General features: G+C 70.8%; 57 protein-coding genes (1 of these 57 cut by a window edge). 21 read left to right on the forward strand and 36 right to left on the reverse strand.

Going from position 1 to position 56,179, the window contains the following annotated elements; genetic code table 11:
• On the forward strand, positions 1 to 586 hold a 586-nt coding region (locus AF1_RS35100), incomplete at its 5' end, for a SecDF P1 head subdomain-containing protein (protein ID WP_067794419.1).
• 1 nt (position 587) lies between these two features.
• Here AF1_RS35100 and AF1_RS07880 read toward each other — a convergent pair.
• Positions 588 to 2,204 carry an MDR family MFS transporter gene (locus AF1_RS07880; RefSeq protein WP_067794420.1) on the reverse strand — a complete coding sequence of 539 codons (1,617 nt, stop codon included), beginning with the start codon at positions 2,202 to 2,204 and terminating at the stop codon, positions 588 to 590.
• Positions 2,205 to 2,320: 116 nt separating this feature from the next.
• Between AF1_RS07880 and AF1_RS07885 the strand changes: the two genes are divergently transcribed.
• From AF1_RS07885 to AF1_RS07895, 3 genes are all read left to right on the forward strand, one after another.
• Positions 2,321 to 2,923, forward strand: coding sequence for a TetR/AcrR family transcriptional regulator (locus tag AF1_RS07885; protein WP_067794537.1), 603 nt, complete (start codon positions 2,321 to 2,323; stop codon positions 2,921 to 2,923).
• A gap of 89 nt (positions 2,924 to 3,012) precedes the next feature.
• Positions 3,013 to 5,487, forward strand: a complete 2,475-nt coding sequence (locus tag AF1_RS07890; RefSeq protein WP_084262559.1) for an alpha/beta fold hydrolase — start codon at positions 3,013 to 3,015, stop codon at positions 5,485 to 5,487.
• On the forward strand, positions 5,484 to 6,314 hold the full coding sequence (locus AF1_RS07895; RefSeq protein WP_067794422.1) for an ABC transporter permease: 831 nt from the start codon (positions 5,484 to 5,486) through the stop codon (positions 6,312 to 6,314). The genes AF1_RS07890 and AF1_RS07895 overlap by 4 nt, the downstream gene beginning before the upstream one ends.
• 259 nt (positions 6,315 to 6,573) lie before the next feature.
• Here AF1_RS07895 and AF1_RS07900 read toward each other — a convergent pair whose 3' ends face one another.
• Both AF1_RS07900 and AF1_RS07905 read right to left on the reverse strand, forming a co-directional pair.
• Positions 6,574 to 6,951 (reverse strand): thioesterase family protein, encoded by a 378-nt coding sequence (locus AF1_RS07900; RefSeq protein WP_067794424.1) that lies wholly within the window; start codon positions 6,949 to 6,951, stop codon positions 6,574 to 6,576.
• A 26-nt stretch (positions 6,952 to 6,977) separates the two neighbouring features.
• Entirely contained in the window at positions 6,978 to 7,832 is an 855-nt protein-coding gene (locus tag AF1_RS07905; RefSeq protein ID WP_067794426.1) for a hypothetical protein, read from the reverse strand.
• 419 nt (positions 7,833 to 8,251) lie between these two features.
• Between AF1_RS07905 and AF1_RS07910 the strand changes: the two genes are divergently transcribed.
• The gene (locus tag AF1_RS07910) at positions 8,252 to 8,944 is read left to right on the forward strand and encodes a sulfotransferase family protein (protein WP_067794428.1); all 693 of its coding nucleotides are present in this window, start codon (positions 8,252 to 8,254) and stop codon (positions 8,942 to 8,944) included.
• Between the two features lie 113 nt (positions 8,945 to 9,057).
• On the opposite strand, the gene AF1_RS33070 is transcribed toward AF1_RS07910, so the two are convergent.
• Positions 9,058 to 9,477 (reverse strand): DUF4829 domain-containing protein, encoded by a 420-nt coding sequence (locus AF1_RS33070; protein ID WP_242608901.1) that lies wholly within the window; start codon positions 9,475 to 9,477, stop codon positions 9,058 to 9,060.
• 162 nt (positions 9,478 to 9,639) lie between these two features.
• On the opposite strand from AF1_RS33070, the gene AF1_RS36185 reads away from it, so the two are divergent.
• Both AF1_RS36185 and AF1_RS07925 read left to right on the forward strand, forming a co-directional pair.
• Complete coding sequence (locus AF1_RS36185; protein WP_067794432.1) at positions 9,640 to 9,882, forward strand: hypothetical protein; 243 nt, start codon at positions 9,640 to 9,642, stop codon at positions 9,880 to 9,882.
• Between the two features lie 3 nt (positions 9,883 to 9,885).
• A complete protein-coding gene (locus AF1_RS07925; protein WP_067794434.1) occupies positions 9,886 to 10,356 on the forward strand; it encodes an NUDIX hydrolase in 471 nt (156 codons plus the stop codon).
• Positions 10,357 to 10,404: 48 nt separating this feature from the next.
• Here AF1_RS07925 and msrA read toward each other — a convergent pair whose 3' ends face one another.
• Positions 10,405 to 11,055 carry a peptide-methionine (S)-S-oxide reductase MsrA gene (gene msrA, locus AF1_RS07930; protein WP_067794436.1) on the reverse strand — a complete coding sequence of 217 codons (651 nt, stop codon included), beginning with the start codon at positions 11,053 to 11,055 and terminating at the stop codon, positions 10,405 to 10,407.
• 88 nt (positions 11,056 to 11,143) lie between these two features.
• Here msrA and rarD point away from each other — a divergent pair, with 88 nt between their 5' ends.
• The 9 genes from rarD (at position 11,144) to AF1_RS07975 (ending at position 20,945) form a co-directional block, all read left to right on the forward strand.
• Positions 11,144 to 12,127 carry an EamA family transporter RarD gene (gene rarD / locus AF1_RS07935; RefSeq protein ID WP_084262563.1) on the forward strand — a complete coding sequence of 328 codons (984 nt, stop codon included), beginning with the start codon at positions 11,144 to 11,146 and terminating at the stop codon, positions 12,125 to 12,127.
• On the forward strand, positions 12,054 to 12,416 hold the full coding sequence (locus AF1_RS07940; protein ID WP_157419148.1) for a hypothetical protein: 363 nt from the start codon (positions 12,054 to 12,056) through the stop codon (positions 12,414 to 12,416). Before rarD ends, AF1_RS07940 begins: the two co-directional genes overlap by 74 nt.
• A 402-nt stretch (positions 12,417 to 12,818) precedes the next feature.
• A complete protein-coding gene (locus tag AF1_RS07945) occupies positions 12,819 to 14,183 on the forward strand; it encodes a cytochrome P450 (RefSeq protein WP_067794439.1) in 1,365 nt (454 codons plus the stop codon).
• Positions 14,180 to 15,106 (forward strand): terpene synthase family protein, encoded by a 927-nt coding sequence (locus AF1_RS07950; RefSeq protein ID WP_242608902.1) that lies wholly within the window; start codon positions 14,180 to 14,182, stop codon positions 15,104 to 15,106. The genes AF1_RS07945 and AF1_RS07950 overlap by 4 nt, the downstream gene beginning before the upstream one ends.
• A gap of 71 nt (positions 15,107 to 15,177) precedes the next feature.
• Positions 15,178 to 16,803 carry a prenyltransferase/squalene oxidase repeat-containing protein gene (locus AF1_RS07955; protein ID WP_242608903.1) on the forward strand — a complete coding sequence of 542 codons (1,626 nt, stop codon included), beginning with the start codon at positions 15,178 to 15,180 and terminating at the stop codon, positions 16,801 to 16,803.
• A gap of 312 nt (positions 16,804 to 17,115) precedes the next feature.
• Positions 17,116 to 19,494, forward strand: a complete 2,379-nt coding sequence (locus AF1_RS07960; RefSeq protein WP_242608904.1) for a sensor histidine kinase — start codon at positions 17,116 to 17,118, stop codon at positions 19,492 to 19,494.
• Positions 19,491 to 19,913, forward strand: a complete 423-nt coding sequence (locus AF1_RS07965; RefSeq protein ID WP_067794445.1) for a roadblock/LC7 domain-containing protein — start codon at positions 19,491 to 19,493, stop codon at positions 19,911 to 19,913. The genes AF1_RS07960 and AF1_RS07965 overlap by 4 nt, the downstream gene beginning before the upstream one ends.
• Positions 19,910 to 20,350: a DUF742 domain-containing protein gene (locus AF1_RS07970; protein ID WP_084262564.1), complete on the forward strand. Its 441-nt coding sequence runs from the start codon at positions 19,910 to 19,912 to the stop codon at positions 20,348 to 20,350. The genes AF1_RS07965 and AF1_RS07970 overlap by 4 nt, the downstream gene beginning before the upstream one ends.
• Positions 20,331 to 20,945: a GTP-binding protein gene (locus tag AF1_RS07975; RefSeq protein WP_067794447.1), complete on the forward strand. Its 615-nt coding sequence runs from the start codon at positions 20,331 to 20,333 to the stop codon at positions 20,943 to 20,945. Before AF1_RS07970 ends, AF1_RS07975 begins: the two co-directional genes overlap by 20 nt.
• A 114-nt stretch (positions 20,946 to 21,059) precedes the next feature.
• Here AF1_RS07975 and AF1_RS07980 read toward each other — a convergent pair whose 3' ends face one another.
• From AF1_RS07980 to AF1_RS08060, 17 genes are all read right to left on the reverse strand, one after another.
• Positions 21,060 to 21,977, reverse strand: a complete 918-nt coding sequence (locus tag AF1_RS07980) for a polyprenyl synthetase family protein (protein ID WP_131732771.1) — start codon at positions 21,975 to 21,977, stop codon at positions 21,060 to 21,062.
• 133 nt (positions 21,978 to 22,110) lie between these two features.
• Complete coding sequence (gene nuoN, locus AF1_RS07985) at positions 22,111 to 23,685, reverse strand: NADH-quinone oxidoreductase subunit NuoN (RefSeq protein ID WP_067794450.1); 1,575 nt, start codon at positions 23,683 to 23,685, stop codon at positions 22,111 to 22,113.
• A complete protein-coding gene (locus AF1_RS07990) occupies positions 23,682 to 25,262 on the reverse strand; it encodes an NADH-quinone oxidoreductase subunit M (RefSeq protein WP_067794453.1) in 1,581 nt (526 codons plus the stop codon). Before AF1_RS07990 ends, nuoN begins: the two co-directional genes overlap by 4 nt.
• Positions 25,259 to 27,175 (reverse strand): NADH-quinone oxidoreductase subunit L, encoded by a 1,917-nt coding sequence (nuoL, locus tag AF1_RS07995; protein WP_067794455.1) that lies wholly within the window; start codon positions 27,173 to 27,175, stop codon positions 25,259 to 25,261. The genes AF1_RS07990 and nuoL overlap by 4 nt, the downstream gene beginning before the upstream one ends.
• Positions 27,176 to 27,185: 10 nt before the next feature.
• Positions 27,186 to 27,485 carry an NADH-quinone oxidoreductase subunit NuoK gene (gene nuoK / locus AF1_RS08000; RefSeq protein WP_021593191.1) on the reverse strand — a complete coding sequence of 100 codons (300 nt, stop codon included), beginning with the start codon at positions 27,483 to 27,485 and terminating at the stop codon, positions 27,186 to 27,188.
• On the reverse strand, positions 27,482 to 28,390 hold the full coding sequence (locus AF1_RS08005; protein ID WP_067794457.1) for an NADH-quinone oxidoreductase subunit J: 909 nt from the start codon (positions 28,388 to 28,390) through the stop codon (positions 27,482 to 27,484). The genes nuoK and AF1_RS08005 overlap by 4 nt, the downstream gene beginning before the upstream one ends.
• Complete coding sequence (gene nuoI / locus AF1_RS08010) at positions 28,387 to 28,920, reverse strand: NADH-quinone oxidoreductase subunit NuoI (protein ID WP_084262565.1); 534 nt, start codon at positions 28,918 to 28,920, stop codon at positions 28,387 to 28,389. Before nuoI ends, AF1_RS08005 begins: the two co-directional genes overlap by 4 nt.
• A complete protein-coding gene (nuoH, locus tag AF1_RS08015; RefSeq protein ID WP_067794459.1) occupies positions 28,907 to 30,247 on the reverse strand; it encodes an NADH-quinone oxidoreductase subunit NuoH in 1,341 nt (446 codons plus the stop codon). Before nuoH ends, nuoI begins: the two co-directional genes overlap by 14 nt.
• Positions 30,244 to 32,712: an NADH-quinone oxidoreductase subunit G gene (locus tag AF1_RS08020; protein ID WP_067794461.1), complete on the reverse strand. Its 2,469-nt coding sequence runs from the start codon at positions 32,710 to 32,712 to the stop codon at positions 30,244 to 30,246. The genes nuoH and AF1_RS08020 overlap by 4 nt, the downstream gene beginning before the upstream one ends.
• Entirely contained in the window at positions 32,709 to 34,007 is a 1,299-nt protein-coding gene (gene nuoF, locus AF1_RS08025; RefSeq protein ID WP_067794463.1) for an NADH-quinone oxidoreductase subunit NuoF, read from the reverse strand. The genes AF1_RS08020 and nuoF overlap by 4 nt, the downstream gene beginning before the upstream one ends.
• Entirely contained in the window at positions 34,004 to 34,783 is a 780-nt protein-coding gene (nuoE, locus tag AF1_RS08030; RefSeq protein ID WP_067794465.1) for an NADH-quinone oxidoreductase subunit NuoE, read from the reverse strand. Before nuoE ends, nuoF begins: the two co-directional genes overlap by 4 nt.
• Positions 34,780 to 36,126: an NADH-quinone oxidoreductase subunit D gene (locus AF1_RS08035; RefSeq protein WP_067794468.1), complete on the reverse strand. Its 1,347-nt coding sequence runs from the start codon at positions 36,124 to 36,126 to the stop codon at positions 34,780 to 34,782. Before AF1_RS08035 ends, nuoE begins: the two co-directional genes overlap by 4 nt.
• Positions 36,123 to 36,869 carry an NADH-quinone oxidoreductase subunit C gene (locus tag AF1_RS08040; protein WP_067794470.1) on the reverse strand — a complete coding sequence of 249 codons (747 nt, stop codon included), beginning with the start codon at positions 36,867 to 36,869 and terminating at the stop codon, positions 36,123 to 36,125. Before AF1_RS08040 ends, AF1_RS08035 begins: the two co-directional genes overlap by 4 nt.
• Complete coding sequence (locus AF1_RS08045) at positions 36,866 to 37,414, reverse strand: NuoB/complex I 20 kDa subunit family protein (protein WP_067794472.1); 549 nt, start codon at positions 37,412 to 37,414, stop codon at positions 36,866 to 36,868. The genes AF1_RS08040 and AF1_RS08045 overlap by 4 nt, the downstream gene beginning before the upstream one ends.
• A 1-nt stretch (position 37,415) precedes the next feature.
• On the reverse strand, positions 37,416 to 37,775 hold the full coding sequence (locus AF1_RS08050) for an NADH-quinone oxidoreductase subunit A (protein ID WP_067794474.1): 360 nt from the start codon (positions 37,773 to 37,775) through the stop codon (positions 37,416 to 37,418).
• 158 nt (positions 37,776 to 37,933) lie between these two features.
• Positions 37,934 to 39,190 carry a geranylgeranyl reductase family protein gene (locus AF1_RS08055; protein ID WP_067794476.1) on the reverse strand — a complete coding sequence of 419 codons (1,257 nt, stop codon included), beginning with the start codon at positions 39,188 to 39,190 and terminating at the stop codon, positions 37,934 to 37,936.
• Between the two features lie 149 nt (positions 39,191 to 39,339).
• Positions 39,340 to 40,041, reverse strand: coding sequence for a demethylmenaquinone methyltransferase (locus AF1_RS08060; protein ID WP_067794478.1), 702 nt, complete (start codon positions 40,039 to 40,041; stop codon positions 39,340 to 39,342).
• Positions 40,042 to 40,158: 117 nt separating this feature from the next.
• Between AF1_RS08060 and AF1_RS08065 the strand changes: the two genes are divergently transcribed.
• Both AF1_RS08065 and AF1_RS08070 read left to right on the forward strand, forming a co-directional pair.
• Positions 40,159 to 40,599: a YbaB/EbfC family nucleoid-associated protein gene (locus AF1_RS08065; protein ID WP_067794480.1), complete on the forward strand. Its 441-nt coding sequence runs from the start codon at positions 40,159 to 40,161 to the stop codon at positions 40,597 to 40,599.
• The gene (locus AF1_RS08070; protein ID WP_067794482.1) at positions 40,596 to 41,144 is read left to right on the forward strand and encodes a hypothetical protein; all 549 of its coding nucleotides are present in this window, start codon (positions 40,596 to 40,598) and stop codon (positions 41,142 to 41,144) included. The genes AF1_RS08065 and AF1_RS08070 overlap by 4 nt, the downstream gene beginning before the upstream one ends.
• Before the next feature lie 30 nt (positions 41,145 to 41,174).
• Here the strand turns inward: AF1_RS08070 and AF1_RS08075 are convergent, their stop codons facing one another.
• From AF1_RS08075 to AF1_RS08090, 4 genes are all read right to left on the reverse strand, one after another.
• Complete coding sequence (locus AF1_RS08075; protein ID WP_067794485.1) at positions 41,175 to 42,032, reverse strand: hypothetical protein; 858 nt, start codon at positions 42,030 to 42,032, stop codon at positions 41,175 to 41,177.
• 9 nt (positions 42,033 to 42,041) lie between these two features.
• Positions 42,042 to 42,287 carry a hypothetical protein gene (locus tag AF1_RS34165; RefSeq protein ID WP_067794487.1) on the reverse strand — a complete coding sequence of 82 codons (246 nt, stop codon included), beginning with the start codon at positions 42,285 to 42,287 and terminating at the stop codon, positions 42,042 to 42,044.
• Positions 42,288 to 42,618: 331 nt separating this feature from the next.
• Complete coding sequence (locus AF1_RS08085; RefSeq protein WP_067794490.1) at positions 42,619 to 42,858, reverse strand: DUF4229 domain-containing protein; 240 nt, start codon at positions 42,856 to 42,858, stop codon at positions 42,619 to 42,621.
• A 45-nt stretch (positions 42,859 to 42,903) separates the two neighbouring features.
• On the reverse strand, positions 42,904 to 43,884 hold the full coding sequence (locus tag AF1_RS08090) for a threonine ammonia-lyase (RefSeq protein WP_067794492.1): 981 nt from the start codon (positions 43,882 to 43,884) through the stop codon (positions 42,904 to 42,906).
• Between the two features lie 247 nt (positions 43,885 to 44,131).
• On the opposite strand from AF1_RS08090, the gene AF1_RS08095 reads away from it, so the two are divergent.
• Positions 44,132 to 44,335 carry a BldC family transcriptional regulator gene (locus tag AF1_RS08095; RefSeq protein WP_021593176.1) on the forward strand — a complete coding sequence of 68 codons (204 nt, stop codon included), beginning with the start codon at positions 44,132 to 44,134 and terminating at the stop codon, positions 44,333 to 44,335.
• A 106-nt stretch (positions 44,336 to 44,441) separates the two neighbouring features.
• Here the strand turns inward: AF1_RS08095 and AF1_RS08100 are convergent, their stop codons facing one another.
• The 8 genes from AF1_RS08100 to AF1_RS08135 form a co-directional block, all read right to left on the reverse strand.
• Positions 44,442 to 44,711, reverse strand: a complete 270-nt coding sequence (locus AF1_RS08100; RefSeq protein ID WP_067794494.1) for a hypothetical protein — start codon at positions 44,709 to 44,711, stop codon at positions 44,442 to 44,444.
• Between the two features lie 50 nt (positions 44,712 to 44,761).
• Entirely contained in the window at positions 44,762 to 45,769 is a 1,008-nt protein-coding gene (locus tag AF1_RS08105; RefSeq protein ID WP_067794496.1) for a hypothetical protein, read from the reverse strand.
• A 134-nt stretch (positions 45,770 to 45,903) separates the two neighbouring features.
• Positions 45,904 to 46,893, reverse strand: a complete 990-nt coding sequence (gene ccsB / locus AF1_RS08110; protein ID WP_067794498.1) for a c-type cytochrome biogenesis protein CcsB — start codon at positions 46,891 to 46,893, stop codon at positions 45,904 to 45,906.
• A 4-nt stretch (positions 46,894 to 46,897) separates the two neighbouring features.
• Positions 46,898 to 48,610: a cytochrome c biogenesis protein ResB gene (gene resB, locus AF1_RS08115; RefSeq protein WP_084262570.1), complete on the reverse strand. Its 1,713-nt coding sequence runs from the start codon at positions 48,608 to 48,610 to the stop codon at positions 46,898 to 46,900.
• 1 nt (position 48,611) lies between these two features.
• A complete protein-coding gene (locus tag AF1_RS08120) occupies positions 48,612 to 49,355 on the reverse strand; it encodes a cytochrome c biogenesis CcdA family protein (RefSeq protein WP_067794500.1) in 744 nt (247 codons plus the stop codon).
• 37 nt (positions 49,356 to 49,392) lie between these two features.
• Entirely contained in the window at positions 49,393 to 49,983 is a 591-nt protein-coding gene (locus AF1_RS08125) for a TlpA family protein disulfide reductase (RefSeq protein WP_067794502.1), read from the reverse strand.
• A gap of 46 nt (positions 49,984 to 50,029) precedes the next feature.
• Positions 50,030 to 50,668 (reverse strand): histidine phosphatase family protein, encoded by a 639-nt coding sequence (locus AF1_RS08130; protein WP_067794504.1) that lies wholly within the window; start codon positions 50,666 to 50,668, stop codon positions 50,030 to 50,032.
• Positions 50,669 to 50,696: 28 nt separating this feature from the next.
• Positions 50,697 to 51,665 (reverse strand): LysR family transcriptional regulator, encoded by a 969-nt coding sequence (locus AF1_RS08135; RefSeq protein ID WP_084262572.1) that lies wholly within the window; start codon positions 51,663 to 51,665, stop codon positions 50,697 to 50,699.
• Between the two features lie 134 nt (positions 51,666 to 51,799).
• On the opposite strand from AF1_RS08135, the gene AF1_RS08140 reads away from it, so the two are divergent.
• A complete protein-coding gene (locus tag AF1_RS08140; protein ID WP_067794507.1) occupies positions 51,800 to 52,711 on the forward strand; it encodes a dihydrodipicolinate synthase family protein in 912 nt (303 codons plus the stop codon).
• On the opposite strand, the gene hemL is transcribed toward AF1_RS08140, so the two are convergent.
• A complete protein-coding gene (gene hemL / locus AF1_RS08145; RefSeq protein WP_067794510.1) occupies positions 52,708 to 54,003 on the reverse strand; it encodes a glutamate-1-semialdehyde 2,1-aminomutase in 1,296 nt (431 codons plus the stop codon). The genes AF1_RS08140 and hemL overlap by 4 nt on opposite strands.
• Before the next feature lie 100 nt (positions 54,004 to 54,103).
• Between hemL and AF1_RS08150 the strand changes: the two genes are divergently transcribed.
• Positions 54,104 to 55,780 (forward strand): serine/threonine-protein kinase, encoded by a 1,677-nt coding sequence (locus AF1_RS08150; protein ID WP_067794513.1) that lies wholly within the window; start codon positions 54,104 to 54,106, stop codon positions 55,778 to 55,780.
• Between the two features lie 11 nt (positions 55,781 to 55,791).
• On the opposite strand, the gene AF1_RS08155 is transcribed toward AF1_RS08150, so the two are convergent.
• On the reverse strand, positions 55,792 to 56,179 hold the 3' portion of the coding sequence (locus tag AF1_RS08155) for a bifunctional DNA primase/polymerase (RefSeq protein ID WP_067794517.1). The gene runs 251 nt beyond the window's last position; only the last 388 of its 639 coding nucleotides appear in the window; its start codon lies off the right edge, out of view; the stop codon is at positions 55,792 to 55,794.

A 56,179-nucleotide genomic window follows, 5' to 3' on the forward strand; every position in this document is an offset into this window, starting at 1 on the left:
GGTCAAGCGGAGCCGGGCCGGGCGGCGGCCGGGCCGGGCGCGGGGGGCGCCGGCGGCGCAGGTCGGGGCCGCCGACCGGCATCGGTCCGCGCTGCTGATCATGGTGCTGACGCTGGGGCTGCTGATCGCGGCGGTCGTGGTGACCGGCGCGCTGATCGCGTCCTCGATGCGGACCCGGCCGGTGACGCTCGCCGCGCCGCTGCACATCTACCCGGTCGCGCAGGCGACGCCGGGGCCGTGCCCCGCCGGGACGAAGGGGATCACCGGGCAGGGGGACACGGGCCCGACGTGCTACCACCTCACGCAGGGCATCGCGATCCACAAGGTCGCCGACCTGCGGGTGCAGAAGTCGCGGGTGAAGCCGGGCGGCTACGACGTGGCGGTGACGCTGCGGCCGGTCGACCGGCACGCGTTCGCGGAGCTGACCCGCGTGACGGTCGGGCGGGATCTCGCGTTCGTCGTCCGTGACCGGCTCGTCACCCTGCCCCGCGTCGACATGGCCATCACCGACGGGAAGGTCATCGTGACCGGCTCGCCGAACCGGGCGGCGGCGAACAGGCTCGTCCACGACCTGAAGGGGCGCTGACTCAGCCTTCCGGGGCGGCCGGGGCCGCGGTCGCGGCGGGAGCCTTCGCGGCGGCACCGCCCCGGCCTCCCGAGCCGCGCAGCGGCAGTTCCTTCAGCGCGAGGACCGTGAGGAAGCCGATCACCGCCACCGGGACGCCGACGAGGAAGACGGCATGCATCGCGTGGGTGAACGCCTCCTGGATGATCCCGTGCACCGGCTCGGGCAGCTTCTGGATCTGCTCCGGCGAGCCCAGGCGGCCGCTCCCACCGGACGGCATGGGGATGCCGGCCGCCCGGAAGCCCGAGGTGATCTCGGCCGCCACCCGGTTGGCGAGGATCGCGCCGAACGCGGCCACGCCCATCGCGCCGCCGAGGTTCCGGAAGAACGAGACGCCGGACGTCGTCGAGGCCAGGTCGGCGGGCGCGGCGGCGTTCTGCGCGGCAAGGATGAGGATCTGCAGCGTCAGGCCCATGCCGGTGCCGAGGAGGGCGAGGTCCGCGCCGATGAGGAGCTTCGGTGAGTCGGTGTGCAGTTGCGCCAGCAGGAACATCCCGATCGCGATGCACAGCATGCCGAGCACCGGGAAGAGCTTGTAGCGGCCCGTCCGGGTCACCATCTGCCCGGAGCCGGTCGAGGTGACGAGCATGCCGAGGACGAGCGGCAGCGTCATCAGGCCGGACGCCGTCGGGCTCATCCCCTTGACGATCTGCAGATACTGCGGCATGTAGATCATCACGCCGAACATCGCCATGCCGACGCAGACGGAGATGAACGACGTCAGCACGAACGTCCGGTTGCGGAACAGCCGGGGCGGCAGGATCGGGTCGCGGGCGATGCGCTCGGCGACGATCGCCAGGCCGAGCAGGACGGCGGCGGCCCCGAGCAGGATGTAGGTCCACCGGGAGTTCCACGCGAACTCCGTCCCGCCCATGGACAGCACCAGCATCAGCAGGGCGGCGCTGCCGGTGATGGTGACCGCGCCGAACACGTCCACGCTGGTGTCGCGGGTCACCTTCGGCAGCTTCAGCACCTTCTGGATGACGAGGAACGCGACGACCGCGAGCGGGACGCACACGTAGAAGGTCCAGCGCCAGCCGAGGGCGTCGGCGTCCACGATGAACCCGCCGAGCAGCGGCCCGGCGACCGTCGCGACGCCGAACACCGCGCCCATGTATCCGGCGTAGCGGCCGCGCTGCCGGGGCTCGACCACGTCGCCGAGGATGACCTGGGCCAGCGCGGACAGGCCGCCGACGCCGAGGCCCTGGACCGCGCGGGCCGCGATGAGCTGGCCGATGTTCTGCGACAGTCCCGCGGCCACGGACGCCAGCACGAAGATCAGCAGGGCGGTCTGGAACATGAGCTTGCGCCCGGCGATGTCCGACAGCTTGCCCCACAGCGGGGTGGACGCGGTCATCGTCAGCAGTGACGCGCTGGCGACCCAGGCCAGCTGGTCCTGGCCGCCGAGGTCGCCGACGATCGTCGGCAGGGCGGTGGCGACGACCGACGTCGAGAGCATCGACGTCAGCATCGCCATCATCAGGCCGGCGAGGATCTCCAGGATCTGACGGTGCGTGTACTGCGGTCTCGCCGGCTCGGACGCCGCCGGGTCGTGCGACGCCACGCTGGTTTGAGCCACCCTGCCCCCATGCCAATGGAATTACCTGTGTCGTGCAGGTATCTTATGTAGACGCTTGTTTACTTGCAACTCGGTGGATACTGGGCACCGACCGTCAGCGACAGCCGGGGATGGGGATGCAGGTCGAGGAGCAGCGCACGGCCGAGCGGCGGCCGAAGCGGGACCGGGCGGCGACCCGGCGCCGCATCCTGGACGCCGCCCGCGACCTGTTCGGCGAGCACGGCTACGACGGCGTCACCGTCCGCATGATCGCGGCGCGGGCGGAGGCGAACGTCGCCCTGGTCAACCGGTACTTCGGGTCGAAGGCGGCGCTGTTCGGGGAGGTCCTGGCCGGCGAGTCGGTGATCCGCGGCGTCATCGCGGGCGACCCCGAGGGGCTGCCCCGGCGGCTCGCGGAGCACTTCGTCCGGCAGATCGACCCGCGTCCGGTCACCGCCATCTCCCGGATGCTCGACCGGTCGGCGGGGCACCCCGAGGTCAAGGAGATCCTGCTCCACTACCTGGAGGAAGTGATCGTCGAGCCGATGGTCGCCCAGCTGGAGGGGCCGGACGCCCGCGCCCGCGCGCTGCTGGCGTCCACGATCATCATGGGCGGCGGGCCCGTCCGGCGGCTCGTCGGCCTGGGCGACCTGCGCGCCGCCGACCCAGCCGAGCTCACCGACCGCCTCACCGCCATGTTCACCGCCGCCCTCGCCCCGCCGGTACGCCGCGCGGTGTAGCGGGGCGGCCCGGCGTACGGCGGCGGGAGCAGCGAAGATCGGCTCATGGGCGGAGCCTGCGGCGGCGCGGCGCGCATAGGGTGCAGGACATGAGGGTGGCGGGCGCGGTTCGGGCGCGGTGGGGCAGGACGGGACGGGCCGTGCGGTGGACGGCGGGCGGTGCGGCGGCCGTGCTGCTCGCGGGCGGCGCGGCCTTCGGGCTCACGGCCGGCGACGCCCCCCGCGTCCAGGCTTCCGACCAGCTCATCAGCGTGGTGGACGGGCCGGGCAACGACCAGCGCGTCACGCTCGACACGACGTTCTACAGGCCGGTCGGGCGGGCCAGAGGCCCGGCGGTCATGCTGGCGCACGGCTTCGGCGGATCGAAACGGGACGTCGCGGGCGAGGCGCGCGGCCTGGCCCGCGCGGGGTACGCGGTGCTGGCCTGGTCGGCGCGCGGATTCGGGCGGTCGGGCGGTGAGATCGCGCTCAACTCGCCCGACTACGAGGTCAAGGACACCCGGCAGCTCATCGACTGGCTGGCGAAGCGTCCGGAGGTCGTCCTCGACGGGCCGGGCGATCCGCGCGTCGGCATGGCGGGGCAGTCGTACGGCGGCGCGATCACGCTGCTGACCGCCGGGTACGACCGGCGGGTGGACGCCATCGCGCCGCAGATCACCTGGCACAGCCTCCCGGACGCGCTGTTCCCGTCCGCGACCGGCGCGGGGCCCGCGGACGGGGTGTTCAAGAAGCTGTGGACGGGGCTGTTCTTCACCAGCAGCGCGGGCCGGACGGCCTGCGGACGCTTCCTGCCGTCGTTGTGCGACATGTACCAGGAAGTCGCGGAGAAGGGGCGTCCGACCGAGTCGGCGATCTCGACGCTGCGGCGGTCGAGCCCGGCCTCGGTCACCGACCGGATCAAGGTGCCGACACTGCTGGTCCAGGGGCAGTCCGACTCACTGTTCCCGCTGGACCAGGCCGACGCCAACGCGCGCGCGATCGCCGCGGGCGGCGCGCCGGTGTCGGTGGTGTGGTTCCAGGGCGGGCACGACGGCGGCGACCCGGAGACCGCGCGGGTCGAGGGGCTGGTGCGCGACTTCTTCGACGCGCGGCTGCGGCACACCTCCGCACCCTCGCCGGACGGTTTCACGGTGACGCGGGCGGGCGGGCTCGACTCCGCCACGCAGGAGATCGTCGTGGGGGAGGCGACGACGTCCCGGTATCCGGGGCTTTCCGGTGATCCGGTCGCGATGCCGCTGTCCGGTGGCGAGCAGACGATCTTCAATCCGGCGGGCGGGTCACCGGCGTCGATCTCGGCGATGCCGGGGCTGGGCGCGCTGGGGTCCCTCGGCTCCCTGGGCGGGGCCGGCTCACCGGCCGGGTCGCTGCCGACGGACATGCCGGGGCAGACGGCCGCGTTCGACACGCGTCCGCTGGACCATCCGGTCCGGCTGACCGGGGCGGCCACGGTGCGGCTCAAGGTGCGCGGGGACGGCCCGCTGTTCGCCAAGCTCTACGACGTGGCGCCGGACGGGAGCACGATCCCGGCACGCCGGCTCGCGGCACCGTTCCGGGTGTCGGGCGAGGACGTCACGGTGACGCTCCCGGCGATGGACTACCGCTTCGACCGCGGCCACCGCCTGCGTCTCGTCATCGCGACGACCGACATGGGGTTCGCGACACCTGCCAAGCCTTCGTCTTACAAGGTGCAGGTGATGTCGCCGCTGTCCGTCCCCACGGTCCCCTCATTGGCGACTGCGGCGCCGCCCCTGCCCACCTGGGTGTGGGTCCTGCCGGTGGTCGCGCTCGCCGTTGCCGCCGCCATCCTCGTGCCTGGACGCCGCAGGCGGGCCGCTGAAACCGACAGCGATGTCCCGCTGGAGATATCGGGCCTAACGAAGGCGTACAAGAACGGCCATCTCGCCGTGGCGGACCTGTCTTTCCGTGTGGAGAAGGGCCAGGTTCTCGGTTTGCTCGGCCCGAACGGCGCTGGGAAGACCACGACCCTGCGCATGCTCATGGGCCTCATCCATCCCGACTCAGGCGAGATCCGCATCTTCGGTCATCGCGTCACTCCCGGTGCGCCCGTCCTGTCTCGCCTTGGCTCCTTCGTCGAGGGGCCGGGGTTCCTCCCCCACCTCTCCGGCCGCGACAACCTGGACCTGTACTGGCGCGCCACCGGGCGCCCCTCGGACGAAGCCCACCTGGACGAGGCATTGGAGATAGCCGACCTGGGGTCCGCCCTGGACCGGGCCGTCCGCACCTACTCGCAAGGCATGCGGCAGCGGCTCGCCATCGCCCAGGCCATGCTCGGCCTGCCGGACCTCCTCGTCCTGGACGAGCCGACCAACGGCCTCGACCCGCCCCAGATCCGGGAGATGCGGGAGGTGCTCGTCCGGTACGCCGCTGCCGGACGCACGGTCATCGTCTCCAGCCATCTGCTCGCCGAGGTCGAGCAGACCTGCACGCACGCGGTCGTCATGGCCGGCGGGCGGCGCGTCGCCGCCGGTCCCGTCAGCGAGATCGTCGGTTCCGGCCGCCGGCTGGAGGACGCGTTCCTGGAGCTCATCGGAGAGGCCCCATGACGACCTACAACGTCCGGCGGACCCTGCCCCTGCGCGTCGAGGCCGTCCGCCAGTTCCGGCGCCGCCGCACCCTCGTCGCGTTCGGCATCCTGCTCGTCCTCCCGTGGGTGCTGATGCTCGCGTTCAAGCTCGGCGGCGACCCCGGCCCGGACGGCGTTCCCAGCCTGGTCGGCGTCGCCACGTCCAGCGCGCTGAACTTCGCCCTGTTCGCCCTGTTCGCCGCGACCGGCTTCCTGCTGGTCGTCGCCGTCGCCCTGTTCTGCGGCGACACCGTGGCGAGCGAGGCCGGCTGGTCGTCGCTGCGGTACCTGCTGGCCGCCCCCGTGCCGCGCGCCCGGCTGCTGCGCCAGAAGCTGGTCGTCGCCCTCTCCTACGCCGTGGTGGCGGTCGTCAGCCTGCCGCTGATGTCCCTGGTCGCGGGGACCGTCGGCTTCGGCTGGGGCGATATCGAGCTCCCCACCGGCGGCACCGTCCCGGTCGGCACCGCGCTCGGCCGGATGGCGATCATCATCGGCTACTCGCTGGTCGCCCAGCTCGTCGTCGCGGCCCTGGCGTTCCTGCTCTCCGTCACCACCGACTCGCCGCTGGGCGCGGTCGGCGGCGCGGTCGGCCTCGTCATCGTCAGCAACATCCTGGACGCCGTCACCGCGCTCGGCTCCTGGCGCGACTTCCTCCCGACGCACTGGATGTACGCGTGGATGGACGCCCTGCAGCCCCAGATCCAGTGGACGGGCATGGCGAAGGGCGCCGCGATCTCCCTCGCGTACGCCGTGATCCTCTTCGCCCTGGCCTTCCGCCGCTTCCGAACCCGCGACATAGTCTCCTGAGTTTCTGGCACGATCCGCGATCATCCGATCACCCCGAGCCACCGACATCTCCCAAAAATCGGTCGAACCTCCAGTGTCCGGTGCATAAGCTCAGCAAACCGCGCAGGCGCCCGGTACGTACTACGAGGTGACCACGGTTAAGTCCGGCCCGTTGGGGGGAGGTGATCACCATGGCACGGCAGCAACTCGTCAAGCGCCCCAAGCCCCCGCGTCAACCGAGCCAGCCCGATCTGCGGACCCCGTCAGGCCGCCTGCTTCCCTACTGAAGCCGCGCCAGGAACCTCTCCCGATCCACCACGACCCGCTCGATACGCCCGTCCCCCACCGCACCGCGCTCGTCGACGGCCCTGACCCCGAACACGAGCCGCTTCCCGTCGACCTCTTCGAGCACCGCTTCGACGGTCACCCGCACGCCGACCGGGCTGGCCGCCAGGTGCCGCACCTCAACGCGCGTCCCCACAGAGGTCCACCCGTCGGCGAGACGCCCCGCGACCGCCGCAACGGTCGCCGCCTCCGCGAGCGCCACCAACCGGGGCGTCCCCAAAACCGGGACATCCCCGCTGCCCACATGAACGGCGGTGTCCTCCTCCCCGACCACCAGGGACGTCTCCGCCCGCAACCCCGCCCTCAGTTCCATGGGCCGATCCTCTCCTTCCGCGGAATTCACTCACGGTCGTCGCTGTCACCGAGGCCATGGCCGGCACCCTCGGTCGGCCACCGCCTCTGCGCCTGGGAAAAGCACTCAGCGGGCAGGGACTTGTACGCGGCGGCAACGGCCTTCGGCGTCCGGCCACGAACGATGAAGCCGGCCCGGCTCCGAGGACGACCCCACGGTGCTCTCAGGGCTTCCTGTTCCTCCGTCAGAGGAAGGTATGGCTGGACACAGACGAGCACGTCCTCTCCCGCATACCAGCGATGCCCCAGCGTGCACGGCGACTCCTCTATGGGGAGCTGCGGAAACCCCAGCCGGACGAACTGGCGCTCCACAGCGGGGATCTCCGCCTCAAGCAGTTCCCCCCGCAGAGAGAGTTGCGCGGCCCCACCCCACAACGTCTCCTCAAGCACCATGTCGATCAGCGCGATGGACAGCCGCTCGGTCCAGGCGACACCGGTCGCGTGCTCCTCATGACCCCGGTCGCATGAGTGCGCGGTCGGCGGATCGTCCATGTGCAGATCCGCCGGCCGGATGTACCGCTCCCAGGCGCCCTGGTTCTCCGCGTGGTACATGACCAGGCCCGTGTCCTCGTACACGTACAACCCGCCGGGCGGTTCCAGGCGGTGCATCGTGGCGCACAGATCCGCACGCTTACCGAACAGCGTGTACGCCTCGCGCAGCGCCGCCGGGAACGGGAAACCCAACCGTTCCTCGGCCGCGTCCAACTCCCCGCCGTCGTAGCCGTCGCCATCGCGTAGCGGCGTTGACCACGCCCGAGCGAACCCCCGGATGAACGTCCACGCTCGGTGCCTGTCCTGCACCCCCGCGGCAATCTCACTCGCAAGATCGAAACCATCCGGCACGGCCAGAACCCTACGCCCCCGCACGGCCGGGCCAAGCGCGCAGCCGTCACCGAAACCGACCTCTGTCGATCTGGATCGACCGGCGATACATACCGCGCTGACTCCGAGCCTGTCTTTCCCACCGGATCTCGCAGAGCAACCAGCACGGGAGCGCACGGCGACCGGACGAAACTCGCCCCCACCCTTACCCGGCTACACAAAGTCACTCCTTCCTCACGGGATTTACTCTTCACAAGTAAAGGTCACCAGTCAATATCAAGGCGAGTACATGACCATGTCGCCGCAGACACAATTCTGGCAATTGAATCTTCCTAAAGTGCGACATAGCGTCAATTTAAACGCCGCCCGAAGCGTGCTTTTCTGGGGCTGCGGGACCCGGCGCCGGGCGGTGCTGCCTACCGAAAGCGAAAGGCGTCAACATGCTCAAAGTGATCGGGGCCGGGCTGCCGCGCACGGGGACCACATCGATGAAGGCGGCCTTGGAGCGGCTCGGGTTCGGCCCCTGCCACCACATGTACGAAATCCTCACGAACCCCGACCAGGTCGATCGGTGGCTTCCGGCCGCCGACGGCGAGCGGCTCGACTGGGACCGTGTCCTCGCCGGCTATTCCTCCAGCCAAGATTGGCCGTCCAGCGGATTCTGGCGCGAGCTCGCCGACGCCTACCCCGACGCGAAGGTCGTGCTGACCGTCCGCGATCCGCGCGGGTGGCACACCAGCTTCGGCAACCTGATGGCGAACAGTTCCGGAGTACGGAACGCCGAGGAGTTGCCCGAGGCCGCGCGTCCCGTCGCGACCGCCATGCAGCGGCTGCGTCCCGTCCTGGACCGCATCGGACGCGACATCCTCGGTGAGGTCTGGCAGGCGGAGGACGACGCCTTCAGCGAGGACGAGGCGGTCGCGGCATTCAACCGGCACGTCGAGAACGTCCGAGCGGGCCTCCCCGAGGACAGGCTGCTGGTGTTCGACGTCCGCGAGGGCTGGGGCCCGCTGTGCTCGTTCCTCGGGGCCGAGGTCCCGGACGAGCCGTTCCCGCACCTCAACGACTCCGAGGCACTGCGGAGGACGTTCGACACGCTCCTCACCGGAGGCCCTCTCGCCGCTCCCGCATAGGGTCAAGGGCGGCCGCCCGCCCGGCGTGCCGGGCGGGCGGCCTGTCCCATCCGGTCCCGGCGCGCCGCGTCGCCCGCCCGCTCCAGTGTCAGCGGGCAGGCGAGAAAGCGAAGTCAGCCCACTCCGTGATCGTTGATCCTCCACGGCTGATCCGAGGCAGTGCGAACCAGCGTGTAGCCCCATGCCGTGTGTCCGTTGGGCATGGAGACCTCCTCCCGCTGCTGTAGAGCGAATTTCACAGGGACGTTGACAGCCTCTTGGTAGCGCTTGCCATCCGGAGACTTATAGCCGTTATCGGGGATGGGCGCGTCAATCCGCAGATTGGAGATCCGCGTTCCCTCAAACATGCTGTCGACGACGCCCTCTTCCTGCTGGGCGAAGTAGGGGGTCGACAGAACTCGTCCTGCCGCCTTGTTGTGAGCATTGATCGCTCTCCACGACACCCGCGCAGACGCCCCGTTCGACCTTTGGCGAGCCCTCTTCACCCAGGCCCACGAGCGGATCGAGATCCTCGTGTACGCGGGTGTCTTCATTCACGAACAGTGGCCCGACTTCAACGACCTCTTGCGGGAGAAGGCCGCCACCGGATGCCGCGTGCGCATCCTCCTAGGGAATGCCGACGCGCCAGCGGTCAGCGAGCGCGGCGAAGAGGAGAAGTACGGGACGGCATCGAGAACCGTTGCCGCGCGGCCCTCATGCACTACACCCCGCTGATCGGCACACCGGGCGTCGAGGTGCACCAGCACGCGACCACGCTCTACAACTCCATCTATCGCGATGATGACCAGATGCTCGTCAACGCGCAAGTGTTCGGGATGAACGCCTACGCCGCGCCGGTCTGGCACCTGCGCCGGGAGTCGGAGGGAGGCGTGTTCGACCGCTACGCCGAAAGCTTCGAAGCGGTGTGGGCACTCTCCCGCCAAGCCGTCAAGGAGTGAACAGTGGCGCGCACCGAGTACTACGACGACCCAGCCGCACCGGCCCCGAACTCCTTGGTCGTCGCCGCCTCCGCAGTCGTCACCAACGACCACGGCGAAGTGCTCATGCAACGACGAGCCGACTCTGGTCTCTGGGCGTTGCCGGGGGGAGGCATGAATCTGGACGAGTCGCTACCAGACACGGCAGTCCGCGAGGTCAAGGAAGAGACCGGGTACGACATCGAGATCACAGAGTTGGTCGGCACCTATACCGACCCCCGCCACATCATCGCCTACTCCGACGGCGAGGTACGCCGACAGTTCAACGTGTGCTTCACGGCCCGGCTGCTCGGCGGCGAACTCCAGCTCAGCAACGAGTCCCTAGAAGTCCGTTGGGTGCCGGCCGACGAGCTGGACGACTTGCCCATGCACCACACCCAGCGGTTGCGGTTGCGCCACTACCGCGAGGACCGCAACACCCCGCACCTCGGCTAGGGCAGCGCGCCACCGTCCCTAGCCGAGTACGTGTTTGCAGGTCAGCCGCTACTCGGCGGGGGCGACGCCGATGGGGCAGGAGAGGCCGGTGCCGCCTATGCCGCAGTAGCCGTTGGGGTTTTTGGCCAGGTACTGCTGGTGGTAGTCCTCGGCGAAGTAGAAGTCGGGGGCCTTGGTGATCTCGGTGGTTATGGGGCCGTAGCCGGCGGTGGCGAGGGTCCGCTGGTAGGCGTCTCGGGAGGCTTCGGCGGCCTTCTGCTGGACGTCGGTGCGGGTGAAGATGGCCGAGCGGTACTGGGTGCCGATGTCGTTGCCCTGGCGCATGCCCTGGGTGGGGTCGTGGGACTCCCAGAAGACGCGGAGCAGGTCGTCGTAGGAGATCTTGGCGGGGTCGTAGACGACGCGGACGGTTTCGGCGTGGCCGGTCTGGCCGCTGCAGACCTCTTCGTAGGTGGGGTTCGGGGTGTAGCCGCCCGCGTAGCCGGCGGCGGTGGAGATGACGCCGGGGGTCTGCCAGAACTTGCGTTCGGCGCCCCAGAAGCAGCCGAGGGCGAACTCGGCGATCTCGGCGCCGTCCGGGTAGGGCGGGGCCAGGGGCGCGTCGAGGACCTCGTGGCGGGGCGGCACCTGGATGGGCTCGTCCCTGCCGGGGAGTGCCTTCTCCGGAGAGACCATCTGGGTCTTCGCAAAGCCGAACATGTAACCCAGATTACTCTTCGGATGAGTCATGAGCGTGACCAGGTATGGCTGATTACCAAGTAGAGTTCTGGGTGTGGTGAAGCGGGGGATGCTGTTCGGGGTCGGGGCCTACGTGATGTGGGGGTTGTTCCCGCTGTACTGGCCGCTGCTGAAGCCGGCCGGGGCGGTCGAGATCCTCGCGCACCGGGTCATGTGGTCGCTGGTCGCGGTCGCCGCGGTGCTCGCGGTGCGCAGGACCCGGATCCGGAACCTGGGGCTGCGCAGAGGGCTGCTGCTGGCGCTGGCCGCGGTGGTGATCAGCGTCAACTGGGGGACGTACATCTACGCCGTCAACAGCGGGCAGACGCTTGAGTCCGCGCTGGGGTACTTCATCAACCCGCTGATCAGCGTGGTGTTCGGTGTGGTGATCTTCCGGGAGCGGCTGCGGCCGGGGCAGTGGGCGGCGGTCGGGCTGGGGACGGTGGCGGTCATCGTGCTGACCGTCGATTACGGGCGTCCGCCCTGGATCGCGCTGGTGCTGGCGTTCGCGTTCGGGACGTACGGGCTGCTCAAGAAGTTCGCCGACATGCCGTCGGCGGAGAGCCTGGCGGTCGAGACGGCCCTGCTGTTCCTGCCCGCCCTGGTGTTCGTGCTGGTCCTGGAGGGACGGGGCGAGGCGTCCTTCGGGCACCACGGGATGGGGCACGCGGCACTGATCGTGGGGGCGGGGCTCGTGACGGCCGTCCCGCTGATGCTGTTCAACGCGGCGGCGATCAGGCTGCCCATGACCGCCATCGGCATGCTGCAGTACCTGGCGCCCGTGCTGCAGTTCGTCATCGGGTTCTTCGTCCAGCACGAGGAGATGCCGCCGAGCCGGTGGGCGGGGTTCCTGCTGGTGTGGCTGGCGCTGGTGACGCTGACATGGGACGGGGTGCGCGCCGGCCGCCGGAAGCGGTGCCCGAAACCGCCCGAAGAGGCTAAAGTGCCGGACGTCGAACCCCGGATTCGAGGAGTTCTCGTTGCGTCTGGTCAGCTTCACCGTGTTGGGGACGGCGCTCGTCGCGGCGGGCATGCTGGCACCGGCGACGGGTGAGGCGACGGCCGTCGGGCACGACGACGTCACGGTGGAGCCGGGCGTGGCGCGGCCCGGGGAGCGGGTCCGGGTCTCGGTGCCCGGGTGCGGGGGCATGGCGCGGGCGGTGACGTCCGAGGTGTTCGCCGGGCAGGCCGTGCGCGGCGCCGCCACCGTGAAGCCGGATGCCGCGCCCAGCACGTACGCGGTCGAAGCGCGGTGCGGTTCACGGAAAGTGACCGGCAAGATCCGGGTGGCGGGACGGCTGGGATGGCCGGATATCGTGCCCGCCGGCCACGATTCCCGATAACCGGGAAAAGCGGAAGCTCCCTCCTTTTCTATTGCTCATTACTTAGCGTGGCCGATCGGCGGCGCGAGCACCTCTTCTCTCCGGCACCTGCGGGGATGCTGTCAACTCGTCTCGTCAACTGAGACAACCAGTCCAGCAAGTGATAAACCTCACCCGGTGGCGGTTGAGATTTCTACCGTTCGACCCCTTGATCCCGTTAAATGATCATGTGATACTCCCACGAAACCCTACATAACACCCACGCCTCACAGAGAACGCCAGAAACCCCCATTCCTCTGCTTCCGGTGTCCACCGCGAGGGACACCGGGGCGCCTCGGCAGGCCCGCGCCGAGGGGCCGTATCCCCTGAGACACGCGAGCACGGGTCGAGACGCTTCAACTCAACATCGAGGGGCAGTCGGTAATGTCCGTTGACGCGGTTCCAGCCCAGAAGCCCAAGAACTTCCCCCTTTACCGCACGGCCGCCGGGTTCGTCCGCGATCCGCTCCGACAACTGGAGCGGATCAGCAGCGAGGGCGACGGCCGGCTCATCCGCATCGACCTCGGCGCTTCGCACCCTTACCTCGTCACCCACCCCGACCACATCCAGCAGGTACTGCGGCGGGAGTCGGAGAACTTCCAGCGGGACGGGGTGTTCTGGCGGCCGCTCCGCGAGCTGATGGGCGACAGCATCCTCTCCGAAGGCGCCGAGTGGGAGCACAGCAAGCGCGTCCTGCAGCCGGTCTTCACCACGCGCAACGTCAACCGGCTCACCGGGCTGATGGCCGGGGCGATCAACAACGCGGTCGCCAAGCTGGACGAGCCGGCCCGCACGGGACAGCCCGTCGACGTCCTGGCGGAGATGGGCCGGATCGTCAACGAGACCGTCATCAAGGTCCTGTTCGGTGACAAGATCTCCCCGAACGACGCCAACCGGCTGATCCCGACGTTCGACCAGATCGCCACATTGATCTCGTTCCGGTTCCTGCTGCCGTTCGTCCCGCGCGCGATCCCGATGCCCGGCGACCGGGCCTTCCGGGACGCCGTCAACGTGATGGACGAGGTGCTGTTCGAGCTTGTGGAACGTTACCGGGACGACCCGGGCGACGGCAGCGACATCTTCACCGCGCTCTGCCAGGCCCCCACCGAGCACGGCGGGCCCCCGACCAACAAGTGGATCCGCGACAACCTGCTCGCCATGTTCGCCACCAGCACCGAGACGACGACGCTGGCGCTGACCTGGCTGTGGCCGCTGCTGCACGACCACCCGGACGTCCAGGACCGGCTGGTCGCCGAGATCGAGGAGGTCGTCGGCGACGACCCGGTCCGCCCGGACCATCTGCCCAGGCTGCCGTACGTGTCGCAGGTCGTGGACGAGCTGCTGCGCCTCTACCCCGTCGGCTGGATGTTCCCCCGCATGGCCACCAGGCCGACGTCCATCGGCGGCGTGCCCGTCCAGCCGGGCGACTCGGTGCTCATCAGCCCGTTCCTCACCCACCGGCTGGCATCGGTGTGGGAACGTCCGCTGGAGTTCGACCCCGACCGGTTCACCCCGGAGAACGTCCGCGAGCACCACCGCTACGCCTACTTCCCGTTCGGTGGCGGACCGCACCAGTGCATCGGCCGGCACGTGTTCAAGGTCGAGGCGCGGATGATCCTCACGAGTATCCTCAGCCGGTTCCGGCCCAGGCTGTCGGAGGCGGTGCCGGCCATGCCGCGCATCGGCGCGACGCTGCGGCCCCGAGAGCCGCTGGAGATGACGCTGACGCGCGCCGGGAAGGGCGAGTGAGCGGGAGCGGAGCCGGCGAACTCGCCCGCCCTCCCCATCCGGGGCGGACGAGCACGTCCGCCTTCGAATCCGGGACGATCTGCGCGGTCGCCGGCCAGTCGCAGCGGCAGATGCGCGGCTGGGCCGCCGAGTACCCCGCGCTGTACGGGGCGCAGGCGTTCGATCCGGCGCTGTTCAGCACACTGTCACTCGCGGCGGCGTTCAGCGGCCCCGGGCTCACCGCCGGCGGGCTGCGCATGGCCAACCGGGTCTGCCTGTGGTGCTTCGGCCTCGACTGGCTGATCGACTACGTGGCGTCGTCCCGCGCGCAGGTGCGCGGTCTCGTCCGGCGGTGCGCGCGGGTCGCCGACGGCGCGGACCCCGGGGACGGCGACTGCGCCGAGGACGAGCTGATGCGGTTCCTCGCCGCCGTCCGGGACGAGCTGGCGGCCGAACCCGCCCATCCCGGCCTGCGGGACGTCTGGCGGGAGGAACTCCAGCGGGTGCTCGACGCGATGGCGCTCGAATGGGACTGGAAGGCCGCCCGGGAGAAGGGCGAGCACGGACCCGCGTTCGAGGAGTACCTCGCGAACGCCGACAACCTCGGTTTCTCGTTCGTGTTCGCCTCGCACTGGATCGCGTCCGGGGGCGGCGGGAACGTTCCGGTGGTACGTGAGGCGAGCCGGGCCGTGCAGCGGGTGATCCGGCTGCTGAACGACCTCGGCACCTACGAGCGCGATCTGAAGTGGGGCGATCTGAACGGCCTGCTGCTCGACCGGACACGCGCCGAGGTCGAGGAGCGCATCGGGGAACTGACCAGCGAAGCCCGGACGCTGCTCCGGGACGCCGCGCGGAGCGTCCCGGAACTGGCCGGCTATATGGAACGCCAGATGGACTTCTGTGCGGGCTTCTACGGAGTCACCGACTTCTGGGGCACGTTGTGAGCGTCGACGACCGTCCTGTTGTGTGGAGCACCGTCCCTTACCCGCGCCGTCCGGCCACGAGGTCCGGTGGCGTGGACCTGAACAATGCCGTCGGCGAGCTCATCGCCGGGCTGGTGACGCGGCAGTGGGGGCAGGTCACTCCCTCGGTGTACGAGACCGGCCGGCTGGTGACGTTCGCCCCCTGGCTCACGGGCCACGAACGGCGCCTGGGGTTCCTGCTGGAGACGCAGCGTCCGGACGGCGCCTGGGGCGTCCCCGACGACGGGTACGCGCTTGTCCCCACGCTGAGCGCGGTCGAGGCGCTGCTCAGCGAACTCACCGGCGAGGCGCGGCGGGACGGCGGGAGCGGCCTGCACCGCGCATGGCTGGCGCACTCGGCCGAGCGCGGGCTGCGGGCGATCCGCCTGCGGATGTGCGGGCCGGCCGCGGCGTCCCTGGACCTGCCCGACCTGCCGGCGATCGAGCTGATCGCGCCCGCCCTGACCGAGCGGATCAACGTGTCGCTGGCCCGGCTGCGGGACCGTCCGGTGCCGGGGCTCGCCGGCTGGGCGGGATGCGAGCTCGGCCCGCCCGCGGGGCTGTCCCGCAAGAAGCTCGACTTCGTACGCGCCCTGTTCGCCGCGGGGGCGGACGTGCCGCAGAAGCTGGTGCACGCGCTGGAGATCGCCGGGGACGACGCCGCCGGGCTGCCCTGGCCTACCCCCGAGCCGACCGGCACGATCGGCGCGGCACCGGCGGCCACCGCGGCCTGGCTGGGCGCGGACGCGGCCGACGACCTGGAGAATCCGGCCCGCTGGTATCTGGAGACCGTGGTGGCGCAGCACGGCGGGCCGGTGCCGTGCGGTTTCCCGCTGACCGTGTTCGAACGCGGCTGGGTGATCGCGTGGCTGGTGCGCGCGGGCGTCCGGTGCGCCGTCCCGCCGGAGATCGTGCTCAGCCTGACGGCGCCGCTCGGCCCGGCGGGCACCCCGGCGGCGGAGGGCCTGCCGGCGGACGCCGACACCACGGCCGGGGCGCTGTACGCCCTGGCCCTGCTCGGCGCGCCGCACCGGCCGGATCCGCTCTACGCCTACGAGACGGACACGCATTTCTGTACGTGGCAGGGCGAGGAGGGCGCGTCGATCACGACGAACGCGCACGTCCTTGAGGCGTTCGGCGAATACCTCGCCGCGGGCAGGCCCGGCGCGCAGGCGTCCCGGTACGCCGCGACCGCAACGAAGGTGGCGGGCTGGCTCCGCGAGCAGCAGGCGCCGGACGGAAGCTGGTCCGACCGGTGGCACGCGTCGCCGCTCTACGCGACGGCGTGCAGCGCCATCGCGCTCGCGCGGTTCGGCGGGCCGGAATCGGCCGCGGCGGTCGGCGCGGCCCGGCGCTGGGTCCTGGAGGCGCAGCGGCCGGACGGCTCCTGGGGCCGCTGGGGCGGCACGTCGGAGGAGACCGCGTACGCGGTGCAACTCCTGCTGCTGACCGGCGCGGTCCCCGCGCCGGCCGTCCGGGACGCGGTCGACCGGGCCGTCCCGCGGCTGCTCCGCTCACTGACCGGCGCGGACGGCGGAGACTTCGGTGAGCCGGCGCTGTGGCATGACAAAGACCTTTACCGGCCCTCGGCGATCGTCCGGGCGGGTGTGCTCGCCGCGCTGCAACTCGTCCGCACGATGCCCAGGGGCGGATCCGGCACGCGGCCGATGTTCGACTGAGTGAATTCCGCCACATCGACGGTCCTTCACATCCCCCTCAAAATGCGACAAAGCGCCCGCCGTTGCTGATTCACCTTGAGGGGTTATGGTCCTGTTGCTAGTCTTCTACGCCGTATGGAACGGCGGCTTGCCGTCGCCCTTGCATCCCTCTGACCGCGCAATCCGCCCCCACTCATCAACGGCCACGGCGGCTTGCGAGCCATTTCACATATTGTTTGGGCGATTGTAATGCGCTTCCGCAACTCGCGTCTGCGAACCAAGATCACGGCGCTCTTGCTTTCCCTCACGGCACTCTGGGTTTTTGCCGCCTGGGTGACGCTGCGCGAAGGCGTCAATCTGCTCGGCGTCAGCACCCTGGACCGCGCGCTGGCGCAGCCGACCGACCCGTTGCTCGCCGACCTGCAGCACGAACGCTGGATCTCCATGGTGCAGTTGGTGCGGCCGGACGCCGCCAACCGCGCGGCACTCGACAAGCAGCGTGCCGAGACGGACAAGACACGCGCGGAAGCGGTCCGGCTGGCCCGCGACAGCAACGTCTCCCTGTTCGGCAGCAAGCTCCTCGAACGGCGCGTCGATCAGATGCTGGACCAACTGAAGGCGCTGGACTCCACCCGGCACTCGGTCGACGCCGGTGCCGCCGACCGGACCCGGATCACCGCCGCGTATTCGGAGGTCATCGAGTCCATTTTCCGGGTCTACGATTCGCTCGCGACCCTGGACGACAAGGATTTCGCCCGCGACACCCGGACGCTGCTCGAGCTGAACCGCACCTGGGAACTGCTTTCCCGGGAAGACGCATTGATGTCCGGTTCCCTCGCGATCGGCCGGATCACACCCGCCGAACTCATCGAGTTCACCCAGCTGGTCGGCAGCCGGCGGCACAACACCGCGCAGGCGCTGCTCAACATTCAGAACTCGGACCCCGCCCTCTACAAGGCCCTGACGGAGAACGCGAAGCTGCGGCAGGTCGAGGCGTTCGAGGACGAGGTGATGCAGAACCGCCGGATCCCCAAGGCCGGGCAGTCCCGGCTGAACTGGCGTCCCTCGATGACCGCCGAACGGTGGGAGTCGGTGACCGACCCGGCCCTGGACTACATGCGCCAGCAGATCCAGGCCTCCGGCGACCGGCTGGTGGATCGCGCCACGCCCATCGCGGCGGGGGTCGTCCTCCGGCTGGCCCTGGCCGGTGGTCTCGGGCTCCTCGCGGTCATCGCGTCGGTCATCGTGTCGATCACCACGGCACGTGCCCTCGTCCGGCAGCTCGAACGGCTGCGCGGCGCCGCCTGGGAACTGGCCGAGCAGCGGCTGCCCAGCGTCGTCGAACGGCTGGGACACGGCGAGAAGGTGGACGTCGCGGTCGAGGCGCCCCCGCTGCAGTTCGGCACCGACGAGATCGGCCAGGTGGGACGCGCGTTCAACGCCGTCCAGGAGACCGCGATCCGCACCGCCGTCGAGCAGGCCGAACTGCGCCGCGGCATCCGGGACGTCCTGCTGAGCCTGGCCCGCCGCACCCAGACGCTGGTCCACCGGCAGCTCACCATGCTCGACACGATGGAGCGCAAGCGCGACATCGACCCGAAGGACCTGGAAGAGCTGTTCCGGCTCGACCACCTCGCCACCCGCATGCGGCGCAACGCCGAGAACCTCATCGTGCTGTCCGGGGCGATCCCGGCCCGCGGCTGGCGGCAGTCGGTGCCGATGGTGGACGTCGTGCGCGCCGCGGTCGGCGAGGTCGAGGACTACACCCGCGTCACCGTCCTGCCGTTCGGGCCGGTCGAACTCACCGGCCGCGCCGTCGGTGACATCACCCACCTGCTGGCCGAGCTGATCGAGAACGCGGTGTCGTTCTCCCCGCCGGACACCGCCGTGCACATCGGCGGCCACCTCGTCGCCAACGGCTTCGCCATCGACATCGAGGACCGCGGGCTCGGCATGACCGACGAGAAGCTCGCCGAGATCAACGAGCGGATCGTCGACCCGCCCGAGTTCAACCTGCGCAGCTCCGTCCAGCTCGGCCTGTTCGTCGTCGCGAAGCTCGCCGAGCGCTACGGCGTGCGCGTCTCGCTGAAGCGGTCGGCCTACGGCGGCACGACGGCCGTCGTCGTCATCCCGCAGGACCTGATCGTCGAGAGCGACGCCGCGAAGAGCCCCGCGACCACCACCCAGAACGGCCTCACCGTCCGGCAGCCGGCGGCGGTCTCCGCCGGCGCCAGGTCCTCGGGGGCGCATCCGACGGCCAGTGTGACGACCATGACCAGGAAGCCGTCCACCTCGCCCCCTGCCCTGGTGGCCGTGCCGCCGCCCGCGGCCGACCCGGACGACGCAGCCGACCAGGACGACCAAGACGACCGCGAGGACCCGGCCCCCGACCCCGGTGACACGGAGACTTCCGAGCCGCAGGCCAGCGCCGCGGCGGAGACCAGCCACCCGGAGGATCAGCCACCCGTGACCGACAACTCCATCACCCCGTCCGGCCTGCCCGTCCGCGTTCCCCAGGCCAACCTCGCGGCGCCGCTGCGCACCGACGAACCCGTCGTCGCCCAGCAGCCGGACGAGCACGACGACGACCCAGGCCGCTCGCCCGAGGAGATTCAGCGGATCATGGGTTCCTACCAGCGCGGCACCCGCCTTGCGAGGACGGCCGTCGAGTCCCTCGGCAACGAAGCAGTGGAAGGCGAGAACGAGCAGTGAAGCAGAAAGCAGGTGCGCCGTCCGATCTGGGCTGGCTGCTGGACGACCTGATCCACCGTGTGCCGCACGCGCACAGCGCGGTCGTCCTGTCCGCGGACGGCCTTCTCATGGCCTCCTCGGAAGGAATGAGCCAGGACGACGGCGAACACCTGGCCGCGGTGGCCGCCGGCATCCAGAGCCTGGCCAAGGGCGCCGGGACACGGTTCGGCGGCGGCCCGGTCAGGCAGACGATCATCGAGATGCAGTCGCAGTTCCTGCTGGTGACGGTGGCCGGCAAGGGCGCCTGCCTCGCCGTGCTGGCGGGCGATGAGGCCGACGTCGGCCTCATCGCCTACGAGATGGCGATGCTCGTCACCAGCATGGGGCACCATCTCACCTCGCCGTCACGTTCGGAGACCGCGGAGGGCCGCTCCACATGATGCCGCCCGAAGACCCCTCGCCCGACCTCTGGCCGGAGACCCCGCCGCTCCCACCGGCCCCCGAACCGGACACGCACGAACGCTGGCTCGACGACCAGGCCGGCCCCATGGTGCGTCCCTACGTGATGACCAGCGGGCGCATCGAGCCGACCCGCGGCAAGTTCGACCTGATCACCCTCGTGGTCGCGGCCGGCCCGGAACCGGACACCGTGATCGGGCTCGGCCCCGAGCACCTGGCGCTCATCCGGCTCTGCCAGAACGTCATCTCGGTCGCCGAACTCACCGGCCATCTCAACCTGCCCGTCGCGACCGTGCGGGTCCTGCTCGGCGACCTGCTCGACAAGGGGTTCGTCTCCATGCAGGAACCCGAACCGGAGGCGGACATGCACGACATCAGGCTCTACAAGGCGGTGATCGATGGTCTCCGGGCCCTCTAGAGGCGTACGCGCCCGCCGGCTTCCCACCGCGGTCAAGATCGTGATCGCGGGCGGTTTCGGGGTCGGCAAGACCACGATGGTGGGCACGGTCTCCGAGACCCGGCCGCTGCGCACCGAGGAACTCCTCACCGACCAGAGCATCGGCGTGGACGACATCGCCGGGGTGGAACGCAAGAGCACCACCACGGTCGCGATGGACTTCGGCCGCATCACGATGCGGGACGAGTACGTCCTCTACCTGTTCGGGACCCCCGGCCAGGAACGCTTCTGGTTCATGTGGGACGAGGTCGCCCTCGGCGCGCTCGGCGCGGTCGTCCTCGCCGACACCCGCCGCCTGTCCGACTGCTTCCCGTCGGTGGACTACTTCGAGCGCCGCGGCACCCCGTTCGTCGTCGCGGTCAACTGCTTCGAGGGCGCCCAGCGCTACGACCTCCAAGAGATCCAGATGGCCCTCAACCTGGGCCCCAAGGTCCCCGTCATGCTCTGCGACGCCCGCCGCGTCGAATCCTGCAAGAAGGTCCTCATCGACCTCGTCCTGCACGCCATGAAGTTCCGCGGCCTGACCGAAGAGCCCGCCGAACCGCAGAAAGCCTGAACCCGAACAGCCGGGCTTCAAGAGCGGGGCCGTTCGCGCCCACCGGCATCGCCGGCGCGAACGGCCCCGCGCGGTCACGTCCCGCCACCTGGATCAGCGGCCGGGCGGCGCGGATCAGCCCGTGCGGCTCACCACGTAGTCGCAGAGGTTGGTGAATGCCTCGCGGGCGGGGATCTCGGGGAGGGTGAGGAGTTCGGCGCGGGCGTCCTCGGCCCAGCGGCGCAGGTCGGCACGGGCACGGTCCATGGCGGGGTGGGCGCGCAGCAGGGTGAGGGCCTCGGCGTGGCGGGTGTCGTCGGTGAGGTCCTGGACGAGGAGTTCGCGGAGGCGGGCGTCGTCCGGCCCGGAACCGATCCCGCCGAGGACGTGGTGCATCGGAAGGGTGCGGACGCCCTCGCGAAGGTCGGTGCCCGGCGTCTTGCCGGACTCCTCGGTCTCGGACGCGATGTCGAGGATGTCGTCGGAGAGCTGGAAGGCGATGCCGATCTTCTCGCAGGCGGAGGTGATCGTGTCGACGACATGGGGCGGGGCGCCCGACAGCAGGGCGCCGAACTGGCCGGAGACGGCGATGAGGGACGCGGTCTTGTCGGCGACGACCTGCAGGTAGTGCTTGAGGGGGTCGGCGGAGGTGCCGGGGCCGACCGTCTCCTGGATCTGGCCGCGGACGAGGCGGGCGAACGCGCGGGCCTGGATGCGGACCGCCTCGGGGCCGAGGTCGGCGAGCAGGTCGGAGGCGCGGGCGAACAGGTAGTCGCCGGTGAGGATCGCGACGGTGTTCGTCCAGCGGGAGTTGGCGGACTCCTGGCCGCGGCGGACGGTCGCCTCGTCCATCACGTCGTCGTGGTAGAGGGTGCCGAGGTGGGTCAGCTCCACGACGACGGCGGCGGGGACGACGCCCGCGGCGGCCGGGTCGCCGAAGTGGGAGGCGAGCAGCACCAGCATCGGCCGGAACCGCTTGCCGCCCGCCTCCACCAGATGCTCGGACGCCTCGGTGAGCAGCGGATCCTCGCCACGCACGCAGTCGAGGAGCATGGCCTCGACATCGGCCAGACGCGCTTTCGCAGCGGACGCGAGCGCGGCGTCGATGGGAAGCCCGAACGGGCCGGTCTCCTTGACGGCCGGCCCGCCGGGCTTCTCAGCGGATGGGTTGCTCACCCAAGACTCCCTACCGGACGAACATGTGGGTCGTGGCCTGACCCGCGAGGTCCAGGACCGGCTGCGGGATCACGCCGAGTACCACAGTAGCCGCCACGCCGAGGGCGACCGCGACCGCGGTCGCCGGCCCGGCCACCACGACCGGCCCGTCCGCGTCCGGCTCGCTGAAGAACATGACGACGATCACGCGGACGTAGAAGAACGCGGCGATCGCGGACGAGATGACCGCGATGATGACCAGGGGCGTCGCGCCCTCCTCGACGGCCGCCTTGAACACCGCGAACTTGCCGGTGAACCCGCTGGTGAGCGGGATCCCGGCGAACGCCAGCAGGAAGAAGGCGAACACGCCGGCGACGACCGGGGACCGCTTGCCGAGCCCCGCCCACCGGGACAGGTGGCCGGCCTCGCCGCCCGCGTCCCGCACCATCGTGATGACGGCGAACGCGCCGACCGAGGTGAAGCCGTAGGCGAGCAGGTAGAACAGGCTGCTCGACAGGCCGTGCGGGGAACTGGCGATCACGCCGAGGAGCAGGAAGCCCGCGTGCGCGATCGACGAGTAGGCCAGCAGCCGCTTGATGTCGGTCTGCGTGATCGCGATGAGCGACCCGGCGACCATCGTGAGAATGGCCACACCCCACAGGACGGGCCGCCAGTCCCAGCGCAGCGTCTCGAACGCGACGTAGTAGACGCGCAGGATCCCGCCGAACGCGGCGACGACCGTACCGGACGCCATCAGCGCCGTGATCGGGGTCGGGGCGCCCTGGTACACGTCCGGCTTCCACATGTGGAAGGGGACGCCGCCGAGCTTGAACAGCAGCCCGACGGACAGCAGCGCGACGCCCGCGAGGAGCAGGGTCTCACTGCCGGCGTCCCTGCCGATCTGGGCGGAGATGTCCGACAGCCGCACCGACCCGGCGTACCCGTACAGCAGCGCCGTCCCGTACAGGAAGAACGCCGACGAGAACGCGCCGAGCAGGAAGTACTTGACCGCCGCCTCCTGCGACAGCAGCCGCCGCCGGCGGGCGAGCCCGCACAGCAGGTAGAGCGGCAGCGACATGACCTCCAGGGCCACGAACATCGTGAGCAGGTCGTTCGCGGCCGGGAACATGATCATGCCGCCGACGGCGAACATCATCAGCGGGAACACCTCGGTCTGGGTGATCCCGGCCTCGGCGGTGCGCTGCTCGGCCTCACTGCCGGGCAGCGCGGACGCCTGCGCGGCGAAGTGGCCGCCGGCGCGCTCGGCGATCAGCAGCAGGCTGACGAGCGCCAGCACCAGGATGGTGCCCTGGATGAACAGCGTCGGCCCGTCCACGCCGAGCGCGCCCTCGGCGGCGACGTGGTGCGGGTTGTCGCGCCACGCGAGCGCGACCGTCCAGCCGAAGGCGCCGGCGAGGCCGAGGAACGCCAGCGGCACCTGCGCGTAGTAGCGCGCGTTGCGGCCGACGAACGCCTCGACGAGCACGCCCACGACGGCGACGCCGAGGACCAGGAGCAGCGGGGCGATCTGCCCGTACTCGATGTGCGGCGCGGGGATGTCACCCCCCTGCGCGAGGACCGCGCTCACCTGACTGGTGGTGCTCATGGACGGGCTCCGTTCTCGGCGACGTTACCGGTGATGGCCGGCGCCGGATCGCGCTGATCGACCCTGGCCAGCGTGTGTCCCACCGACGGGTTGATCACGTGCAGCACCGGCTGCGGGAAGAAGCCCATCGCCACGATGATCGCGATGATCGGGGCGATGGCCCACTTCTCCCGGGCGGACAGGTCCTTCATGCCCTCGACCGCGGGGACCTTCGGGCCGCCCATGGTCCGCTGGTACATCCACAGGATGTAGATGGCGGCGAGCACGATGGCGATGATGGACGCGACGGCGGCCCACCTGTAGCGGCTGAAGGTGCCGACCACGACGAGGAATTCCGAAACGAACGGCGACAGGCCGGGCAGCGACAGCCCGGACAGGCCGGCGATGAGGAACGTCCCGGCGAGGACGGGCGCCGCCTTCTGCACGCCGCCGAAGTCGGAGATCCGCGCCGACCGCCGCCGGACGATCAGGAACCCGACGATGAGGAACAGCGCGCCGGTGGAGAAGCCGTGGTTCACCATGTACAGCGCCGCGCCCGACTGCGCCTGCGAGGTCATCGCGAAGATACCGAGCACGATGAACCCGAAGTGGGAGATCGACGTGTAGGCGATCAGCCGCTTCATGTCGACCTGCCCGATCGCGAGGACCGCGCCGTAGATGATGCTGAGCACGGCGAACCCGAGCACGACCGGCGTCGCCCACTTGGCCGCGCCGGGGAACAGCTCCAGGCAGAACCGGAGCATCCCGTACGTGCCGACCTTGTCCAGCACGCCGACGATCAGCACCAGCGCGCCCGCCGGGGACTGCTGCGCCGCGTCCGGCAGCCAGGTGTGCACCGGCACCATCGGCGCCTTGATCGCGAACGCGATGAAGAAGCCGAGGAACAGCCACTTCGCCGTCGTCGGGTCGATGTTCATCTTCGACAGCTCGTCGAACATGAACGTCCCGCGGCCGAGGCCGCCGGCGTCGACGGACTTCGCCGACAGCGGGTACAGCCAGATGACGGCGACGAGCATCAGCAGCCCGCCGAACAGCGAGTACAGCAGGAACTTCACCGCGGCGTAGGAGCGCTGCGCGCCGCCGTAGGACCCGATGATGAAGTACACCGGGATCAGCATCGCCTCGAAGAAGACGTAGAAGAGGAACACGTCGGTCGCCGCGAAGACACCGATCATGGCCGCTTCCAGCGACAGCAGCAGCGCGAAGTACGTCTTCACCGACCGCTTCGCCGGAACGTCGGTGCCGCCGGAGCGGTCCGCCTCGCCCCACGAGGCCAGCATGACCAGCGGGACGAGAATGACCGACAGCAGGATCAGCGTCAGCGCGACACCGTCGACGCCGAGGGCCCAGTGGACCCCGAACTCCTTGATCCACCAGTACTTCTCTTCGAACTGGAAGCGCGGGCCGCCGGCGTCGAAGCCCGCCGCCATGACGCCGGTGAGCGCCGCGACGGCGACGGAGACGCCGAGTGCGAACTGCTTGACCAGCGTCTCCCGCTCGCGCGGGATGGCGATGAGCAGCAGCGCGCCCGCCAGTGGCAGTCCGATGAGGACGCTCAGCCAGGGAAAGTCGCTCATGAAACGTTCACCACCAGGAGCGCCGCGACCACGAGGGCCGCACCGCCCAGCATCGAGAGTGCGTAGGAACGGGCGAAGCCGGTCTGGACCCGGCGGAGCCGGCCGGAACTGCCGCCGACCCCGGCGGCGGTGCCGTTGACGACGCCGTCGACGCCGCGTCCGTCGAACCAGACCGCGAGCCGGGTCAGCCACTGCCCGGGACGCATGAGCAGCGACTCGTTGAGCGCGTCACCGTACAGGTCCTTGCGGGCCGCGACGGTGGCGAACGAGCCCTTGGGCGCCTCGCGCGGCACCGGCCGGGCGCCGTACTGCAGCCACGCGATCGCCGCACCGATGATCATCAGCACCAGGGTGATCGCGCCCGGGACGGTGAGCCACTTGAACTCGTGCGGGTGCTCGGGCGTCCCGACGACCGGCTCCAGGAAGTCGGCGAACCCGCCGAGGATCAGGAACCCGCCGGCGGCGACGGAGCCGACCGCCAGCAGCATCAGCGGCCAGGTCATGACCTTGGGCGACTCGTGCGGGTGGACGTCGTCCTCCCAGCGCTTCTCGCCGAAGAACGTCATGAACATCACGCGCGACATGTAGTAGGCGGTGATGCCCGCGCCGATGAGGGCGCAGGCGCCGAGGATCGCCCCGGACGTGCCGCCCTTGTCGAACGCCGCCTCGATGATGGCGTCCTTGGTGAACCAGCCGGACAGGCCGGGGAACCCGATGATGGCGAGGTACCCGAGCCCGAACGTCGCGTAGGTGATCACCATCACCGCGCGGAGCGCGCCGTAGCGGCGCATGTTCACGTCGTCGTTCATGCCGTGCATGACGGAGCCCGCGCCGAGGAACAGGCCCGCCTTGAAGAAGCCGTGCGCGATGAGATGCGCGATGGCGAAGACGTAGCCGGCCTTGCCGAGCCCGGCGGCCAGCGTCATGTAGCCGATCTGCGACATCGTCGACCCGGCGAGGGCCTTCTTGATGTCGTCCTTCGCGCAACCGATGATCGCACCGGCGAGCAGCGTGGCCGCCCCGACGATCGTGACGGCGAGCTGCGCGTCCGGCGACATCTCGAAGATCGGGCCGGACCGGACGATCAGGTAGACGCCCGCGGTCACCATCGTCGCCGCGTGGATGAGCGCCGACACGGGGGTCGGGCCCTCCATCGCGTCCAGCAGCCAGGACTGCAGCGGCAGCTGCGCCGACTTACCGCACGCGCCGAGCAGCAGGAGCAGCCCGATCGCGGTGGCGGTGCCGGTGCTGAGCTGGGACGCCAGGCCCGCGTGCCCCGGACCGGTGCCGAGGATCGAGCCGTAGTCGATCGTGCCGAACGTCGAGAACATCAGCGCGATCGCGATGATCAGCCCCATGTCGCCGACGCGGTTGACGACGAACGCCTTCTTCGCGGCGGTCGCGGCGGTCGGCTTGTGCTGCCAGAACCCGATCAGCAGGTACGAGGCGAGGCCCACACCCTCCCAGCCGAGGAACATGACCAGGTAGTTGTTGCCGAGCACCAGCAGCAGCATCGCCGCGACGAACAGGTTCAGGTAGGCGAAGAACCGGCGCCGGTCGGGGTCCTCGGCCATGTAGCCGATGGAGTAGATGTGGATGAGCGAGCCCACCCCGGTGATCAGCAGGACGAAGCTGATGGACAGCGGGTCCACCAGCAGGTCCATGCCGACCTTGAACGAGCCGACGTCGATGAAGTTCCACAGGTGCAGGGTGCGGCGCCGGGCCTCGGCGTCGTATCCGAGCATCTGGGCGAACATCGCGGCGCCCACCGCGAACGACGCGATCGACATCGTGACGCCGAGCAGGTGGCCCCACTTGTCGGTGCGCCTCCCCCCGAGCAGGAGGATCGCGGCGCCCGCGAGCGGGAGCGCGATGAGAAGCCAGGACGCGGCCTGGATGCCTTCCGCTTTCATCCTCGGCCTCTCAGTACTTCAGCAGGTTCGCGTCGTCGACCGACGAGGACCTGCGGGTCCGGAAGATGGTCATGATGATCGCCAGGCCCACGACGACTTCCGCGGCGGCCACCACCATCACGAAGAAGGCGATGATCTGACCATCCAGATTGCCGTGCATGCGGGAGAACGAGACGAACGCCAGGTTCGTCGCGTTCAGCATGAGCTCGACGCACATGAACACCACGATCGCGTTGCGCCGCACGAGGACGCCGAGCGCTCCGATGGTGAACAGGATCGCCGAGAGCGCCAGGTAGTGCCCCGGACTCATTGACCCGCCTCCCCTTCACTCGCGCCGCCGCCCGCGGCCGGCGACCCCGACTTCACCGAGCGCGCCTCGGCGTCGGCGTCGTGGACGTCCTCGGTGACCGCCTTGACCGCGGCCACGTCCTGTTCGAGGGCCTCCTCCTCGGTGCCGCCGTAGAGGTCGGCGTGCCGCTCGGCGGTGTCGGTGCGGGCCGCGATGACCGGGTTGACCGACAGCTCCGACGGGGTGCCGTCCGGCAGCAGCGCCGGCATGTCGACGGCGTTGTGCCGGGCGTAGGTGCCGGGGCCGGGCAGCGGGCCGGGGTGGTCGCCGGTCAGGAACCGTTCCTTGGACAGGTCCTTCTGCGTCGGCTTCGGCTCGGTCCGCTCCCGGTGCGCCAGCACCATCGCGCCCAGCGCCGCGGTGATCAGCAGGGCGCTGGTCGCCTCGAACGCGAACACGTACTTGGAGAACAGCAGCCGGGCCAGCCCCATCACGTTGCCGCCGGCGTTGGCCTGCTTCAGGCCCACCGAACCGCCGAGCGCCGCGTTCCCGAGCCCCACCGTCAGCAGGACGATGAAGCCGAGCGCGGCGATCGCGGCCCAGAAGCGCTGGCCCCGGATCGTCTCCACCAGCGAGTCGGTGGAACTGACCCCGACGAGCATCAGCACGAACAGGAACAGCATCAGCACCGCGCCGGTGTAGACGATCACCTGGACGAACGCCAGGAACGGCGCGCTCTGGATCGCGTACAGCGCGGCGAGGCAGAGCATCACGGTCGCCAGCAGCAGCGCCGAGTGCACCGCCTTCCGCATGAAGATCATGCCGAGCGCGGCGAGCACCGACACGACCGCCAGGAGCCAGAAGAAGAACGGCTCACCGGACTGCTTGTCGGCGACCTCGGCGGCGAGGAGATGAGCGGTGCTCATTTGCCCTCACCTCCGTCGTCCTGCTTGAGGCCGAGGCGGTAGTAGTCCTCCTCGGTGTCGCCGAGCCGCATCTCGTGCGGCGGCGTCTCCATGCCCTCGCGCAGCGGCGCCAGCAGCATGTCCTTGGTGTAGATCAGGCTCTCGCGGCTGTCGTCGGCGAGCTCGTACTCGTTGGTCATCGTGAGCGCCCGGGTCGGGCACGCCTCGATGCACAGCCCGCAGAGGATGCAGCGCAGATAGTTGATCTGGTAGGTGCGGCCGTACCGCTCGCCGGGCGAGTACCGCTCCTCCGCCGTGTTGTCGGCGCCCTCGACGAAGATGGCGTCCGCCGGGCAGGCCCACGCGCACAGCTCGCAGCCGATGCACTTCTCCAGGCCGTCCGGCCAGCGGTTGAGCTGGTGCCGCCCGTGGAAGCGCGGGGCGGTCGGCTTCTTCACCTCCGGGTACTGGACGGTCTCGCTCTTCATGAACATCTGGTGGAACGAGACCCCGAACCCCTTGACCGGGTTCAGGAAATCAGTGAGTCCCACTGGTGACCTCCTCGGAGGAAGTTTCGATCTTGGCGGGCCGGACCGGCTCGCGGGCGCGACCGTGGTAGTGCGGCGCGTCCAGCGGCGGCACCGGGAACCCGCCGGCGGCCGGCTCGGCCTGTCCGCCCTGCGCCGCGCCGGGCACGATCTCCTTGTCCTCCTCGCCGCCCCGGAACATCTCCCAGAGCACCGTGGCCAGCAGCACCACCGCGCCGACCACCGCCGCGGCGATGACGATCTGCCGCATGTCGTAGCCCTCGTTCTTGAAGGCGCGGATGGCCGCCACCAGCAGGATCCAGCCGAGGGAGACGGGGATCAGCACCTTCCAGCCGAGCCTCATCAGCTGGTCGTAGCGGACCCGCGGCAGCGTGCCGCGCAGCCAGATGAAGAAGAAGATGAACAGGAAGACCTTGATCAGGAACCACAGCATCGGCCACCAGCCGGAGTTGGCGCCCGCCCACACCGTGGAGATCGGCGCGGGAGCACGCCAGCCGCCGAGGAACAGCGTGGTGGCGAGCGCCGACAGGGTGGTGAGGTTGATGTACTCCGCGAGGAAGAACATCGCGAACTTCAGCGACGAGTACTCGGTGTGGAACCCGCCGACGATCTCGCCCTCGCCCTCCGGCAGGTCGAACGGGATGCGGTTCGACTCGCCCATCATCGTGATCACATAGATCACGAAGGACGGGGCCAGCAGCACCACGAACCACGTGTCGTGCTGCGAAGCGACGATCTCCGAGGTCGACATCGTGCCGGCGAACATGAACACCGCCACGAACGACAGCCCCATCGCGATCTCATAGGAGATCATCTGCGCGGACGAGCGGAGCCCGCCGAGCAGCGAGTACGGCGACATCGACGACCAGCCGGCCAGCACGACGCCGTAGATGGCCATCGACGACATCGCCAGCACCAGCAGCACCGCGACCGGAAGGTCGGTGCCCTGCAGCGCCGTCTTGTGCCCGAAGATCGACACCGTCGGCCCGAACGGGATGATGATGAACGAGATGAACGCCGGCACCGCCGCCATCACCGGCGCCAGGATGAACACGACCTTGTCCACCTGGCGGGGGACGATGTCCTCCTTCAGCGCCAGCTTGATGCCGTCGGCGAGGCCCTGCAGCAGGCCGAAGGGCCCGGCGCGGTTCGGGCCGACGCGCAACTGCATCCGGCCGATGACGCGCCGCTCCATCCACATCGTCATCAGCACGGTCACGACGAGGAACGCGAAGATGAACAGGACCTTGCCGCCGATCAGCCACCACGGGTCGGTGCCGAAGTCCTTCAGCGTGGGGTCGGCCGCCGGGGCCGCGGCGAGCGGGCTCATTTGCCACCTCCAGCGTTCCGCGCGGCGCCCGGGAGCACCCCGCTCGCGATCTTGACGATGCCGCCCGCGGCCGCGCCCAGATCCCGGTGGAGGGCGCAGCCCGCCGAGTTCGTCGGCAGCCACACCACCCGGTCGGGCAGGTCCGGGGTGATCTCCAGCGGGAGCGTCACCTCACCGCGCGCCGCCGACACGGTCACCGCGTCGGTCGCGCCGATCTCCGCGGCCGTCGCGGGCGACAGCCGGGCGATCGCGGGCTTGGCGGTGCCCGCGAGGAACGGCTCGCCGTCCTGCAGGCGGCCCCGGTCCAGCAGCAGCCGCCACGTCGCGAGCAGCGCCTCGCCCTGCTCGGGGTGCGGCGGCAGTTCCTGCGCCACGTCCGGCGCCTCCGGACGCTCACCGCGGTACCCGCCGAGCTCGGTCAGCTCGCGGCGCGCCGCCTCCGGGCCGGGCAGGCCCAGGTGGACGTCCATCTCGTCGGCCAGCGCGTCCAGCACCCGCAGGTCGGACAGCCGCCCGGCCGACTTCAGCACGGTGTCGAACGGACGGCCGCGGCCCTCCCAGTCGACGAACGTCCCGGACTTCTCCGTGACGACCGCGACCGGGAACACCACGTCGGCGCGGTCGGTGACCGCGCTCGGCCGCTGCTCCAGGCTCACCACGAACGGGGTCGCGTCGAGCGCCCGGAGCATCGTCTCCGGGTCGGCGAGGTCGTAGGGGTCGACTCCGCCGACGAGCAGCGCGCCGCGCCGTCCCGCGGCCGCCGCCGCGACGATCCCGTCGGTGTCCTCGCCCGCCGCGGCGGGCAGGTCCGCGACGCCCCAGACGCGGGCGACCTCGGCGCGTGCGGCGGCGTCGGTCACCGGACGGCCGATCGGCAGCAGCCCGGGCAGCGCCCCGGCCTCGATCGCGCCGCGTTCCCCGGCCCGGCGCGGCACCCATGCCAGCCGGGCTCCGGTGATCCGCGCCAGCCGGACCGCCGCGGTCAGCGCGCCGGGGCTGCCGGCGAGCCGCTCCCCGGCCAGGATGACGGCGCCGGGCGTCTCCAGCAGCGTCCGGATGCCCGCGTGGCCGGCGTCCCCGATCAGCGAGCCGAGCGTCTCGGCCTCGGCGCCGGGCGGCGTCGGCAGCAGCGTGCCGCCGACCTTCGCCAGCCCGCGGGTCGCGAACGGCGCGGCGGCGTACACCGGCAGCCGGTGCTTGCGGTACGCCTTGCGGAGCCGCAGGAAGACGATCGGCGATTCCTCCTCCGGCTCGAAGCCGGCGAGGAGGACGACGGGCGCCTTCTCCAGGTCGGTGTAGGACACCTCGATGGAGTGGCCCGCGACCGAGGAGGCGATGAACCGCGACTCCTCGTCCGACAGCGGCCGGGCCCGGAAGTCGACGTCGTTGGTGCCGAGCGCGATCCGGGCGAACTTGGCGTAGGCGTAGGCGTCCTCCAGGGTGACGCGGCCGCCGGTCAGCACCCCGGCCGAGCCGCGCGCCGCCGCGAGGCCGCGCGCCGCGATGGTGAGCGCCTCCGGCCAGGACGCCGGCTCCAGTTCACCGTCCTCGCCCCGGACGAGCGGGTGCGTGAACCGCTCCGGCCGCGTCCCGTAGGCGAACGCCCAGCGGCCCTTGTCGCAGTTCCATTCCTCGTTGACCTGCGGGTCGTCCCCGGCGAGCCGGCGGGTGACCTTGCCGCGCCGGTGGTCGGTGCGCAGCGCGCAGCCGGCCGCGCAGTGCTCGCAGACGCTCGGCTGCGACACCAGGTCGAACGGGCGGGACCGGAACCGGTACGCGGTGCCGGTGAGCGCGCCCACCGGGCAGATCTGCACGGTGTTGCCGGAGAAGTAGGAGTGGAACGGCTTGCCGTCGGCCGTCCCGACCTCCTCCTTCGCGCCGCGGTTCAGCAGGTCGATGAACGGGTCGCCGGCGATCTGCTCGGAGAACCGGGTGCAGCGGGTGCACTGGATGCACCGCTCGCGGTCGAGCAGCACCTGGCTGGACAGCGGCAGCGGCTTCGGCCAGGTCCGCTTGGTCTCCTGGAAGCGCGTCTCGCCGCGCCCGTTGGACATCGCCTGGTTCTGCAGCGGGCACTCGCCGCCCTTGTCGCAGATCGGGCAGTCCAGCGGGTGGTTGATGAGCAGGAACTCCATCACGCCGTGCTGCGCCTTGTCGGCCACCGGCGAGGTGAGCTGGGTCTTGATGACCATGCCCGGCATCACGGTGGTCGTGCAGGACGCCTGCGGCTTCGGCATCCCGCGGCCGTTGCCGGCGTCCGGGATCTCCACCAGGCACTGCCGGCAGGCGCCGATCGGGTCGAGCAGCGGGTGCTCGCAGAACCGGGGGATCTGGATGCCGAGCAGCTCGGCGGCCCGGATGATCAGCGTGCCCTTCGGCACCTCGATCTCGAAGCCGTCGATGGTGCAGGAGACCATCTCCACCTGCTCGACCGACTGACCCGACTTGTCGTCGGTGACGGTCACTTGGCACCTCCCCAAAGGGTGGACTTGGCCGGGTCGAACGGGCAGCCGCCCTGTTCGAAGTGCTGGAGGTACTCGTCCCGGAACAGCTTGATGGACGACACGACCGGGCTGGTCGCGCCGTCGCCGAGGGCGCAGAACGCGCGGCCGAGGATGTTGTCGGAGATGTCCAGCAGGGTCTCCAGGTCCTCCTCGGTGCCCTCGCCGGCCTCCAGCCGCTTGAACATCTGCTTGTACCAGTAGGTGCCCTCGCGGCACGGCGTGCACTTGCCGCACGACTCGTGCGCGTAGAACTCCGACCAGCGCTGGACGGCCCGGACGACGCACGTCGTCTCGTCGAAGATCTGCAGCGCCCGGGTGCCGAGCATGGACCCGGCCGCGCCGACGGACTCGAAGTCCAGCGGGACGTCCAGGTGCTCGTCGGTGAAGATCGGCGTGGACGACCCGCCGGGGGTCCAGAACTTCAGCCGGTGCCCCGCCCGGATGCCGCCCGCCATGTCGAGCAGTTCCCGCAGCGTGATGCCGAGCGGCGCCTCGTACTGGCCGGGCCGCGTGACGTGCCCGGACAGCGAGAAGATCCCGAAGCCCTGCGACTTCTCGGTGCCCATCGAGGCGAACCATTCCGGCCCGTTCTCGATGATCGAGGGAACCGAGGAGATCGACTCGACGTTGTTGATGACAGTGGGTCCGCCGTAGAGGCCCGCGACCGCGGGGAAGGGGGGCTTCAGCCTGGGCTGACCGCGGAATCCCTCAAGGGAGTCCAGCAGCGCCGTCTCCTCGCCGCAGATGTAGGCCCCGGCGCCGCTGTGCACGACCACGTCCAGGTCGTAACCGGACCCGAGGATGTCCTTGCCGAGGTAACCGGTCTCGTACGCCTCCGCCACCGCCTGCTGCAGCCGGCGGATCACGTGCAGGACCTCGCCGCGCACGTAGATGAACGCGTGGTTCGACTTGATCGCGTACGAGCTGATGATGACGCCCTCGACCAGCACGTGCGGGTTGGCCATCATCAGCGGGATGTCCTTGCACGTGCCCGGCTCGGACTCGTCGGCGTTGACGACGAGATAGCGCGGGTTCGGGCTGGACGGCGGCAGGAAGCCCCACTTCATCCCGGTGGGGAACCCGGCACCGCCCCGGCCGCGGAGGCCGGAGTCCTTGACGGCCTGGACGATCTCGTCCGGCGCCATGCCGAGCGCCTTGCGGAGGGCCTTGTAGCCGCCCTCGCGCTCGTAGCCGGCGCGGGTGAACGAGTCGGCCTGGTCCCAGTTCCTGGTGAGGACGGGGGTGAGCGTGGTCACTGGTTCCGTCCTTCCTGGCTGCCGGGCTTGGCCTCGCCGGGGACGGGTTCGCCCGGCTCGTGCGGCGGCTCGGCGATCTGTTCCGGCTTCACCGGCTCCTCCGGACGCTCCCGGCCCGCCTCGGTGGAAGGCGCCTCCCACCCGCGCTCCCGGGCGAGCTTCACCCCGGCCAGCGACTCGGGCCCGGCCTGGACGCCCTCACCGGCGAGCCCGTCCGGGAACCCGGCGAGCACGCGGGACGCCTCCTTCCAGGTGGCCAGGTGGTTCGGCCCGCGGGAGGGGAGCACGTCGTTGCCGAGGCGCAGGTCGTCGACGAGCTGCTTCGCCTTCTCGGGAGTCATGTTGTCGAAGAACTCCCAGTTGACCATCACCACCGGGGCGAAGTCGCAGGCCGCGTTGCACTCGACCCGCTCCAGGCTGATCTTGCCGTCCGGGGTGGCCTCGTCGTGCCCGACCCCGGTGTGCTCGCTCAGCTCGTCCCAGATCTGGTCGCCGCCCATGATCGCGCACAGCGTGTTGGTGCAGACGCCGACGTGGTACTCCCCGACCGGCTTCCGCTTGTACTGCGTGTAGAACGTGACGACGCCCATCACCTGCGCGGGCGTGATGCCGAGCATCTCCGCGCAGAACTCCACGCCGTCCTTGGTGACGTGGCCCTCGGCCGACTGCACCAGGTGCAGCATCGGCAGCAGCGCCGACCGCGGCCGCGGGTACCGGCCGATGATCTCCTTGGCGTCCCGCTCCAGCCGCTCGCGTACGTCGGGTTCGTATGTCATCGGTCCACTCCCCCCATGACCGGGTCGATGCTGGCGACCGCCGCGATGATGTCGGCGACCATGCCGCCCTCGCTCATCGCCGGGGTGGCCTGCAGGTTGACGAAGGACGGCTCGCGGAAGTGGACGCGGTACGGCCGGGTACCGCCATCGCTGACCACGTGGGCGCCGAGTTCGCCGCGCGGCGACTCGATCGGCGCGTACGCCTGCCCCGCCGGCACCCGGAAGCCCTCCGTCACCAGCTTGAAGTGGTGGATCAGCGCCTCCATCGAGGTGCCCATGATGTGCGCGATGTGCCGGGGCGAGTTGCCCATGCCGTCCGCGCCGATCGCCAGCTGTGCGGGCCAGCCGATCTTCTTGTCCTCGATCATGACCGGGCCCTTGACCGTCTGGAGCCGGTCCAGGCACTGCTCGACGATCTTCAGCGACTCCTCCATCTCGTCCATCCGGACGAGGTAGCGGCCGTACACGTCGCAGGTGTCCTGCGTCGCGACCTCGAAGTCGTAGGTCTCGTAGCCGCAGTAGGGCTGCGACTTGCGCAGGTCCCACGGCAGGCCCGCCGCGCGCAGCACCGGGCCGGTGACGCCGAGCGCCATGCAGCCGGTCAGGTCCAGGTACGCGATGTTCTGCGTCCGCGCCTTGAAGACGGGGTTGTCGTCCATCAGCTTGCGCAGCGCCTTGATCCGCTTCGGCATCCGGTCCAGATAGTCGCGGATCTTGCTGGTGGCGCCGCTCGGCAGGTCCTGCGCGACCCCGCCCGGACGGATGTAGGCGTGGTTCATCCGCAGCCCGGTGATCTCCTCGAACAGGTCGAGGGTGTACTCGCGCTCGATGAACCCGTTCAGCATCACGGTCGTCGCGCCGAGCTCCAGCCCGAACGTGGCGATCGCGACCAGGTGCGAGGAGATCCGGTTCAGCTCCATCATCATCACGCGGATGATCTGGGCCCGCTCCGGGATCTGGTCCTCGATGCCGAGCAGCCGCTCCGTGCTGAGGCAGTACGCGGTCTCGTTGAACAGCGGGGCCAGGTAGTCCATCCGGGTGCAGAACGTGGTGCCCTGCGTCCAGGTGCGGAACTCCATGTTCTTCTCGATGCCGGTGTGCAGGTAGCCGATGGCCACCCGGGCCTCGTTCACCGTCTCACCGTCGAGCGTGAGGATCAGCCGGAGCACGCCGTGCGTGGACGGGTGCTGCGGGCCCATGTTGATGACGAGCCGCTCGTCGCCCAGCTCCTCGGCGGCGGCGACGACCTTGTCCCAGTCCTGCCCGTTGACGTCGAAGACCTTGCCCTCCGCCGCCTCTTCGGCGGCGTAGGCGTCGTACTCGGTGTACTTCGTCGAACTCATACGTAAGACCTCCGCTCGTCCGGCGGCGGGATCTCCGCTCCGCGGTACTCGACGGGGATGCCGCCGAGGGGGTAGTCCTTGCGCTGCGGGTGCCCGACCCAGTCGTCGGGCATCTCGATGCGCGTCAGCGCGGGATGGCCGTCGTAGACGATGCCGAAGAAGTCGTAGGTCTCCCGCTCGTGCCAGTCGCTCGTCGGGTACACCGGCACCAGCGACGGGACGTGCGGGTCGGCGTCCGGGCAGGTCACTTCCAGCCGGACCCGCCGGTTGTGCGTGATCGACAGCAGGTGCACGACGGAGTGCAGCTCGGCGCCCTCGTCCTTCGGGTAGTGCACGCCGGACACGCCCGAGCACAGCTCGAAGCGCAGTGACGGCTCGTCCCGCATGGTCCGCGCGACCTCGGCCAGGTGCTCGCGCCTGACGAAGAGGGTCAGTTCGCCGCGGTGCACGACGACCCGCTCGACCGCGTCCCCGAAGTACGGGTAGGCGCGCTGGAGTTCGTCGGCGATCTCGTCGAACTCGCCGGGCTCGGCGGCGCCGCCGGGCCCGCCGTAGGGGCGCGGCGTCGACACCTTCGGGGCCTGCCGGACGACGAGCCCGCCGTACCCGGAGGTGTCGCCGGTGGTCTTCGCGCCGAACATGCCCTTGCGGACGACCGGCTGCTCCCGGCGCTCCTCCTCGGCGTGCGCGGGCAGCTGGTCGGCGGCCTGCTCGGCCCGCTGCTCGGGGTGCTCGGAAGTCATGAGGCCCCCTGTCCCAGCAGCGGCAGCCGGCGGCGCTTGGCCTCTTCCAGCTCCACGATCTGCTTCGCGCGCTGCGGCCCGAGCTTGGTGTTCTGGATCTTGTCGTGCAGCTTCAGGATCGCGTCCAGCAGCATCTCCGGCCGCGGCGGGCAGCCGGGCAGGTAGATGTCCACCGGGACGATGTGGTCCACGCCCTGCACGATCGCGTAGTTGTTGAACATGCCGCCGGACGAGGCGCACACGCCCATCGCGATGACCCACTTCGGCTCGGTCATCTGGTCGTAGATCTGCCGCAGCACCGGCGCCATCTTCTGGCTCACCCGGCCCGCGACGATCATCAGGTCGGCCTGCCGCGGCGTCGCCGAGGCGCGCTCCATCCCCCACCGGGAGAAGTCGTGCCGGGGGTCGCCGGTCGCCATCATCTCGATCGCGCAGCAGGCGAGGCCGAACGTCGCCGGCCACACCGAACTCTTACGCGCCCAACCCGCGACCTGCTCAACCGTGGTCAGCAGGAACCCGCTGGGGAGTTTCTCCTCTAGACCCATCTCAGTCCCACTCCAGACCGCCGCGCCGCCAGATGTAGGCGTACGCAACGAGCACGGTGACGATGAAAAGGACCATCTCGACAAGGCCGAAGAGCCCCATCCGGTCGAAAGCGACCGCCCAGGGGTAAAGGAAGATGATCTCAATGTCGAAGACGATGAACAGCATCGCCGTCAGGTAGTACTTGATCGGAAAACGTCCGCCGCCGACCGGCTGCGGAGTCGGCTCGATACCGCACTCGTAGGCGTCCAGCCGGGCACGGTTCCAGCGCTTCGGCCCGGTGAACGCGGCCATCAGCACCGAGCCCCCGGCGAAGGCGAAGGCGAGCAACCCGAGCACGATGATCGGAATATAGAGATCCATGCGTTACGACCTCTCCCCGGGACGTACGACGTTGTACGGGACGGGCCGTCCGCGACCCGCCACACTGACCAAGGTGATCAATAGCGCTCCCCTCTCCGGGGGTCGGGTAATGCACTGTAGTCCGCTCACCTGCGGAAGCTTGAATTCGCTGGATGCGATCATGCCGCCGGCGCCACCTTCTGCATCGCGTTGATGACCCGGTCCATCGCATCCCCGCCCCTGGGGTCGGTCAGGTTGGCCAGAAGCTTGAGCGTGAAGCGCATCAGCGTCGGGTGCGGCAGGCCGTGCGCCGTGAGGAACTTCATGACGCGCGGGTCGCCGATGGCCTGCACGAACACGCGGGCCAGCGTGAAGTAGCCGCCGTGCTCGTCCTTCAGGATGCGCGGGTACTCGTACAGGGTCCGCTCGCGCTGCGCCGGGGTGCGGCGGGCGAGCGCCTGCACCATGATGTCGGCGGCCAGCCGGCCGGACTCCAGCGCGTAGTCGATGCCCTCCCCGTTGAACGGGTTGATCATGCCGCCGGCGTCGCCGACGAGCAGCATCCCGCGGGTGTAGTGCGGCTGCCGGTTGAAGCCCATCGGCAGCGCCGCGCCGCGGATCTTCGAGGTGGCGTGCTCCTCGTCGAACCGCCACTCCTCCGGCATCTGCGCGCACCAGCGCTTCAACATGCCGCGGTAGTCGACGTTCTGGAACGCCTTGCTGGTGTTGAGCAGGCCGAGCCCGACGTTGGACGTCCCGTCCCCGACGCCGAAGACCCAGCCGTAGCCGGGCAGGAGGCGCTCGCCGTCCCACAGTTCGAGCCACGCCTCCATGTAGTCGTCGTCGTGGCGCGGCGTCTGGAAGTAGCGGCGGACGGCGACGCCCATCGGCCGGTCCTCGCGCCGCCGCAGGCCCATGGCGAGCGACAGCCGGGTCGAGTTGCCGTCGGCGGCGACGACGAGCGGCGCCCGGAACTCGATCTCCTCGCCCTCGTGCTCGGCGGTGACGCCGATGATGCGGCCGGTGCGGTCGTCCAGGATGGGGCCGGTCACGGTGCAGCCCTGCAGCAGCCGGGCGCCGGCCTTCGCGGCGTGCTCGGCGAGCAGCTGGTCCAGGTCGGTGCGCTTGCGGACGAGCCCGTAGTCGGGGAACGACGCCAGCTCCGGCCAGGGCAGCTCGACCTTGGCACCGCCGCCGTAGATGCGCAGACCCTTGTTGCGTCCCCAGCCCGGGTCGTTGATGTCGACGCCCATCCCGATGAGCGCGCGGACGGCGCGCGGGGTGAGCCCGTCACCGCAGATCTTGTCCCGCGGGAAGGTGGCCTTCTCCAGCAGGAACACGTCCAGCCCGGCCTGCGCGAGCCAGTACGCGGTCGACGATCCGGCGGGGCCTGCCCCGACGACGATGACATCCGCGTGTCGGGTGGAGTCGGTCACGGCGTTCCTCTTTAGCTCGTTCGCTTGTGAAGCACTTCACAAGGATCCGTTGGGGAGTCTATTCCTTTATCGCGACTGGTGGGTACTTCTGGCCCGGTTCGTGTTTGGACCGGTCCCTTTTGGAGCGGTCCGGCCTACTCGCCACCTGATCAGCGGGGGTTGACGGCGTGGTGCAGCGCGGCCACCCCGAACGTCAGATCACGCCAGCGCACGCCCACCCACCCCGCCTCCCGGATGAGCCGCGCCAGCGCCGCCTGGTCGGGCCAGGCCAGCGTCGACTCGGCGAGGTACCGGTAGGAGTCGGGGTTCGAACTGACCCGTGCCAGCAGCGGCAGCCCGTACCGCAGGTGCGTCCTGTGGCCGAGCGCCAGCAGCGCGTTCGGCGGATGGCTCACCTCGCAGACCAGCAGCCGTCCGCCCGGTTTGGCGACCCTTCTCATCTCGCGCAGCGCGTGCACGGTGTCGGCGACGTTGCGGAGCCCGAACGAGATCGTGACCGCGTCGAACGAGCCGTCCCGGAACGGCAGCCGCAGCGCGTCCCCCGCCACGAAGCTCAGCCCCCGCACACCCGCCTGCCGGCGCACCCCGACGCGCAGCATGCCGAGCGAGAAGTCGCACGCCACCGTGTCGGCGCCCGCCTCCGCGAACGGCACCGAGGACGTCCCCGTCCCCGCCGCGAGGTCGAGGACGCGCTCCCCCGGCTTCGCCCTCAGCGCCCGGACGGCCTCCCGCCGCCACCGCCGGTCCTGGCCGCCGGTCATCAGCGTGTTCAGCAGGTCGTACCGCTCGGCGGTGCCGTCGAACATCGCCGCGACGTCGGCGGGCTGCTTGTCCAAAGAGGCACGGGTCATGCCTCCACCCTAGAGACTGCCGCGAACGCCCCGCGCGCCCACGGTCGCCTTAAGGAACGATTCCGCCGAAGCCGTAGCATGCGGCGGATGCCCGCCCCGCCACAACACTGGAGAAGCATGGAGTTCGACGAGACGCTTCGGCAGAGCATTGAGACGAACAAGCGCAACGCACAGGGCTACTTCAGCAAGACGCTGGAGGTGCAGAAACGGCTGTCCGGCCTGGTCGGGAGGGCCTCCAGCGGCGACGGGCGGGTCAGCGTCGGCTTCACCACCGGAGGCGCGCTCAGCGAGCTGCACATCGACCCGCGGGCGATGCGCATGGGAGCCGACGAGCTGACCCGCACGCTGCTCGACCTCGCCGCCGAGGCGCAGGCCGACCTGAAGCGGCAGACGGAGGAGATCGTGTCCGAGGCGTACGGCGACCAGAACCCCGCCGAGATGTTCCGCGACCCGGAGAAGTTCGCGGAGAACCTGCGGGCGATGCGGGACGCGTTCAGCGGGGCGATGGGCGAATCGGTCACCGCGCTGAACGAACTCAAGCGCAGGATGCAGGCGTGAGCGCGGTCGGCGCACTGCTCGACGCCCCGGTCGTCCGGCTGCGGCTCGGCGGCGGCCGGCTGATGGAGACGGCGTTCACCCTGACCTCCGGCGACGGGCGGTTGCTGGCCCTCGGCCGCGAGCCGTCGCTCGGCCCGCTCGGCCAGGTCCGCCGGCTGACCGCCAAGACCTACCGCGACTTCCGCCGGACCGTCACGCTGTCCGCCGAGGACGGCACGGTGCTGATGACCGTCGACAAGGAGCGCTACGCCCACACCCGCCGCGCGAACGTGCTGGACGGGGCGGGCCGGCCGGCCGGGCGCATCGACGACGCCTCCCCCATGCTGTCCAAACGGTTCCGGCTGCGCGGGCCCGACGGCGCCGAGCTCGGCCGGATCGAGGGCGAGCGCGGCGTCCTCGCCGTCACCGACGGCCGCGGAGCCGAGGTGGGCGAGATCTCCTACGACGCACCGGGGTGGACGCTGCGCCGGACGGCCGCCCACGGGCCGCCCGGCGTGCTGCTGGTCGCGGGACTGGTGCTGGCCGAGCTGACCCGGGGCAGGTGACCGCACCCGCCCCGGGTCAGCCGCGGCCCGCTAGCCGACCTCGGGGCTGGGCTCGCTCGTCAGGTCACCGGTGAAGGTGTAGGAGGGCGAGTCTCCGCCGGAGTCCGCACCGCCCTTGATCCGCCCGCCGCCGACGACCGGCCACGGCAGCTTGGGGCCGCCGGTGTGGTCCCACTTCATCGTGTGGCCCGTGAGGTTGCGCTCCAGACGCTGCAGCGACCCGCGCCAGGCGGCGTCGAACGCCGGCACCTGCGCCTGGATCAGGTCGAGCGCGGCGCCCGGGTTGCCCGACAGCATCTGGGCGCCGATGTCGGCCACCAGAGCGGTGCCGAGGATCACCGCGGCCCCGTTCATCAGCGCGTCCACGTTGCTGGTGACCGTGGTGAACATCGGGACCATCTCCATCTCGATGATCAGGCAGATCTCCCCGACGGCGGCCCAGTAGCCGGTGCCCATCGTGCTGGCGGCCACGATGGCGACATAGACGACCTGCGCCACCAGGATGATGGAGATGATCAGCATGATCACGATGAGGATGTAGAGCGTGATGGCGGCGAACAGCAAGATGTGGTGGGTGACGTCCGCCATGACGGCGGAGAGCCCCACCTGCGTCTTGAAGTCCTCCATCTTCTCTTCGTAGGCCTTGCGGTCCTTGCCGTCCCAGTCGTGGCCGGGGATGTCCTTGATGATCCGCTCGACGTCCTTTTCGAGGTCGTGGAGCTTCTTCGCCGTGCCGCCCCACGTCTCGGAGCCCTTCCAGTACGCGCTGGGGTCGCACTGGCACAGGTACATCATCGAGACCAGCTCCCAGGCCGCGGGAAGGATCACCGCGCAGCCCATGCTGGTGTAGAGGGCGGTCTGCGCCGTGCCCAGGCCGTCTTCGAACATGTGCCTTCCTCAGACGACCTGGATGGTGCTCTTGTCGTCGGCCTGCCGCCAGTTGGCCGCGACCGTGGTCAGTCCGAACTCGATCTCGCCGAGCTGGTCGTTCTTGCTCTTCATGTCCTGGATGAAGAACGCGCTGGCCTCGGTGTAGGCGATCGCCAGCGCGACCGTCACCGCGGTGAACGAGGTCTGCGCCAGGTCCAGTGACCCGATCTCCTTCGCAATGGCCGTGAACTTCGGCCCCAGTTCCCCTGCCACCTTCTTCGCGTACGCGTCGATGGCCTCATGGTCGTTCTGGACCTGGCCGTTGCCGCCGCCGGAGGGCGTCGTAGGCGAGGGTGCGGGTGTAGGCGAGGGCGAGGGTGTGGGGGCCGGCGTCGGAGAGGGGGACGGCGATGGCGGCGGCCCCGAGGTGGTCGGGCCGGGGCCCGGCGAGTTGAGAATCTGACTGATCCGATTCGGCGGCTCCGGGCTCAATCCCGCGCTCCTCTCCGCAAGGCTTCCGGCGGCCATCGTGCCGCCCGGCGGACGATCAACGCGGCACCAGGCTCCACCCAACCGCCGCCCCGTGGCAACCGGCGGTGCGGTGTCAGGCGTCTTCCTTGGTGACGGACTTCTCGAACTTCTGGCGCTGGGCGCGCAGGCCGCCGGCCACGGCGGCGGACATGCGGTCGCGCTGACCGGACAGCAGGACGTAGCTGACGACGCCGCTGATCAGCAGGGCCATCAGCACGAGCAGGAAGCCGCGGGCGCCGAAGAGCGCCAGCACACCCGCGGTCGCCGCGAAGATGGCGAGCCGCGCGATGGTGTAGAGGATGACGGAGCGCATGACACTTCGAGGTTATCCCCGGTTCTCAGCGCTCTCGCTCCGGGGTCACTTCAGGACGTCCAGGAAGAGGGCCGGGTCCACGTTGCCGCCGGAGAGGATCGAGACGTAGGTGCGTCCGGCCGGGAGTTCGTCGCGGTGGTGCAGGTAGGCGGCGGTGGCGACGGCACCGGCGGGTTCGGCGATGAGGCGCGCCTCACGGGCCAGGCGGCGCATCGTCCAGCGGATCTCGTCCTCGGTGACGGTGACGATGCCGTCCACGTGGGCTTGCATGTGAGCGAAGGGGAGGTCGCCCACCTGCTGGACGCGCAGGGCGTCGGCGATGGTGCGGCCGGTCTCCTCCGCGTCCCAGGCGACGGGACGTCCCGCGGCCATGGAGTCGCGGGCGTCGGCGGCGAGTTCGGGTTCGACGCCGATCACCTTCGCCTCCGGGCGCAGCGTCTTGACGGCGGCGGAGACCCCGGCGACGAGGCCGCCGCCGCTGATCGGGACGAGCACGACGTCGACGTCCGGACGGTCCCGGACGATCTCCAGCCCGGCGGTGCCCTGCCCGGCGATGACCCGCGCGTCGTCGTAGGGCGGGATCAGCGCGAACCCGTGCGCGGCGGCGAGTTTGCCGCTGGTCTCGGCGCGGGCCCGGGCGGTCGGCTCGACGTAGACGACCTCGGCGCCGAGCGCGATGCACCGGTCGACCTTCACGGCGGGGGTGGTGTGCGGCATGACCAGGACGGCCCTGATGCCGAGGGTGCGGGCCGCGTAGGCGACGGCCTGCGCGTGGTTGCCGCTGGAGTGCGTGACCACGCCGGCCGCGCGCTCCTGCGGGGTGAGTGACGCGATGGCGGCGTAGGCGCCGCGCACCTTGAACGCTCCGATCGGCTGCAGCGACTCGGCCTTCACCAGCAGCGCCGGGTCGGCGGCGGCGCGGGGGGCGGGGTCACGGGGAAACGGGACGAGCGGGGTCCGCACCGCGACGCCCGCGATGCGTTCGGCGGCCCGCACGATCTCCGGCAGCGAAACAAGATCGGACATGGTCGTGAGACTACTTCGCGTACCGCGCACCGGGAGCGCTCGGGCGTGTTCCGGGCGTGACCGTGCAGGTCAAACGGGGTCAACGGGGGTCCCGCACAAGAACAGGCAAACACTGAGCGCGATCGCTCCTGCTCAAGAAACTACGGTCAGTCATCTTTTCCGAAAACAAGGGAGAAATCGGTCTTGACCCGCCACACTGTTAAACAGTCCACCCGCGCCGAGAGCGGGACAAAGGGGGAGAGAAAACGTGGAGAGTACGAGCGAGCGACTGCTGACCCCAGGAGAGGTCGCCGCCCTCTTCAGGGTCGACCCGAAGACGGTCACCCGGTGGGCCGCCGCGGGCCGGATCAGCAGCATTCGCACTCCGGGAGGCCACCGGCGCTTCCGCGAGTCGGAAGTGCACGCGCTGCTGCGCGGCGAGGAGCCCGTCGCCGAGCATTCGGCCCGCTGACGAGGCTCTGGCCGCCCGGACCGCCGCGCCACGGATCGGTCCTCCAGCCGGGCGGCCGGGGCATCGCACCCACCCCGATCGAACGCATCCGGGGGCGTCCGCGCGCTCAGCCCTCCGCGTCCTCCGCCTTCCACTCCTCGAACCTGCGCAGCAGGTCGGCGTCCTCGTCCCGCCAGCGGCGCCGCCGCTCCGCCAGTTCCTCCTCGGTGAGCGACTCGCGGAGCAGCCGGTCGTAGTCGGGGTCGTCCGGGCCGATCTCGATGTAGCCGTCGGCGATGATCCGTCCCTCCTGCGCGTCCGTCCCGGGCTCGCCGGTGCCGGCGAGAACGCTGTGCGGAACCCGGAGCGTACCGTCGGGGAGCCGGATCACGTACATCCTCGATCACCCTCGCCGTCTGTCGTCGCGCGGCCTGTCGTCACGGTGTGCTAGATCCCGTACCTGCGGTTGAAGAAGAGCATGACCTCAAGGGCCATCCGGATGTCGCCGGCGAGCATATCCACCAGCGCGGGCCGCTGCCGGGAGGAGATCGCGGCGAACGCGTCGGCGAAGAACTCGCGCCGGCCGAGGGCGCCCGGCTGCCGGTGGAACATGCTCGCGAGATGCGGCCGGCACTCCTCGTACAGTGCATGGAAGGCCGGGCTGTCGGAGGTCCACTCGCCGTCGTCGCCGTCGATGTCGTCGAGCGCGTGCCCGACCTCGTGCAGCATCACGTCCGGCGTCGGGGACGGCCGGTCCCCGACGACGATCTTGTGGTCGCCGTACGCGCCGGCGCAGATGTCCCAGGTGGCGCGGCCGGACGGCAGCGGCCGGTCGCGCAGGTGGCCCATGTCGTCGAGCTGCGGGACGCCGCCGGGCCCCACGTAGATGCCGTCGAGGCCGGCCGCGAGCTTCTCCTTCAGCGGCTCGGGCAGCGCCGCCAGGCTGTCCACCGCGCCGATCACCTCGGGGGGCGGCGGCCCGTCCTGGACGTCCCACTGCCGGTACAGGATGCCCTCCAGCACACCGCAGTTGCGGCGGCCGTCGGCGGCGTGCGGCATGCCCGGCGGGTACGGCTCGACCCGGAGCCGGTCGTCCTCCAGCTCGAAATCGCTCCACGAGTAGTCGCCGGACCGCGGCCGGCCGGGCCCGCGCCGCGCGAGCCTGCCGGCCTGCGCGGGCGCGTCGCCCGCCGTGTCCATGCCGCCCGGACCCAGGGCGCCCGCGTCCATGCCACGGGGGCCGTCCACCGAGAAGTCGTCGTCGCGGCCCGCCTTGCGGAACCGCCCGAACCGGTCACGCGGCTGGTTGCTGCGCGGCCTCACCTGCCCCGAATCGGGCGGGGACGCGGCGTAGGCGACCTCGTCCCGGGCCGTGTCGGCACGGAACCGGACGCCGCGCAGCACCTCCCGGGCGCGCACCTCCCGGGGTTTGCGGTGGACGCCTTTGAAGCGCATCGGGCTCCTCTGTCCGCGGGACCCGCAGGGTATCGGGCGGCATACGCCACCGGACGAGGGCCCCGCAGGCAGGGTAAGCCCGAACCCGACATCCCGTCACCCCCTGGAGTCACGCGCCTGTGGCGGGCGTGCGGTCAGGCGTAGGAGTGCAGGCCCTGGAAGATGTAGTTCACGCCGAAGAAGTTGAACATCAGCGCGGCGAACGCCAGCAGCGACAGGATCGCGGCCTTGCGGCCCTTCCAGCCGGCGGTGGCGCGGGCGTGCAGGTACGCGGCGTAGATGATCCACGTGACGAAGGACCAGATCTCCTTCGGGTCCCAGCCCCAGTAGCGGCCCCACGCCTGGTCGGCCCAGATCGCGCCCATGATGATCGCGGCCGTCCAGATCGGGAACGCGAACATCGTGACCCGCATCGACAGCCGGTCGAGGCTCTCCACCGACGGGATGCGCGACAGCACGCCGCCGGCCGCGACCGCGCCGCGCGACTCCGCGCGGTCCTTCAGCAGGTAGAGGATCGTGGCGGCGCCCGCGACGGTGAACGCGCCGGTCGCGATGATCGCGGCGGTCACGTGGATGGCGATCCAGTAGGAGTTCAGCGCCGGGCTGACCGGGCCCACCGAGTCGTACAGCCAGATGTTGGCGACACCGAGGGCGACGACGGCGGCGGCCATGACGAACGCGCCGAGGAACCGCGCCCGGTACCGGAACATGACGACGACGAACGCGGTGACGGCGGCGAACGAGATCGCGGTGAGGAACTCGTACATGTTCCCCCACGGCCACCGGTTCGCGGCCAGCCCGCGGGTCACCAGGACGCCGAGGTGCGCGCCCCAGCCCAGCACGTTCAGCAGGACGGCGAGGTTGGCCCAGTCGACCTGGGAACGCTCCGAGCCGCTCTCACCGGCGTCGGCGGCCTGCGCGGCGTCCGGGCCGCCGGTCGTGGTCTCGGCACCGGCCGCGCCGACCAGCACCTTCGCCCCGGCCTTCGCCTCGACGGCCCCGGCCGTCGCACGGCGGCGGCCGAAGCCGAGATCGGCGGCATAGGCGACCAGCGCGATGATGTACAGCACGACGGTGGTCAGCATGAGCTTGTCGCTCAGGTTCGCGAGGTCGGCGTTGCTCACCTCGTCACTCCTTCGTCTCGGGGGCCGACCCGGATTCCTGATCGGCGTCGGGGTCGCTCTCACCCGGCTCAGGGCCGGACTCCCGGCCGTGCTCCGGGGCGGGCTCGTCCTCCGGACCGCGCAGCGCGGTCACGATGTCGTCGAATTCCGAGGTCGGATTCCCCAGCGTGAGACCGCCGACCTCCACCACCGTACGCCCGCCCTCTCCGGCGCTCGCACGGACCCACACCCGGCGCCGCCGGACCATGAACGAGGCGGCCACGCCGAGGACCGCGAGGATGGACGCGATCAAGGCGGGGACGCGTCCCGGGTCATGGTTGACCGACAGGCTCGTCCACTCCTTGAGCCCGTCGAACGTGACCGAGCCGGCGCCGCCCGGCAGCGTGAACGTCTCCCCCGGTTCCAGCAGCTTCTGGCCGCCCTTCACGGGATGGAGCGTCTTGCCGAGGCCCTCCAGCTTGTAGACCGACTGGGGGGCACCGGAGTCCAGCCCGAGGTCGCCCTTGAACGCGGTGATGGTGACGACCGGGCGGGCCGGCGCGGGGAACGCCGAGACGATCTGCTTGCCGTCCTGGCTCGCGGTCGCCGTCGGCCACAGGATGGCGTAGAAGGCGAGCTGGTCGGGCTGCGCGTCGGGGACCTTGATGACGCCCTCGGACGTCAGGTTGCGCGGCTCCATCTGCAGGAACGGCACCGTGTCCTGGAAGGCGACGTTGCCCTTGGCGTCGCGGACGGTGAACACCGGCGCGTACCCGTGGCCGAGCAGGTACACCTTCGCGCCGCCGACCTTCAGCGGATGGTTGATCCGCAGGTCGTACGGCTTCTCCCGGGCGTCCGGGCTGGACCGGTAGCGGATCTCGGCGTTGAAGTCGGTGGCCTGGCCGCGCTTGGCGCCCCGCGTCTCGTACTGCGCCTTGAAGTCGTCCAGCGTGACCGTGAACGGGGCGAGCTCGCCGCCGCCGAACGCGCGTCCCGGCTGGAACTGGTCGTACAGGCCCAGCGAGTTCGCGAACGTCTTGCCTTCGGTCAGCAGGACGTTCCCCCGGTAGCCGAACAGGTTGCCGAGGCCGAGCGCGAACAGCAGCGCCAGCAGCGCCAGGTGGAAGAGCAGGTTGCCGGACTCGCCCAGGTAGCCCTTCTCGGCGGACACGGCGCCACCGGAGACGTCCGCCCGGAAGCGGCGCCCGCGCAGCACCCTGCGGGCCTCGGCGAGGACCTCGTCCGGGGAGGCGTCCGTCTCGTACGTCGCGGACTGCGGCAGCCGGTCCAGGTTGCGGGGCGCCGCCGGCGGACGCGCCCGCATCGACTGGTAGTGCTTGACCGCGCGGGGCAGGACGCAGCCGGCCAGCGACACGAACAGCAGGATGTAGATCGCCGCGAACCAGGGCGCGGCGAACACGTCGAACATCGAGAACCGGTCGAGCCACGGGCCGAACGTCCTGTGCTCGTCCAGGTAGGCGGCGACCTTCTCGGGCGCCTGGCCCCGCTGCGGCAGGATCGACCCCGGCACCGCGCCCAGCGCGACCAGGAACAGCAGGACCAGCGCCGTGCGCATCGTGGTGAGCTGCCGCCAGCCCCATCGCAGCCAGCCGAGCGGGCCCATACCGGCCGGACGCGGCACCTCCTCGGGCGCCCGGCGGGCGGCGGGCGCCTCGGTGCCCGACTCCGCGGGGTCGTCCGCGGGGTCGTCCTTGAGCTCGTGCTTGGTATCAGTCATCTCAAATCACCGGTTCGAAGCCGCTGATCCACGACCTCAGCTCGATGGTCAGGTTCCCCCACAGGCCGCTCACCAGCAGCACCCCGATGAGGACGAGCATCCCCCCGCCGATCCGCATCACCAGGGGGTAGTGGCGTTTCACCGCGCCGAACGCGCCGAGCGCCCGGCGGTAGGCGAGCGCGGTGGCCACGAACGGCAGGCCGAGGCCGATGCAGTACGCCAGCGACAGCAGCGCGCCCCGTCCGGCGCTGGCCTCGGTGATCGCGAGGCTCTGCACGGCGCCGAGCGTCGGGCCGATGCACGGCGTCCAGCCGAGCCCGAACAGGACGCCGAGCAGCGGCGCGCCCGCGAGCCCGGCCGCCGGGAGGCGCCCCGACTTCATCGTCCGCTGCAGGCCGGGGATGAGCCCCATGAACGCGAGGCCGAACACGATCGTGACGACGCCGAGGACGCGGGTGATCGTGGCCTGGTACTCCAGCAGCCACCGGCCGAGCCCGCCGAAGATCACGCCGTAGCCGACGAACACGGCGCTGAAGCCCGCGACGAACAGCAGCGCGCCGGCCAGGAGCCGTCCGCGCCGCTGCTCGGCCAGGTCGACGCCGGTCATTCCGGTCACGTACGACAGGTAGCCGGGGACCAGCGGCAGGACGCACGGCGAGGCGAACGAGACGAGCCCGGCGAGGGCGGCGAGCGGTGCCGCCGCGACCAGCGACCCGCTGACGATCGTCTCGCCGACGCCGCTCATGGCCTCGCTCCGCGCGGCGCGCGCCCGCTCACCGGACTCACTTTTCCGCGAGGACCTTGCCGACCAGGGGGTTCAGCTTGGAGTACGTCGTCGGGCCGATGATGCGGACGGCGACGCGGCCCTGCCGGTCCAGCACGAGCGTGCTCGGGATCGCGCTCGGCGGCACCTCCCGGAACGCCAGCGTGACCTGGCCGTCGGCGTCGAACAGGCTGGGGAACGTCACCTTGAACTTGCGCTCGAACGCCTGCGCGCTGGCCTTGGAGTCCTTGAAGTTGACACCGAGGAACTCGGCGCCCTTGGCCTTGTTCTCGGTGTAGACCTGCTCCAGGGACGGCGCCTCGCCGCGGCACGGCGCGCACCATGACGCCCAGAAGTTGACGACGACGACCTTGCCCTTGAGTTCGGCCAGCTTGAACGCCTTGCCGTCGAGGCGCTCCCCGCCGACGTCATGGACGCTCTTGCGGTCGGCGGGCTTGTACTGCGTCACGTTCCCGCCGCCGGAGATGAACCGGTTGTCGCCGCCGTCCGGACCGCTCCCGGCGGCGTTCGTCCCGGCGCAGCCCGCCAGCAGGCCGCACAGCGCGACGGCCGCGGCGGCGGCGCGGAACGGGGAGATACGGGGGCTCAACGGGACCCTCCTACTACAAGACGTAGTATTCAACTTAGCGGTGCGTTCAAGCACCGGCGACACTGGGGCCCTTCGCCATGCCCGCGGCGGGCTCGCAGTACGCGACCTCGACCAGCCTGCTGCCCTCGAACGTCAGGCTCGTCAGGCTGGCCAGCCCGCACTCGCGCCGGGTCGGGTGGTGCCAGAGGCGGCGGTGCTCGGCGCGCAGCCGCAGGATCCAGATCGGCAGCTGGTGGCTGACGCACACGGCCTCGTGGCCGCGCGCCGCCTCCCGCGCCCGGATCACGGCGGCCCGCATCCGCGCGGCGAGCTGCTTGTAGGGCTCGCCCCAGGACGGCTTGAACGGGTTGATCAGATGCCGCCAGTGCTCGGGGCGGCGCAGCGAGCCGGCCCCGGCCCCGAACGTCAGCCCCTCGAAGTGGTTGTCGGCCTCGATCAGCCGGTCGTCCACCGTGACGGGCAGGTCCAGCGCGTCCGCGAGCGGCGCGGCCGTCTCCAGCGCCCGCTGCATCGGTGAGGAGAACAGCGCGGTGACGTCCCGCCCGGCGAACCACTTGGCGGCGGCCTTCGCCATGAGGACGCCGTCCTCGCTCAGGCGGTAGCCGGGCAGCCGTCCGTAGAGGATGCCTTCGGGATTGTGCACCTCACCGTGCCGCAGCAGGTGAACGATCGTCGTCTCAGTCATGGCGTCGTCAGATTACCCGCGCCGCACGTTACCCGCGCCGCACGCCCGTCGCGGGCCGGCTCGTCGCGGGCCGGCCCGGGACGGGGGCCACCGCCGGGAGGTCGGCCGGGACGGCGGCGCGCAGCGCGGTGACGGCGGCGCGGATCGCCGGGCGCCGGGCGGCCTCCTCCCGCCACACCGCGTACACCCGGCGCGTCAGCGGCGCCGCCAGCGGGACGATCGCCACGCCGGGCGGGACGTCGCAGCGGCCGAGGCGCGGCAGGATCGCGTTGCCGAGCCCGGCGGCGACGAGGCACAGCTGTGAGGAGAACTCGTAGGCCATGTGGTCGATGTCGGGTTCGCTGTCGACGGCGCGGAGCGTGCGCATGAGCCAGCCGCAGCAGATGCTGTCCGGGGAGGAGCTGATCCAGGGGTCGCCGGCGAGTTCCTTGAGGTCGATCGTGTCGCGCCCGGCGAGCGGGTGGTCGGCCGGCAGCGCGACGTCGGCGACGTCGTCGCAGATCACGCCCTTCTGCAGGCCCTCGGCGAACGGGAGGGGCTCGTTGTTCCAGTCCTGCACGAGGGCCATGTCGAAGTCGCCGCGGGAGACCAGCGGCATGCTGCGCAGCGGATCCTCCTCGCGGAGCAGGACGCGCAGGTCGGGATGGTCGGCGCGGAGGCCGCGCAGCGCCGCCGGCATGAGCCCGCGGATGGCCGTGGGGAACGCGGCGATGGCGAGCTGGCCGACGACCGAGCCGCGGTGCGCCTCCAGGTCGGCCTGCGCCTGCTCGACCAGGGACAGGATGCGCTCGGCGTGCGCGACGAGCAGTTCGGCGGCGTCGGTGAGCCGGACGCCGCGGCCGTTGCGTTCGAGGAGCTTCTGCCCGGTCTCCCGCTCCAGCTTCGCGAGCTGCTGGGAGACGGCCGACGTGGTGACGTGCAGGACGTCGGCCGCCGCGCTGACCGAGCCGTAGGTCGCGACCGAGTGCAGGGCGCGCAGCCGTTCCAGATCAAGCATGAAGCAATTCTAAAACGAGGTGTCAAGAAATTCTCGGTTGTCCTAAATGGAATTGTCCGAAGACGATCAGGGGATGAGAGCACACCACGTCCTGCCTGGCCACCGCGGTCGCCTCCGGAACAAGGGGACCTGATATGCGCGGAATCCACGCCCCGCTCGTCACGCCGTTCACCCGCTCCGGCGAGGTGGACGTGAAGTCGCTCGAACGTCTCGCCGTCCACTGCCTGGACAACGGCGTGGACGGGCTGGTCGCGCTCGGCACGACCGGTGAGGCCGCCCTGCTGACCCCCGAAGAGCAGCGGACGGTGCTGGAGGTGTGCCGCGCCGTCGCGGGCGAACACGGCCGGCCGCTGATCGCCGGCGCCGGGACCATGGGCACCGGGGACTCGATCCGGCAGGCCCGCGAACGCGCCGCCCACGCCGACGCGCTGCTCGTCGTCGTCCCGTACTACCTGCGCCCGTCCGAGGAGGCCGTCGTCGAGCACTTCGCCGCCGTCGGCGCGGCCGTGGACGTCCCGCTCGTCCCGTACAACGTCCCGTACCGGACGGGCAGGCACCTGTCCGCCGGCACGCTCCTGGAGATCCTCGCGCTCGACTGCGTCGCCGGCATGAAGCACTGCGCGGGCGCCATCGACCACGACACGCTGACCGTGCTGGCGTCCAACCCCGGCAAGCCGGTGCTGTGCGGGGACGACGCCTACATCTACCCGATGCTCCAGCTCGGCGCGGCCGGGGGCATCGCCGCGTGCGCGTGCCTCGCGCCGGCCGCCTACGCGTCGATGTTCGGCGCGGCGCGCCGGGGTGCCGCGGCGGAGGCGCTGACGATCCACAACGCGCTGCTGCCGATGGCGGAGGCGCTGTTCAGCGAACCCTCGCCCGCCGTCCTCAAGGCGTGCCTGGCCGAGGCGGGGCTGATCGGCGACCCGGCGGTGCGCGCTCCCCTGCGCGCACCGCGTCCCGGACCGGTCGCCGCCGCCCTGGAGGCGTTCGGCGCCCTCCAGGGCAGCGTTCTTCCAGGACAGCGCCCTGGAGCAGGGCGCTTCTAGGACGACGCCTGGGCGGCGGCGCGGGCGGCATGCGGGAGGGCGTCCAGGACGCGCCCCAGCGCCTCCTCGTCGTGCGCGGCCGACAGGAACCACACCTCGTACGCCGACGGCGGCAGGTACACGCCGTGCTCCAGGGCGGCGTGGAAGAACGCCGCGTACGCCTTGGAGTCCTGGCGCTGCGCGGCGGCGAAGTCGCCCACCGGCGCGTCGCTGAAGAAGACCGAGAACAGGTTGCCCGCGTTCTGCACCCGGTGCGGGACGCCCTCCCGCTCCAGCGCCTGCGACGCGGCCTTCGACACGATCTCCGCCGACCGGTCGATCGCCGCGTACACCTCGGCTGTGGCGTGCCGCAGCGTGGCGAGCCCGGCGGCGGTGGCGAGCGGGTTCCCCGACAGCGTGCCCGCCTGGTAGACGGGCCCGGCGGGGGCGAGGTGGTCCATGATGTCGGCGCGTCCGCCGAACGCGGCGGCGGGCACCCCGCCGCCCATCACCTTCCCGAACGTCATCAGGTCGCCCGGCACGCCCTCGATCCCGAACCAGCCGGACCGGGACGCGCGGAACCCGGTGAGCACCTCGTCCAGCACCAGCAGCGCCCCATGCCGCTCGCACAGCCGCTTCAGCAGCGCGTTGAACCCCGCCAGCGGCGGGACCACGCCCATGTTGCACGGGACCGCCTCGGTGATGACGCAGGCGATGTCGCCGCCATGGTCGTGGAACGCCGTCTCCACCGCCGTGACGTCGTTGTACGGCAGGATCAGCGTGTCGGCGGTGGTCGCGCCCGTCACGCCCGGGGTGTCGGGCAGCCCGAACGTCGCGACGCCGGACCCGGCCGCCGCCAGCAGCGAGTCGACGTGCCCGTGGTAGCAGCCGGCGAACTTCACGATCTTGGTGCGGCCGGTGAAGCCGCGCGCCAGCCGGATCGCCGACATCGTCGCCTCGGTCCCCGAGTTCACCAGGCGGACCTTGCCCACCGGCGTCCGGGACACGATCTCCTCGGCGAGGTCCACCTCGCCCTCCGTCGGGGCACCGTAGGATGTGCCCCGGCCCGCGGCCTCCCGCACCGCTTCTACCACGGCCGGATGCGCGTGCCCGAGGATCATCGGACCCCACGAGCACACCAGGTCGACATAGGTGTTCCCGTCGGCGTCCGTCAGATACGGGCCCCGCGCGGACGCCATGAAGCGGGGCGTCCCGCCGACGGCGCCGAAGGCCCGCACCGGGGAGTTGACACCGCCGGGGACGACCCCGGCGGCACGGTCGAACAACTGCCGAGAGCGATCGAAATCAGTCACAGTTGCAGTCTCTCAGTTGCAGTTCGGCGACTTGCCTTGACCTCACGGCGTACGGGCCGATATTCCACCAAGTACGACATCGGAGGGATGGGCTTTCAACGTGGTTGACGGCTGGACGGTCCCGGGCTTCAGCCACGAGCGGGAGCTGGGCGGCGGAGCCTCGGGCCGGGTGATGCGGGCGGTCGACGACCAGACCGGCACGAAGGTCGCGATCAAGTACCTCGACGGCGCGCTCATGGCCGACGAGGCGTTTTTGGTGCAGTTCCGCGCGGCCTCGCGGAACCTGTCCCAACTTGAGGACCCCAACGTGGTCGACTTCTACGACTTCGTGGAGTCCGCGGACGGCACCGCGATCGTGATGCAGTGGGTCGAGGGCGTCAGCCTGCGGCGGGTGCTGGCCGCGCAGGGCCCCACCGGGCCGCTCGCGGCCCTGTCGGTGCTGGGCGGCGTCCTCCTCGGCCTCGCCGCCGCGCACGACCGCGACGTCGTGCACGGCGCGCTCCGCCCGGCGAACGTCCTGGTGGACACCGGCGGCAACGCGCAGCTCACCGACTTCGCGACCGCGGCCGCCGGCACCGAGGTGCGGTCCGGCGCGCAGTACGCGGCGCCCGAGTTGTGGAGGGGCGAGCCCGCCACCGTCGCCACCGACCTGTACGCCGCCACCGCGGTCTTCTACGAGTGCCTCACCGGGCGTCCCCCGTACGCGGGCCGCAACATGGCGCGGCTGCACCGCGAGGCCGACATCCCCGCCGACGAGGTGCCGGGGCCGCTGCGCGGACTCGTCCGCCAGGGCCTCGCGAAGGACCCGGAGGAGCGCCCGAAATCCGCCGCCGACTTCCTCGGCGCGCTGGAGGACGCGGCCGTGTCCGCGTACGGGCCGTCCTGGGAGGCGCAGGGCCGCGGCCGGCTCACCGAACTCGCCGCGCAGGCGGCGCTGCAGCCGGAGCCGCCGAAGCCGAAGCCGGCCCGCGGCAGCGGCCGCAACCAGGTCGTCGCGGACAAGTCCGGCGGGTCCCGCAAGCGCTGGCTCGTCGCCGCCGTCGCCGTCCTGGTCATCGCCGGGGCCGGCGCGGCCGCCGCGACGCTGCTGAAGAAGGACGACAAGAACGCGCCACCCGAGCCGACACCCGCGCAGAGCAGCAGCCCGCAGCCGGCGCTGCCGATCGGCGGCGTCGACCCGGCGCCGCTCGTCGCGCAGATCGACCAGGCCGTCGGGCGGGCGTCCGGCGCGGCGTTCAGCTACCAGCAGACCGGCTGCTGCGGTTTCCCCGTCAGCGGCCGGGGGACGTTCGGGCCGGGACAGGACGGGCGGCCCGCCTACTCGATGACGCTCGCCGGGACGGGCCCGGCCCGCAAGCCGGTGCACGCCGTCATCGTGCAGGACCGGCTGTACGTGCGGGTCGGCAAGAACTGGAGGGCGTCGGCGCTCGGCGGGCACGGCTATCCGGGGGCGGCCGAGCAGGTCCGCCAGGGCGGTTCCGTCGCGAACCTGACCGCGCTGCTGAGGTCGGCGACGAAGCTCAAGCAGTCGGGATCGATCTACGAGGGCGAGGCACCGGCCGCGACGCTGGCGCAGGTGCCCGGCGTCGGCCCCCTGTACGCGCGGATGGCCCAGGCGACCGGCGCCCAGCAGATCGCCTTCGCCGTCAAGCTCGACGCGGACCACCGTCCCGTCAAGTTCTGGGTCCGCGCCGGGCCCGAGAAGGGCCGCAACCAGATCCAGCACGGCTCCTACTCCAAGTGGGGTCCCAAGCCCACCATCAAGGCCCCGCGCTAGGCGTTCCCGCGCTAGGCGCCCTCACAGGCGTCTGCGAGGACCTCCAGGAGCCGCAGCGGGTCGGGCAGCGGGTCACGGGTCGGCGGCCTCAGCCAGGCGACCTCACGCCCGTACGGCAGCGCGGAGGGCGGCGCGACCACGTAGCTGTCGCGGCAGTGCCACCGCATCCCCGGCGTCTCGGCGACGTCCTCCGGGACGCAGTCGAGGTGGCACGACCACCACTCGTCCTCGTCGACGGGCGCGCCGCGGGTCGCGACGAAGAACAGGTGCCGTTCGCCCCCGAACGACGCGACCGGACCGACGGGAACGTGCTCCCGCTCGATCCGGTCGAGGGCGATGGTCCCGGCCGCGGCCGGGACGTCGAACACGTCGAAGACCCGGCCCGTCGGCAGGATGATG

Source organism: Actinomadura formosensis NBRC 14204 (assembly GCF_001552155.1).
Lineage (GTDB): Bacteria > Actinomycetota > Actinomycetes > Streptosporangiales > Streptosporangiaceae > Spirillospora > Spirillospora formosensis.

Coding starts and splice junctions, on each gene's coding strand:
- nuoN (WP_067794450.1), bottom strand. CDS start 23,685: ATGAGCACCACCAGTCAGGTGAGCGCGGTCCTCGCGCAGGGGGGTGAC.
- AF1_RS08065 (WP_067794480.1), top strand. CDS start 40,159: ATGGAGTTCGACGAGACGCTTCGGCAGAGCATTGAGACGAACAAGCGC.
- AF1_RS07980 (WP_131732771.1), bottom strand. CDS start 21,977: ATGCTCCTCGACTGCGTGCGTGGCGAGGATCCGCTGCTCACCGAGGCG.
- msrA (WP_067794436.1), bottom strand. CDS start 11,055: ATGTTCGGCTTTGCGAAGACCCAGATGGTCTCTCCGGAGAAGGCACTC.
- AF1_RS07910 (WP_067794428.1), top strand. CDS start 8,252: ATGCTCAAAGTGATCGGGGCCGGGCTGCCGCGCACGGGGACCACATCG.
- AF1_RS08075 (WP_067794485.1), bottom strand. CDS start 42,032: ATGTTCGAAGACGGCCTGGGCACGGCGCAGACCGCCCTCTACACCAGC.
- AF1_RS08135 (WP_084262572.1), bottom strand. CDS start 51,665: ATGCTTGATCTGGAACGGCTGCGCGCCCTGCACTCGGTCGCGACCTAC.
- AF1_RS08040 (WP_067794470.1), bottom strand. CDS start 36,869: ATGACTTCCGAGCACCCCGAGCAGCGGGCCGAGCAGGCCGCCGACCAG.
- AF1_RS08005 (WP_067794457.1), bottom strand. CDS start 28,390: ATGAGCACCGCTCATCTCCTCGCCGCCGAGGTCGCCGACAAGCAGTCC.
- AF1_RS08035 (WP_067794468.1), bottom strand. CDS start 36,126: ATGAGTTCGACGAAGTACACCGAGTACGACGCCTACGCCGCCGAAGAG.
- resB (WP_084262570.1), bottom strand. CDS start 48,610: ATGACTGATACCAAGCACGAGCTCAAGGACGACCCCGCGGACGACCCC.
- AF1_RS07895 (WP_067794422.1), top strand. CDS start 5,484: ATGACGACCTACAACGTCCGGCGGACCCTGCCCCTGCGCGTCGAGGCC.
- AF1_RS08045 (WP_067794472.1), bottom strand. CDS start 37,414: ATGGGTCTAGAGGAGAAACTCCCCAGCGGGTTCCTGCTGACCACGGTT.
- nuoH (WP_067794459.1), bottom strand. CDS start 30,247: ATGAGCCCGCTCGCCGCGGCCCCGGCGGCCGACCCCACGCTGAAGGAC.
- nuoE (WP_067794465.1), bottom strand. CDS start 34,783: ATGACATACGAACCCGACGTACGCGAGCGGCTGGAGCGGGACGCCAAG.
- nuoK (WP_021593191.1), bottom strand. CDS start 27,485: ATGAGTCCGGGGCACTACCTGGCGCTCTCGGCGATCCTGTTCACCATC.
- AF1_RS07975 (WP_067794447.1), top strand. CDS start 20,331: ATGGTCTCCGGGCCCTCTAGAGGCGTACGCGCCCGCCGGCTTCCCACC.
- AF1_RS07885 (WP_067794537.1), top strand. CDS start 2,321: ATGCAGGTCGAGGAGCAGCGCACGGCCGAGCGGCGGCCGAAGCGGGAC.
- AF1_RS08090 (WP_067794492.1), bottom strand. CDS start 43,884: ATGTCCGATCTTGTTTCGCTGCCGGAGATCGTGCGGGCCGCCGAACGC.
- nuoL (WP_067794455.1), bottom strand. CDS start 27,175: ATGAAAGCGGAAGGCATCCAGGCCGCGTCCTGGCTTCTCATCGCGCTC.
- rarD (WP_084262563.1), top strand. CDS start 11,144: ATGCTGTTCGGGGTCGGGGCCTACGTGATGTGGGGGTTGTTCCCGCTG.
- AF1_RS08085 (WP_067794490.1), bottom strand. CDS start 42,858: ATGCGCTCCGTCATCCTCTACACCATCGCGCGGCTCGCCATCTTCGCG.
- AF1_RS08120 (WP_067794500.1), bottom strand. CDS start 49,355: ATGAGCGGCGTCGGCGAGACGATCGTCAGCGGGTCGCTGGTCGCGGCG.
- AF1_RS08060 (WP_067794478.1), bottom strand. CDS start 40,041: ATGACCCGTGCCTCTTTGGACAAGCAGCCCGCCGACGTCGCGGCGATG.
- AF1_RS07970 (WP_084262564.1), top strand. CDS start 19,910: ATGATGCCGCCCGAAGACCCCTCGCCCGACCTCTGGCCGGAGACCCCG.
- AF1_RS08105 (WP_067794496.1), bottom strand. CDS start 45,769: ATGCGCTTCAAAGGCGTCCACCGCAAACCCCGGGAGGTGCGCGCCCGG.
- AF1_RS07900 (WP_067794424.1), bottom strand. CDS start 6,951: ATGGAACTGAGGGCGGGGTTGCGGGCGGAGACGTCCCTGGTGGTCGGG.
- AF1_RS33070 (WP_242608901.1), bottom strand. CDS start 9,477: ATGAAGACACCCGCGTACACGAGGATCTCGATCCGCTCGTGGGCCTGG.
- AF1_RS08050 (WP_067794474.1), bottom strand. CDS start 37,775: ATGGATCTCTATATTCCGATCATCGTGCTCGGGTTGCTCGCCTTCGCC.
- AF1_RS07990 (WP_067794453.1), bottom strand. CDS start 25,262: ATGAGCGACTTTCCCTGGCTGAGCGTCCTCATCGGACTGCCACTGGCG.
- AF1_RS07945 (WP_067794439.1), top strand. CDS start 12,819: ATGTCCGTTGACGCGGTTCCAGCCCAGAAGCCCAAGAACTTCCCCCTT.
- AF1_RS08130 (WP_067794504.1), bottom strand. CDS start 50,668: ATGACTGAGACGACGATCGTTCACCTGCTGCGGCACGGTGAGGTGCAC.
- AF1_RS07890 (WP_084262559.1), top strand. CDS start 3,013: ATGAGGGTGGCGGGCGCGGTTCGGGCGCGGTGGGGCAGGACGGGACGG.
- AF1_RS08140 (WP_067794507.1), top strand. CDS start 51,800: ATGCGCGGAATCCACGCCCCGCTCGTCACGCCGTTCACCCGCTCCGGC.
- AF1_RS08100 (WP_067794494.1), bottom strand. CDS start 44,711: ATGTACGTGATCCGGCTCCCCGACGGTACGCTCCGGGTTCCGCACAGC.
- AF1_RS36185 (WP_067794432.1), top strand. CDS start 9,640: ATGCACTACACCCCGCTGATCGGCACACCGGGCGTCGAGGTGCACCAG.